Source organism: Magnetovibrio blakemorei, from assembly GCF_001746755.1.
GTDB classification, from domain to species: domain Bacteria; phylum Pseudomonadota; class Alphaproteobacteria; order Rhodospirillales; family Magnetovibrionaceae; genus Magnetovibrio; species Magnetovibrio blakemorei.
Genome location: NZ_MCGG01000002.1, coordinates 1 through 56,709, shown reverse-complemented (window position 1 = coordinate 56,709; position 56,709 = coordinate 1). Strand labels below are relative to the sequence as shown.

Here is a 56,709-nt window from a genome sequence, read left to right as displayed (position 1 = left end):
ATCATTGCCGTCTCGCACGGTGCGGCGGGTCTTGATGTTTCGATGGTTGAACCCCTCACCGGGGGGCGGTTCGAGGGCCAACAGCTTTTTCGTGAGTTCTTGCGTGGTTTTAAAGACACCGGCAACGGTGTTTCTGGCATCTTCGCCATCGACCTTGAACCAGAAAACGGCACCCGCGATCAGCACAAACAACACAAGCCCCAGGGCGCGAAACAGGCCATTGGGGATTTTGAACTGGTCGGGATGACGTATGACGGGGCGAATGTTGGCGCTGGGCAGCGGCGATGACGGCGTCCTTTGTCCTGGAGCCGCGCCGCTCTGAACGCTCGGATCACTCGGAACATCGTCGTAAAAATCATCGACCTGCATCAATGAAAATTTTGCAGGATCTGTTTCCTCGGATTCATCGAAGCGGGGATCAAAAAGGGGTTCAAGCCAGGGGTCTTCGCGGGCATCATCTAAATATGATGTTAGGGGATCTTGTCTGGGGGTATCCGTTCCGTACAGGGCGTCAAGATCCTGTTCGGTGACAACCATTTGAGGCTCGAGCTCAATGAATCGAGCCGTGGGGGCATTTTTAGGCGGCTTAGTGGCCACCACCGCCTTCGCCCGGCGTGGTTCCGGCGTCGCCTCCGTCGCCGCCTTCGCCCGCCATCGCTTTGGGGTCAACGAAGCCCAGCGCCATGGACCGTGCGGTGCCGGGCGGGTTTTCGAATTCAACCTTGAAATCGACGGTTTCGCCCGGTTCCAATTGTTCTTTGGACAGCTTTTGGGTCAGCACGCGGATTTCTTTGCCTTCGGTGTTGGTCAGCGCCACCTTAAGCTCGGGCAGATGGATGATGGCCTCGGTGGTGTTGGCGACCTTGCCCTCGACTATCAGGTAATCAATGGCGTTTTTGACGTCGCGCCGCGCTTTGACATCTTGATGGGCCAAGCCCTCACCCGGTTCAGGATGATAGAGACCCGCGGCTTCGTAGTAGCCCTTGAGGACCGGCATCGCTTGGATGAGAGAATCTTTGGCCACAAAAGCGGTCACGGCGGTGCCGATGAACAGGACGGCAAACACGATGGCGATGATCATGCCGACCGGAGCCTTTTTGTCGGGCGGCGGGTTTTTAAAGCGTGGCCGTCCGACGGGAATTTCGTCGTCGTCATGCGCCAGCGGCTGGGTTAAGCCTTCGGGAATCGGTTCGATATCGTCATCTTCGACTTCGATGGTTTCCGCTTCGTCATCATCGATGTTGCCGTCAATCATCGATTCGATGGACGGCGGTGCGGCGTCGTCGGAGCCAAACAGGTTGTCGAGCTCGTCTTGCGACAGCGGCTCACCTTCGGCTTGGGATGCGGGAACGTCTTCGGGTTCCGCAACGGGTTCCGGTTCGGGTTCTGGCTCAGGAATAGGTTCTGGTTCCGGAATCGGTTCCGGCTCAGGAATTGGGGGCGGTGGTGGCGGAGCCACTGGGGCCGGAGCTGGCGGCGGGGTCGGAGCGGGCGCTGGGGCCGAAACCACCGGCGCTGGGGCCGCTGCAGGGACGGTCACTTGCTGTTCGCGCACCTCGACAGAATGAATCACCGACTGCTGCCAGGTGTAGCCGCAGTTCGAACAACGCATCATAGACCCACTCGGCCGGATGGCCTCGGGTCGGACGTCGTAGTGTGTTTCACAATTTGGACAGGTGATAATCATCGCGACACAGTATGTGTTAACCTCTTGCCTTTATAGGTGTTTGTGAGATTCAACGCAAGCGAGGCTGTTCGTCTTATTGTAGACTTCTCAGACCCGCCCGTGTCATCGTAGAAACACCGACATTAAAATGCCCCAAAGTACCTGTAGGGGCAGCCCTTAAATAACTCTGCTATAAGCACTAGCATGGCTTAAGGTCAGGACCTAGAAAATTGAGGACATCGTCGCATTGGACATCGACCAAAACACCCCCATAGCCCGGTTTGAAAACGTTGGGTTACGTTATGGCCTTGGCCCGGAAGTGTTGCAGGACGTGACTTTCGAGTTAAAACCAGGCTCTTATCATTTTTTGGTGGGACCGTCCGGGGCTGGCAAATCTTCGCTTTTAAAATTGATGTATTTGGCCCATCGACCCTCGCGGGGCCTGGTTCATTTGTTCGGTCACGACATCGCCACCGCCGCGCGTGACGCCCTTCCGGCGTTGCGCCGTTCCATCGGGGTGGTGTTTCAGGAATACCGCCTGTTGGAGCATCTTTCGACCTTCGACAACGTTGCTTTGCCGCTCAGGGTGGCGGGGATTCGCGAATCGGACATCAAACGCCATGTGGAAGAATTGCTCGTCTGGGTTGGCCTCAAAGATCATATGAGCGCGCGTCCACCGACCCTTTCGGGCGGACAAAAGCAACGCGCCTCCATCGCGCGTGCGGTGATCGCCAGACCCAGCTTGTTGATGGCCGATGAACCCACCGGCAACGTCGACGACCGCATGGGCTATCGTTTGATGCATTTGTTTGAAGAGCTCAACAAATTGGGCACCACCATTGTCGTCGCCACCCACAATGAGGCCATGGTGCGCGAATTGGGCCACCCGGTGATGCGTTTGGGGGCGGGGACGTTGCATGTTTCGCCCGGAACCAAAACAGATAGCTTTGCGCGGACCTCACCCCAGGGGCTGGAACGGGGCTTGCCTCATCGCCTAACCCGTGGTCCGGGGGCATTTGAATGATGTTTTCTCGGCGCACCGACCTGCCCTTGGACAAAGATCCCCTCAGTCGCTTTTTGCCGTGGTTGATTGCATTCATGGTTTTTTTGGCGGCTCTGGCGCAAGCGGGACTGATTGGTTTGGACGTGCTGGCGCAACGCTGGGATACCGGTATGGCGTCAACCTTGACGGTGCAAATCCCCGCCGATCCCGATGCCAGCGATGCCGCCAATGCGCGGCGCTTGCAGACCACCTTGAATATGATTTCCGAAACCCCCGGCGTGATGCACGCCCGTGTGGTCAGCGAGGCCAAGGTTCTGCAACTGCTCAGTCCGTGGCTGGGGGTGGTTCAGGCCATTGATGTGCCGTTGCCGCGTCTCATCGACGTGGAAACGGACCCCGATATTGACCTCGACGCGCGGATTTTGCAGCAAAAGCTCGCCCGCACCATTGAAGGCGCACAAGTTGACGATCACGGCGTGTGGCTGGGGCGGCTGATTGAAATGGTGCGCACCCTTGAAGCCCTGGCGGCAGGCGTTTTAGGCTTGATTTTATTGGCGGCAATGAGCACGGTGATATTCACCACCCGCACGGGTCTCACCGTGCACGCCGAAGCGATCGAAGTTTTGCATCTGACCGGGGCGCAAGACAGCTACATCGCCAAGCAATTTGCCGGTCGTGCCTGGGCGATGGGTTTTAAGGGCGGTGTGATCGGACTGGTTCTGGCAGCACTGACATTGGCGTTGCTGGGGTATGTTGCGGGTCGTTTGCAGGCGGGTATGATACCTGATATGTCTCTGCCCCTTGTGGGCTGGGTGTCGTTGGCCATTTTGCCGTTGGCGGCGGGATTGGTTGCCGGGCTGACCGCGCGTCTGACTGTGATGCGCACGCTGAGAAGGATGATTTAATGAGCCGTCCACCGCATCGCCGTTCCACGGGACGCACCATCAGTCACTTAGGCGGGGCCTTGATTCTGCTTGCCGGTGTGTGGGGCTTTGGCCTGTTTCGTTACGCCGACATGATTCCGGTGGAAGTGTCAAACCCCGGTGTTCACACCGACGCCATCGTCGTTTTGACCGGCGGCAGCGGTCGCCTGGACGAAGGGCTGAAATTGCTTGAAGAAGGCTCGGCAGATCTGTTGTTTATTTCCGGCGTTTACCAAGGCGTCGATATGCGCAACTTGCTGGAAGCCTATCGGCGCAACCCTCAAGATTTAAATTGCTGTGTCAGCATCGGTCACGCCGAAGACACCATCGCCAATGCCACCGAAACCCGCGATTGGGTGCGTGAGCACGATGTTAAAAGCGTGCGCCTGGTGACGTCGGGCTATCATATGCCGCGTTCGGTGTTGGAGTTTTCCTACGCCTTGCCGGAGGTAACCCTCATTCAGCATCCGGTGTTCCCGGCCCATGTGAAGCAACAGAACTGGTGGGCTTGGCCCGGTACCACGGGCCTGATTGTGGGGGAATACAACAAATTTATGTTGGCCTGGGTGCGTCACAAGTTTATGGGTCTGACGAAATAAGTCTCTCTGCATAAAGGTGATGCATGATCGCTGTTCGATCCCTGCTTTTAAATTTTGTGTTTTTCGTGGGCGGTTTTTTCCTCGCTCTGCTCATTTTGCCGTGCTTGTTTTTGACCCGCCGCGCCATGCAGTGGGGCCTGACCCTGTGGGCCACCAGTGTGATGAAGGCGTTGCGCGTCGTCGCGGGGCTCAGCTGGGAAATACGCGGGCTGGAAAATATACCGGATCGTCCGTGCATTTTTGCTTGCAAGCATCAAAGTGCGTGGGAAACGGGGATCTTTTATCTGCTGGTGAACGACCCGGCCTACATCTTGAAAAAAGAATTGCTCTCGGTGCCGTTTTTTGGCTGGTATGTGGCCAAATCCGGGGCCATCGCCATTGACAGAAAGGCCGGCGCGTCGGCGTTGAAGCTGATGATCAAAGGTGCTCAAGAGCGTTTGGCGCGCGGTCAAAACGTCATTATTTTCCCCGAAGGCACGCGCTCGGCTCCCGGGAAATCGGGAACCTATCACCCCGGCATCGCGGCGCTCTATAAGGGCGTCGATGCGCCCATCGTGCCGGTGGCGTTGAATTCGGGACTGTTTTGGCAGCGGCGCAGTTTTCTCAAACGTCCGGGCTGCATCGTTCTTGAGTTTTTGCCGCCCATCGCCCCGGGTCAAGACCGCAAGGCCTTTATGAAGGCGTTGCAAGGCGCCATCGAGGACACTTCCAACCGCTTGGCGATTGAGGGTCGGGCCAAATACCCCCATGCCCTGGAGCAGGACGCGAACGAGGCGCAGGACGAAAAGCCTGACGTGACATCCGAAGTCTAACGTTACGCCTTAAAGTTCTGAGAAGGCCTTAAGTCTCCATAGCAAACCATTGAAAGCAAGACGATTCCCCATGTGGGTTTAGCCTGTGGATAAATGCGTGGATTTTTTTTGCGTGGGGCTTGGTGATGTTTTCCACAGGTGCCTCTGGATATGTGCATAAGACAATGCGTGCCTTTGGGCGCGGGCCTCAGTAGGATGCGCCCTCAAGGCGGATGGGGGTGGGCTTCAATTAAAAACATAACGTGAACATTTCTTGACCAAGAACCATCAAAGGCGTACACTCTGGGGTCTCAAGTCATATAAATAGACTACTTTTCAATGACTTATGGAAATTCATCTTTTCCGTTTTTGTTCTGGCGTTACCGCCTGAACGGCACCTGAAAGACGCAGGTGCGTTTCCGTCAAAATGCCCAGCAGGCAGGAGCAATTGAGACCATGGTGCCCATGACCCCCATTTCCCAACACATCTGGGACATGAAGTACCGTCTTAAAGGTGCTGACGGGCGGCCTGTGGACAAAAGCATTGAAGACACGTGGCGGCGGGTCGCTAAAGCCTTGTCTCAAGCGGAAAAAACCCCCGATGTGTGGGAGCAACGCTTCTTTGACATGATGGCGGCGTTTCAGTTTTTGCCGGCCGGGCGGATCATCGCCGGGGCCGGGGTGGACCGCAACGTCACGCTGTTCAATTGTTTCGTCATGGGCGACATCCCGGATTCCATGGGCGGCATTTTCGACAGCCTCAAAGAAGCGGCCTTGACCATGCAGCAAGGTGGCGGCATCGGGTACGATTTTTCAACCCTGCGCCCGCGTGGCGCGGTGGTAAAAAAGATCGGTGCGGACGCCTCCGGTCCATTGAGCTTTATGGACGTTTGGGACAGCATGTGCCGCACCATCATGAGCGCGGGTTCCCGGCGCGGCGCGATGATGGGCGTGCTCAGGTGCGACCATCCCGACATCGAAGCCTTCATCGAAGCCAAACAAGAGCCTGGGCGCTTGCGCATGTTCAACCTGTCGGTTTTGGTGACGGATGATTTTATGGCCGCCGTGAAGGCAAACGACAGCTGGGATTTAACGTTTGAGGGCGAGACCTATAAAACCCTGCCTGCGCGCGATTTGTGGGAAAAGGTCATGCGCGCGACCTATGCCTATGCAGAACCCGGCGTGATCTTTATCGATCGCATCAACCGTTTGAACAATTTGGCGTACTGCGAAACCATTCACGCCACCAACCCCTGTGGCGAACAGCCGCTGCCGCCGTACGGCGCGTGTTTGTTGGGTTCGGTCAATCTGGCGCGCTTGGTGAACGATCCGTTTAGCGACAGCGCCGACATCAACATTGAAGCGCTGAGCCGTCTGGTGGGCACCGCCGTGCGCTTGATGGACAATGTCATCGACGTGTCGCGGTTTCCCTTGGAAGCGCAGAAAAACGAAGCCCAGGCCAAACGGCGCATCGGTTTGGGCGTCACCGGGTTGGCCGATGCGTTGATCATGTGCGGGGCGCGCTATGGCTCCGCAACCGCCGTGCGCCTGACCGATGCGTGGATGAAGGCGATTGAACGCGCGGCGTATTTGGCCTCCGTCGAATTGGCCCAGGAAAAGGGTGCATTCCCCCTTTATGACGCGGAGCAATACTTAAAAGGCGAAACCATCCAGCGTTTGGACCAAGACGTGCAAGACGCCATTCGCGCCCATGGCATTCGCAATGCGCTCATCACGTCCATCGCGCCCACGGGCACCATTTCGCTGTTTGCCGATAACGTGTCGAGCGGTTTGGAACCGGTGTTCAGCTTCAAATACACCCGCCATGTGTTGCAGCCCGACGGCACCCGCAAGGAAGAAGAAGTCTCCGATTATGCGTACCGCTTGTTCCGTAAGCTGCGCGGCGACGGGGCCCCGCTGACCGACGCCTTTGTCGACGCCCAGCAACTATCGCCGCGCGATCACTTGGTCATGCAGGCGGCGGTCCAGGCACACATCGACAGTTCCATTTCCAAAACCATCAATTGCCCCGAAGACATCACCTTCGAAGCTTTCAAAGACATCTATATGGAAGCCTATGACTTAGGCCTGAAGGGCTGCACCACCTATCGTCCCAACGACGTAACGGGCGCCGTATTGGAAGTGAAACCCGGCAAAAAGGCCAAGGCCCAGCCCGAACAACAGGTGTTGCCGTTCGACAAGCCGGTCGCGGTCAAGCCCAAGCGCGGCGAAAATGCACCCGGTCCGGTGCACTATTTGACCCAGCCCTTGGAACGTCCCGGCGGGCTGCACGGCCACACCTACAAGCTCCACTGGCCGCAAAGCGAGCATGCGCTCTATGTCACGGTCAACGACATCGTGGACGACAGCGGTCGGGTGCGGCCGTTTGAAATTTTCATCAATTCCAAAGACGTCGAACACTTTGCCTGGACGGTGGGCCTGTGCCGGATGATTTCGGCGGTGTTCCGTCGTGGCGGCGATGTGTCGTTTGTGGTGGAAGAGCTGAAAAACGTGTTCGATCCGCGTGGCGGCAATTGGGTCGCGGGCAAATACGTGCCGTCGCTGCTGGCGGCGCTGGGCGAAGTGATCGAACGCCACATGATCGCCACCGGATTTCTCAAAGGCGGCGAACAGTACCATGAGCCAGAACCCCAAGCCCAAGTGGTGAATCTGACGCCTCAGGGGTTGGGAACGGGTGAGGCTGACGAAGCGCCAAAACGGGATTCTCAACACGACCATGGTCATGACCACAGCGCAAAACCCGATTCGCGCCTGCGTTTCTGCCCCAAATGCAACCAACCGGGCCTGATCAAACAAGAAGGCTGCGACACCTGCCTGGAATGCGGCTATTCGAAGTGCGGGTAAGTCGGCGTGCCTTTATGCATGCCTATCCGGTTAACACAGACACCCCCTAAATAGAGTGCACCTGACACGCCTTGCCGACCCCGTTAAATGGGCCATTTTTGACCTAGAGCAGACACAGGTGAGCTGGTTCTGTATAATGGCTATCTTCCAACTAGGCGGCGGCTGCGTCCCAAGGACCGCAGGTGAAGCCACTTCTCACCCGCAGGAGATTAAGGATGAAGGACAAGCTTTTTACCGGCCTGATCTTGTACGGCATCGCTTGGTTGGTGTTTGCTAATTTCAATATTGGTAATTTCAAGTTATTTGGCAGTGACACCATTGTTGCATATCAACTTATGCCCACCCTCGTACATAAAAAGAATTTCCCAAGCATGCTGACGGCGAGCCCCATTACGTATCGAATAAGTGATCAAATTGTGGTGGGGCAGATAGGGAACTTCGAGCCAACGAAATATACCAACTGCGCCGTTGTTGACGACGAGAATTGGACATGTACGTACGATGACAAAAGCGGCAAGTTTGGTTTCCGTGACGGTGACTACTACACGGAAGTTCTGAAAGGAACGAACATCTCCCATGACTGGCAAAGTGTGTCGCGCTTCGGCTATGTCTGGAACCTCGTTGAATGGAGCCTTGCTGATGATTCATGGCTTCAAAATGCGATAGTGCTGATTATTCCATTTTTCACTTAAACAACGTGTAGTTTTCATCGTTTTTGTATGATGAAGGCTCTGCTGGAGTGTTGGCCATGAAAACACCTGATGACCCCGCCGTGCCGCCAGTCGTGTCCTCAGTAGAAGGGCCGTTCTCATCCTTGGGGTGCATGAATAATGAATCGGATCCGGATGACGCTGAAAAGCAAAGCCGTGACCTAGCGGACGGCCTACAAACTTTCGAGGCTCTCCTAACAAAAGTTAATGAACATGCGGGTCGATACTTGGTCATAGTGAATGGGGGCGGCATCATGGTGTGCCTAGGGGTGGTGACTACCCTTGTTTCAAATGGAAAGCCGGTTATCCAAGTTTTGCCGGGCGCATTATTCTTTGTTATTGGTCTTGCTCTTTGTGGTAAGTGGCTTTTGAGCATGGGAATGCGGCTCAGTGACGAGGTGCAAAAATCCTTTGTTGATGTGGGGCATTTTTCACGTAACGAAATGACGTATTCGCACGTGGTGCTAGCGGCATTGCACCGAAGGAATGCGATCGGGAAAAACCCAGGTATCGCCTTTTTCCCCATGTCATTTATTTCCTTTATCAGTGGATCTATGGCCTTGCTCATCGGGCTTGCTTGGCAAGATTTGGCAGCCTTGATAATTTGTCTTTGGGATTGATTAGGCTCGTTCATTTAGTTCGCTTCTCGTCCCAATCAACGGAGGTTAGTTGGACTGCCCTCAAGTCAGCAAATGGCTAAAAGCAGCCAAAATACGGATGTGTCTGGCTAGCCTCTATGTCGTGGGTGTCTGTGTTAACCGAATAGGCGTGCTTTTATGCCGGGGCTTGTTCTTGCGCCACATGTGCGCGGGCCAGTTCCAACACTTTGACAAGCTGCCGGTCGGAAAATCCCAATTCTTGGATGTGCGCGAGGGTGTTGGCGAGATAATCTATGGCCCGGCCCTTGAGGCCGACCCCTTGGGCCACCAGCAGGGCTTGGTGTTCCAGGCTCATCTTGCCCGCGTATTGTTCGTGTTCGCGGCGCACCACGAAGGTGTAGGCTTGAACCCATCGGCCGTCGTTTAAAAGGGTGTCGAACAGGTGTGGGCAATAGACTCGAGTCACTTGTTCGCGTTCATCCAAATAGGCGATGGTCGCTTGCACGTTTTCCGGGGCGACGCGAAAGGTCAGCCCGCTGCAATACCCGCCTTTGTCCAGCCCCATCACCAATCCGGGGCGTTCGGGGGTGCCGCGATAAATGGTGGAAAGCACCGACAAGCTGCGCTGATAGCCGTCGATCCGTCCCGCCTGGACCTCCAGGAAGGGGAAGCCCGGGTTCCACATCAAAGAACCATAGGCAAAAACCCAAAACTCTTCGGGCAGAACAACGGGTAGGCAGGGCGTATCTTTCATGACAGGTATGCTATCGTTTCTTAGCGTCCCTCACAATAGGTCCAGACCCAAAAGTGTTCTCTCAATGGTTCGCTAACGATCTGTGCGCTATAGAGAGGGTATGAACGGCATATCGGAGTTCCCCTTTGGCTAGACGTCCCAACTCATATCGGCAGGCCTTTAATCACCCTGCCATGACCTATCAAAAACCCAAGGAACTGCAAAGGTTCCAGTTGGTGGTGGCGATACTGGCCAGCGCTGCGCTGGTGTTTGGCCTGTGGTCGTTCGCGTGGTACGCGATGACGTCTTGGGCTCAAAAGGAAGTGACCGACTGGGTTCACCTGCAAAGGAGCCTGGGTGCGGTTGTCGAATATGCGAGCATGGAAACCTCTGGCTTTCCCACAGGCATCAAGTTGACGTTCGCCGAGCCGCGTTATGAGGGTGCGGCTTTGGGGCGCATGATCAAGTGGAACAGCGATTTCATTGAGGTGTCGGCAAAACCTTGGACGCCGTGGCGGCTGCACGTGAACGCCCCGGGTCACCAGCAGTTGAACTTGGACAACGGTGCACAACAGCCTTTGCAGTTTGAGGGTCAGGCCAAATCCTTGGTGGTGGACGCGGTGCTGGGCGGCGTGTGGCCGGAAACTCTGGACCTGCGCCTTGAAGATTTGCAAATGAGCGGAACCGAGTCCATCGCCATCGCTCAAATGCGCGTTCGTTTCAGCCATTCGCCAACAACCCAAGCGGGCGGCACGGGAATAAGCCTGCGTGTGGAGGGCGATGACCTCAATTTTCCGGGGCTGTTACCGCGAACTTTGGGCGATCTTATCCACACCATCGATTTGGCCCTGCGGGTGACCGGCGCGGTGGTGCCACCGAGTGAGGCTGACAAAGCCAAATCAAGCCTGGTGACCTGGCGCGACAGCGGCGGCGCGATCGAGGTTGAGCACCTTAAGTTTCGCAGCGGTCCCTTAGGGATCGCCGCAGGCGGCACCGCTGCATTGGATCAAAACTTGCAGCCTGAAGGCGCTTTTACAGCCAAAATCGAAGGCTTTTTCCAGGTCATGGAAATCTTGCGGGCGCAGGGCATCATGCGCGAAGGCGATGCGGTGATGGCGACCATGGCGCTGTCGGCGTTGAGCAAACGGCCCAAGGATGGCGGCGCACCGTTTATGAACGTGTCGGTGACGGTGCAAGACAGCGAACTCAGTGTCGGGCCGCTCAAAATCATGAAGATGCCGCAGTTCGATTGGGGCCTGCCGACAACGGCGGAGGAAACCGACACGGTCCAAGAGCCCACCCCGACCCCGCGCGATTACAAAGACGTCAAACCTATATTTTAGGTGTCCTGACCGTCTGGCTTGATGTCGGGCACGTGTTGCTTGGCGTCGATGATGGAGCGGCGAATGGCCCGGGTGCGGGTGAAGACCTCTTCCAGGGCATCGCCGTCACCTTTGCGAATGGCACGCTGCATGGCGGTCAGGTCTTCGGTGAAGCGTCCCAAGATTTCCAGCACGGCGTCGCGGTTGTTCAAAAACACATCGCGCCACATCACCGGATCAGAGGCCGCAATGCGGGTGAAATCACGAAACCCGGATGCCGAAAACTTGATGACTTCCTTTTTGGTGTCGTCTTCCAACTGGTCGGCGGTGTCGACGATGGTATAGGCAATCAGATGCGGCAAATGCGAGGTGATGCCCAAAACCCGGTCATGGTGTTCGGGGGTCATAATCTCGACCTTGGCACCGCACGCTTTCCATAGAGCGGCGACTTTGTCTACCGCCTCTGTTTGGGTGTCCGGGCCGGGGGTGAGGATGCACCAGTGATCGGGGAATAAATCGGCATACCCGGCTTCGGGGCCGGAATGTTCGGTCCCGGCGATGGGGTGGCCCGGCACCAAGTGCACCCCTTGGGGCAGGTGGGGGGCGATGTCGCGCACGGCGGACGCTTTCACGGAACCGACATCGGACACGATGGCACCTGGCTTGAGGGCGTCGTGAATGGATTTCGCCACCGCTTCATAAGCCCCCATGGGGGTGCAGATGATGACCAAGTCTGCGTCTTTGACGGCGCTGGCAGCGTCCAGGTCGTAACTGTCGCCGAGATCCAGTTTTTCGGCCGTGGCCAGGGTTTCGGCGCGGCGCGTGGAAATGGCGATGTGTCCGGCCAGTCCGTGCAGTTTGAGCGCACGGGCCAAGCTCGACCCGATCAGGCCGATGCCGATCAAGGCCACACGGTTAAACAGGGGGGCGTTCATTGAGATGCTCCCATAAAAGCGCGCATAGTGGCCAAGAAGGCCTCCATTTCGTCTGCCGTGCCCATGGAAATGCGCAGGCAGTCGGGCAAGCCGTAACTGGCCACCCGGCGCACAATGATGCCGCGTTCGCGCAAAAACGCATCGGCGCGTTCGGCGGTGCTGACTTCACCAAAACGCGCCAAAACAAAATTGCCGACGCTGGCCGTGGTTTCGATGCCGAGATCGTGCAAGGCGGCTTCGGTCTTGGCGATCCAGCTTAAATTGTGCTCAAAGCATTTTTGTTGAAACGCCACGTCTTGCATGGATGCGATGCCCGCCGCTTGGCCCATGACCGAAACGTTAAACGGTTCGCGAACGCGGTTGAGCACGTCGGCAATTTCGCTGGGGAAGTAGCCCCAACCGACCCGCAAACCGCCCAAGGCGAACAGTTTGGAAAAGGTCCGCGTCATCACCGTGTTTTGTCCCGCGTCTACCAATTCCGTGCCCGGCGTATAGTCGTTGCGACCGACAAATTCGGCGTAGGCCGCGTCGATCACCAGCAACACATCATCGGGCAGTCCGGCGCGCAATGCGGTGAGTTCCGCATGGCTCAGATAAGTGCCGGTCGGATTGTTGGGGTTGGCGATGAAGACGATGCGGGTTTTGTCCGTCACCGCGTCCAACAGCGCGTCCACATCGGTTCTCAAGTTCGTTTCCGGGGCCTTGACGGGGGTCGCCCCGGCGGCCTTGGCGGCGATGGGGTAAATCAAAAAGCCGTGTTCGGTGTACAGCACTTCGTCGCCCGGTCCGGCGTAGCTGTAGGTGAGCAGGCTCAACAGTTGATCCGATCCAGCCCCGCAGACGATCCGCTCTACATCCAAACCGAACCGCTTGGCGATGGCTTCGCGCAACGCCAAGGCCCCGCCGTCGGGATAGCGGTGCGCGGATGAGGCAGCGGTTTTCATCGCCTCGATGGCCAAGGGCGAGGGGCCAAACGGTCCTTCGTTGGAGGCCAATTTGATGATCCGGTCAACCCCGGCAATTTTTGAATCGCCGCCGACGTAGGGGCTGATGTCCAAAATACCCGGACGGGGGATGATTTGGGGGCTCATTGCGCCAACTCGTCTGCACTTATGGGGGTGGCGTAGCCGCCAATGTTGACGATGTATTCGACGGTTCCGGTGAAGGCGTCTTTCATGGCCTCTATGCGGGCGTCATCGGAGCTTAAAAAATCGTCAACTTCAATCAGGATTTGCCACATCTGTGGACGGTTTTCATCGTGACTGACCGTTGAAAACACCAGGCTGAGGCCCACTTGCTCCAAAACTTTGTTGAGCTGATTGGTGCCGAATTGTTCCGCGCTCTCAATCACCAGGTAGGTATGGTCGCGTCCGGTGGCTTCTTGGGGCACGGGCGACACAACGATGGCTTCTTGGTCCTGGCTGCGTGCATTGCCGCCGCCGACGAACGGCAGACGCGCGATCACGCGGGGCACATCGACGCCTTCAAACGCCAAACGTCGCCACCAGGGATCGTCTTCGGTGCGCGCCGGAATGGGCAAAATGCCCACGGTGACTTCTTGTTTTTGCACCGCTTCAATGATGCGCCGGGTTGATGGAAACGGCGTCATGGGGGTATAGCTGCCAAAATGATCGCGGGCCAAATCCCAAAAACCGTGGTCGTCTTCGGCCATAAACACGCCTGCGGAAAACGGGCCTTCCAGGCGCAAGGTGGCGACGATCAATTCGCGCCAGATGCGAAAAAGTTCGGCCTTGGGGAACTTGCCGTCGTGCTGGGCGAACAAACGGTAGATGATTTCCGCTTCGCGGGCGGGGCGAATTTTGACCCGCTCGTTCTTTTTGTACAGGCGAACTTCCTCAACGATTTTGGTGCGCTGCTTGAGCAAATCGTGGAGTTGGTCGTCAATCGCGTCAATCTCGCGCCGCAGTTCTGTTAAATCACGCGCCATGAAGGTGCCCCAAATTGCAATGAATCTTAAGCCGGGAAATTAAAGACAAATGGCGCGGAAATCAAAGAAAACATTGACACTTTAAAGGCGCAACCATAGCAATGGGGGCTGACGACAGCCGATAAGGATCATCTGTGCAGATGAGCGCCCACGAAGCCAATGCCTCCGGAGCCGAAAAAGCCTATGCGAACGGCCCTTGGACCTTGCCCGGACACCGCGTGTGTTTGGCCAAGGAAACGCCATTGCGTCTGGACAGCGGCGTCAAACTGCACGATGTGCACATCGCGTACGACACGTGGGGCACGCTCAATGCGGATAAATCCAACGCCATATTGGTGTGTCATGCGCTGACGGGCGATCATTACGTCGTCGATCCGCACCCCATAACCGGCAAACCGGGGTGGTGGAGCAATGTGGTCGGGCCGGGTCGGGTAATCGACACGGACCGCTATTTTGTCATTTGCTCCAACATCTTGGGCGGCTGCATGGGAACCACCGGGCCGCAAGACATCAATCCCGACACGCAAAAGCCTTGGGGGCTGGAGTTTCCGGTCATCACCATTGGCGACATGGTGCGCGCGCAGAAACTGTTGATCGAACATTTGGGCATTGAAACCTTGTTTGCGGTCGCGGGCGGGTCCATGGGCGGCATGCAGGTTTTGGAATGGGCCTATCAGTTTCCCGAAAGCGTGTTTGCGGCGATTCCCATCGCCACGGCGGCGCGTCATTCGGCGCAAAATATTGCGTTTAACGAAGTCGGCCGCCAAGCCATCATGTCCGATCCGGACTGGTGCGAGGGCGATTATCACAGCCAGGACAAGCACCCCCATCGGGGCTTGGCGGTGGCGCGCATGGCCGCGCACATCACTTATTTGTCGGAAACCGCACTGACCCGAAAATTTGGCCGCAGTCTGCAAGACAGAGATGCCGTTACCTATGGTTTTGATGCCGATTTTCAGGTGGAAAGCTATCTGCGCCACCAAGGCAGCACCTTCGTCGATCGATTTGATGCCAACTCGTATCTCTACATCACCCGCGCCATGGATTATTTCGACTTAGGCCAGCACCATGACGGTCAGTTGGCGCGCGCCTTCAAAGACACGCCGGTGCGTTTTTTGGTCATGTCGTTTACCTCGGATTGGCTGTATCCCACCCGCGAAAACCGTGAAATCGTGCATGCGCTCAACGCGGGTGCGGCCAACGTCAGCTTTGTGGAAATCGAATCGGACAAAGGCCACGACGCGTTTTTGTTGGACGAACCGGAATTTCACAAGGTCTTCGAAGGCTTCTTGGAAGGGTGTGCCGAACACCGGGGTTTGCAAAGGAAGCCGACATGATGATGGCGGCAGATGGGGGCGCGAACCCTAAATCCATTCGGATCGATCTGCAATTGATCGCCGACATGATCGAACCCGGCACCCGCGTGTTGGACGCGGGCTGCGGCAACGGCATGTTGTTGGATTATCTGTGGCGGGAAAAGCAAGTGGACGCGCGGGGCATTGAAATCAGCACCCAAGGGGTGCAGGCGTGCGTGTCGGCGGGCCTGTCGGTCGTGCAAGGCAACGTCGAAACGGATCTCAAAGATTATCCCGACGACGCCTTTGATTACGTCATCCTCAGCCAAACATTGCAAGCTATGCATGAGCCCCGCGAAGTTTTGGCGCAAATGATGCGCATCGGCAAACGGGCCATCGTGTCATTGCCGAACTTCGCTTATTGGCGGCTGCGTCTGTACATCATGTTCAAGGGCCGCATGCCGGTCAGCGATAAGCTGCCCTATGAATGGTACAACACCCCCAACATTCATTTTTGCACCATCAGCGACTTTGTCGCCCTGGCCCAAGAGATGAACCTGAGCATCGAAAAAAGCCTGTTTTTGGACGAAGAAGGCACGTCTAAAACCATCGGCAAATCCATCCTCGCCGCCAACTGGCTGGGCGAACAGGCGGTGTTTTTGCTGCGCAAATAGTGCCCGGCGGTCTGCGCGAGACTGCATTGCGGGGGGCGCGGAGATGCGCAACGGGCCCGCGTGAAGGCTTATGCTTCCACACGGACCATACGTTGCCTTTATCTATATTTGGGCCTTTGTCTATATTTGGCAGGCTTTCAGGTCGGATAAAATGGCATCCATCATTTTGAAATAGTCTTTTGCCCCCGGGGTGCCGTCAAAGCCCTCTATCTTTTGCGCCGCGTCCGGACAGGTTGGGGTAGCGAGGTTAAAGCGCCAGGCGAGATATAGCACGTCGGATTCAGGCACATTCAACGGAACACCGTGAGGCGTGCCCAGAACGTGACGGAACTGATGTTCCATGTCCGTCAGACGCTTTTTCAATGCAATTTCATTATCAAGAATCAGTTCCACATGATCGGGGTAAACACGGGTCAGGTTGGGCGCAATGCGGCTCACAGCCACTTTTGCCAAACGCGGGTCGAGCCAGAACCGCATGTCCTGAACACCATTGGAGCGGGATGGGTGTTGGGCATCCGGTGCACCAAGCAGGGGCAGGGATGAGGAAAGGGTGAGGCCCTTTAGGGTCGTTGCGGGATCAATGGAAAACAAGCCCGCCAGGGGTTTTTCGTATGTGGGACCAACCCAGACAACCATCTTTGCGGCGTGAATTTTCGACAATGCAGTGGGCATGGGGACCGTTTCTTGGTTATGCGATGGGTCTGTAAACAACAGGGCGGGCTGGTCGACCCCGGCCAGGAGATAGCTTACCAAAGAGTGAAGTGGTGGTACGCTGACGACAACGCGATCAGATGCGCGGGCCTCTGATAAAGATAAAAACAGGCTTAAGATCGCGCCCAAAAAGGGCAGTATTCGTGTTCTCAACAGTCGAGTGGTCATGTCAATCCTCTCTCAGCAGTCACAGAGATACAGACGCCACATAGACGTGGCGAAGCTCTGTGTGCTGGGTATCAAGTTAAAATGTTTGAGATTGGGGAGAGAGGATTAAGCCGGCGGCCCACGCGTCGGGTCACCATCCGTCAAATGCGCCGGAGGAACAAAACGCTGTGATGTCGGGACCGGGAAATGTGTGTTGGCTTTGACACCAAATGCCAAGAGCTGTTCGCTCGGCAAAGCCAAGGCGCTCAGCGCATGAAGCTGGCAAAACGGGCAATCGGTCGAAACGGGAACTTCTGGATCGTCTTCATCCCCGAACTGGAGATAGACAATCCCATTCGCCGTACAAATCGCATTGAATTGCTTCAGGCCAGCGTCAAGGTTGGCTGCGTTTGCTCCAGACAGCAGTAAGGGGGCGATAATCTGAAGCACCATCGCCCATAATGCGATATTTCCACTCCATTTTCGCCAACCCAGACCCTGACGTGTATGGCGATTTATGCCAGAACGCGACGTCAATCAAAGTCTCCCACATAGACCCGACAGGCAATCGCCTCGGGCGACTGCAGTCTTTTTATGGTGGGGATCATAGCGCTAAATCCAGCGACGACAAGCCCATAAAAAGCATATGGGTATTAAAGGCGTTGCCACAAAACCTTGGTCAGAAATTGATTGAGAACAGAATGTTTCGAGGGCCTTTTTGGACTCTCTGCGGATCTTTAAAAATGGCTTGTCTATGGACGCAAAGACATGAGACGCACGCAATCGCGCATAACATTGACCTCGAGCTCGCTCTCATCGAGTTGATTTCTCAGGATGTCGCCCTTGCTGATGATCCCCACGATTTTGCCGTCTGTGGCCACCAGGAGGTGTCGGGCATGGTTGAGAACCATGATCTGCGTGATCTGTTTCAGGGTGTCTTCCGGAGCGCAGTAGAAAACGGATTGGCTCATGAACTGCTCAATCGACATGTCTAAAGCATCCGGACCGTGCGCCGCGATGGCGTGCATGATATCCCGCTCGGTGATCAATCCTGTGATCGAACCTTCCGTCTCACTCACCGGCAGGGCGCTGATCTTGTGGTATTTGAGACGTCTCACAGCTTCGCCGACTGTGGCGTCCGGTTTGATGGTGAACAGGCCGCCCTTTTTTCTGAGCACTTCCGAGACATGCATCGTGTAAACTCCTGTATTTGAAAAAAGTCCGGTTGAAACAATAATACCGAAATCCACAAGTGTTAACAAGGTCCTGGCGAAGTCATTTGACCAAATCACGTTAAAGATTAACCAAAGGTTGCCTTGGCTAAAGGCCTGCCTCATCAATGGCATGAGTATAGACTGCTTTCATCCCGAAAGAGCCTGGAAAAAAGACATGGTGTGCTTTAACTTAATCGCTTTTTCGATGTGCCCGATTGGTGCCTTTGCCGGGTGGGGCGAAGGCGAAGGCGCGTCGGGTGGCGCGTTTTTCGGTGAGTTGGCCCGCATAGATTTCCTTGCCCGCTTCGACCATCACCACGCCGCCAAACGCCGGAAACAGGCGGCGACCGATTTGTTCCCACGCAGGCGCGGCGCTGAGCATCAGACGCGCGCGCGACGGCGGTACGTAGAGTCCCACCTGGGATTGAATCGGCGTAAACATGTTGTCGCGAAGCAGCCGAGAAAGCTGGGTCGGTGAATAGGGCTGACCGTGGGCGAAGGGGCTAAGCTCCAAGCGCGCCCAAAGGCCGCGGCGATTGGGCGCAACGATGATCACCCGTCCGCTGTCGGACAACACCCGCCACACTTCGCGTAACATCGAGCGTAACCGCTCAGATGATTCCACCGCATGGATCAGCAAAATCCGGTCCATGGACAAATCGGCGAACGGCAATTCCCGTTCATTGACCAGGGCCGTGAGCCCCGGTTCTCCCGGTGGCCAATGCAAAACCCCTTGGCGGGCCGGCATGGCTGCCAGGGTGCGGCTGGCTTCGGGGCGAAACAGGCCTAAGTACGGCGTGGTGTAGCCGATGCCCAACATATTCATCCCCGTTACATCGGGCCACATTTGACGCAGATTTTGACGTACGACGCGCTGCGCCACCCGCCCGGTGGGGGTGGCGTAAAATTCTCTGAGATCAACGGCGTCCATCCACATGCGCGCAGTCTAGAGCCTATCGTGCCCGGCAAAAAGTGAAAACACGGGTGCAGGCGTGCCGGGAGCGTGATACGGTCACTTTTCGCCCACGATCTGCGACAACGCGAAGAGGTAAATCCCCCATGAGCGGTCTCGAAATTCGGCAAATTCCAGTTCTCAATGACAATTATGTGTATCTGATCCACGACGGTTCTTCCGGTCAAACGGCCTGCGTCGATCCCGCGGTCGCGGCCCCGGTGATTGACGCGGCTCGCGCGGTGGGCTGGACCATCAGTCACATCTTGGTCACCCATCCGCATTTCGATCACATTGGCGGCATCGATGAAATCGTAGCGGCCTTTGGCGCCGAAGTTTATGGCAGTAAAGACGATCAGGCGAACATCCCTCATTGTCACCATGGCGTTGCACAAGGCGACAGCGTTCAAGTGGGCGGGTTTGAGGCCAAGGTTCTGGACGTTCCCGGCCACACCGCCCACCACATCGCCTATCACTTTGCAGGTGCAGAGGCGGTGTTTGTCGGCGATACGCTGTTTTCGCTGGGTTGTGGCCGCTTGCTGGGCGGCACGGCCAAGCAGATGTGGGACAGCCTGCAAAAGCTGCGCACTCTGCCCCCCGCCACCCGAGTTTACTGCGCCCATGAATACACCAACGCCAACGCCGACTTTGCACTGAGCGTTGATCCCGACAATGCGGATTTGCAAGACCGCGCTGATGCGGTGCTGCGCATGCGCCAACAAGGCTTGTCGAGTGTTCCGTCGACCCTTGAAGAAGAACTCAAGTGCAACCCATTTTTGCGTTGCGATCAGCCTGAATTCAAAGCCATAGTGGGCATGAGCGACCGCGATGCGGTAGACGTTTTCGCGGAAATCCGCCAGCGAAAGGACCATTTTTGATGAAGCTGTTCACCTCTCTCACCTCGCCGTTTGGCCGCAAATGCCGGATGGCGGCGATTGTCGCCGGCGTTTCTGACCGGGTTGCCGTCACCGAAATTGATTACAAGACGGAGACCTATTTAGAGATCAATCCGCTCAGCAAGGTCCCGGCGTTGGAACGTGACGACGGCACGGTGTTGATCGATTCACCGGTCATCAGCGCCTATATTGCCAGTCACGGCGATGAACAAAAGGTCATCCCGTCTGCGGGAGAGGCCCGCTGGCAAGCCCTGTGCCTGGAAGCGTTGGCCGATGGCGTGACGGACGCCGGAATTTTGATTTTTATGGAAAACAAGCGCCGCGAAGAGCATCGCTCCCCGGGATGGATTGCCGCTCAGACGGGCAAAATCAATGCCGGGCTGGACGCCATCGAAAAGGTCGTGCCTGAGTTTGGCGCGCACCGCCACATCGGTATTTTGGCCGTGGCCGCTGCCGTTGGCTGGCTGGAGTTTCGCAATATCGTCGAAGGCATTCGCGGTGGACGTCCGCACCTGTCCAAATGGATGGACAGCGTTGCCGCCGAGCCGTTCATAACCGACACCGCCCCGCCGAAAGACGCCTAAGCCTATGCGTGCGTTTCCGGGCCTCGACGCCGATGAGGTGATCACCACTTTGGGCCTAGAGCCCCACCCCGAAGGCGGGCACTTTAAAGAAATTTACCGTGCCGACGGCCCCGATGGGGGCCGCGGCCAAGTCACGACCATCTACTTCTTGCTCAAAGCGGGAGAAGTGTCGCACTGGCACCGGGTTCAAGACGCGGTTGAAATTTGGTGCTGGCACGGGGGCGCGGCGTTGGAGCTTTCCATTCACGCCGAGGGTACCGAGCTGGAAACACACGTTTTGGGCCTGGATTTACAAGCCGGACAGCGCCCCCAGGCCATCGTCCCTGTGAACGCATGGCAAGCGGCAAAACCCTTGGGCGATTGGACTTTGGTGGGCTGCCAAGTGGCCCCCGCGTTCGACTTCGCCCGATTTGAACTGGCACCGCCTGGATTCGAACCCGGATAAATATATTGTATCCGTATTCGAAACTGAAATTTTCATATTTGCCAGATTATGGTGTGCGCAGATAACAATTACAGTTGCTCTTAACCCCAGCAGTTTCAGGTTAGGAGCCACATCATGAACATCATCGCCTTTGCCGCCACCAACAGCACAAAATCCATCAACAAACAGTTGGTGGCCTACGCCGCGCAAAAAATGGGCGGCGCGACGGTAGAGGTCTTGGACCTCAACGATTTTGAATTGCCCTTGTTCAGCGAAGACAAAGAAGCCGAATTGGGCCAGCCTGAACTGGCAAAAGCCTTTTTGGATAAAATTTCCGCCAGCGATGGCTTGGTGATTTCGTTCGCCGAACACAACGGCTCGTACACGGCGGCCTACAAAAACCTGTTTGATTGGAGCTCGCGCATCAAACGCGATGTTTACGCCCACAAGCCCACGGTGTTTTTAGCCGCTTCTCCAGGGCCGGGCGGTGCCGCGAGCGTGTTGGACGCGGCAACCAAGTCGGCTACGTTTTTTGCCGCAGACGTGAAAGCCAGCCTGTCCATTCCCAGCTTTTATGACAATTTTGATGTGGAGCACCAAAAGCTCACCAACGTGGATTTGGATGCAGCCCTCACTTCGGCCCTCAAAACCCTGACGGCATAAGGTCGTTTTTGTGCTGCTTTGAGGCATGACATTGCCCATCGTTGCGCATAGGATGCCCCCTACTCAAGTTACGGGCGCCGCTTGAATTCAGGGCGGCGCCTCGGTGTTAAAGGGGGAAACTTTATGACCGCACACAAATCGCACAACGCAAACCCAGACGCCCGCAAAGCGGCCATCGCGCAAGTCAACAGCGCTGCGGAACGGGTGCTGATTTCGTTGGTGCGTTCGCAAACCATCGATTTGTTTGCGGGCAACATGTCTGATAATTTGCGCACCACCTTGGAAGGTCTGCGTGAACGCTCACCCGACGCCGTGAAAGTCGCGGTGGACGGTGTGCAGCGCACCGCCAACGACGATGGCTATGAAGTCATTTTGGACCGCGCCCGTGGCGAACGCTTGGTGATTTTGGATGCGGACGCAGGGCCGTTCAAGCGCACCTTGGGCGGCGGCTTGTGCAATTTGGCCAAAGACCTTGAAATCATTTTGGACGTGTTGGGCGACGTTACCGAAGACGGTGGAGGGCGCCCGCGTCCCCAGCCTCGTCCCAAGGTCGATTATTTGACCTGGGCGGATGCGGCGGATTCGTTTGCTGGTCAAGTTGTCGACGGTGCATCCCGCACCTCGCTGATCTTTCGCGGCGAAGGTTTTGATAAACTGATTTTGACCCAACGCGGCCCCAGCTATGATGCGGATGCCATTGATTTGTGGCAGACCGAACAGGACTTTTTGGGCAGCGGCGACGACTTTATTTTCGTCGGTCAAGAACCCTCGGATTCTGAAAAGTTCGATCTGATTTGGAAGCGCAAACTCAAGGACAAGGGGCTTAAGGTTTTCTGGCTGGTGGGCGGGAATCAGCTGAAAAAGCTCTACACCGAATATCGCCATTTTCTCTCCATTGCCGATGTGGTGAGCCTCAACTTGGCCGAAGCCGCACAGTTTTTCGGCTTCGAGCCGCTGCGCCGCAAGCACAAAGACGCGGCGGAATTGCGCGTCATGTATGCCCGCGAAATCAGCCGTCGGGTTCTGGAAGACGGGGCCAACCACGTCATCATCACCGACGGCGCAAAGGGCGCAGCGTTGGCGCGCAAGGCCCGCGGTGGGCGGGTGGAATTCGTCTATTCACCGTTGATTCAAGAAAACTCCATCGAAGTCGATCGCACCGTTCAAGAAGACACCGGGTGCGGCGACAGTTTTGCGGCCTCCATCGCGGCCTATTATCTGATGTCGGGCTCGGCGCTGAAGCTGAACCAAGCGGCAAACTTTGCCCACTATATTGCCGGCATCATTTTCCAGCGCGCGCGGCCCAATTTGACGGACAAGGACCAGGGCTTCGTCGAATACGCCTATCACAAGGCTACGACCTCGGGCGCATTTGTCGGCAAGCATGAAACCTTTGATCGTGACGTGTGCCAAATTCGTCCCGCGCCCATTTCGCCCAGAGGCCCCAGCCGCAACGTGTTGGTGTTGGTGGTGGGGGGCAATCCCGCCGACCCGGACCATCCGCGCATCACCGGCGCGGGTGCGGCGTTGGCCAATTTGGCACAAAAATGCCAAGACGGCAGTTACACCTTGAGCCCCTTGATCCGCGTGGTGGTGCGCCAAGTCGAGCATGGCGGCGGATTGGACCGCGCCGATATGGTGGCCGTCACCAAAACGGAAATGACCCGTATGGCGGACTTAGGTCTATTTTGCAAAGAAGTCGGCGATCTGGAAAATGAAACAGACACCCGCCACGGCGTTTTGAAAGCAGATCTGGCGGGCTTTGAGGGCGTATCTGTTTTGCGCGTGACGCTTTTGGAAGCGTTGGAAATTTTGTCATCGGAAGACTTTGCGGAAATGTTTGGCGATATCAAGCTGTGGCATTTCCCCACCGAAGACGTGGACGAACGGTTGGTGTGGCATGCCAAAAGCTGGGGGATTTCCCTGGAACAAAGCCGCGAGATTATTCGTCAGTCGTTGCGCGATTATGTGGTCCAGGCACAACGACCGCAATTTCGTTTTGGCCGGGTCAGCGCCACCACCCGCGAGGACTTCGAAGCTGAAATGACGGATCAATTGATCTTGCGTCTTGACGCTTTGCTGGCAGGCGTCTTTCGCGGCCAAGCCTGAGCACATCGGCACTCAAGCGGTTAATCTTGGAAAATGAGCCACGGAACGTTTGTGTTCCGTGGCTCATTTTTCAGTGTGGCGCGTCTTCTTGTGCGGCCCAATCTTTTTCATAGTCTGTGTGGGAATTGGGCTCGATTTGCACTTCGCGCACCAGTCGGCGGCCGCGGGACAAAATGAACCAGACCAGCGGAATGACGCCGCCGATGACAAACACGGCGCCGCCGAGAGAGCGGAAGTAGGTCAGGGTCTTAAATACGTCGCCCTGAACAATCTCGTAAGACCGCGCATGCCAGAGACCGTTTTGAAGGACATCAACCAACTGGTATACGCCCACCGGAAAAAGGTCCAGAAACATCATCATGGCGACGCCGATGTTTAACGACCAAAACGAACGACGGATCAGTTTTGCGTTCCAGCTGGATTTTTCAAATATGTGCTGGCAACAAAACAGCAACCCCGCCAGGGCAATGTTGCCTTTGACGCCAAACATGGCGGCGTGGGCATGGTTGCCTGTGAGGTAGGTCGCGTGCTCATAGTAATTCACAATGGGAAGGTTGATGACGGAGCCAAACACGCCCGCGCCAAAAACATTCCAAAAATTAACGGCGAGAATAAACAGCCACACTTCATCCATCACAATGGTCTGTTTGCCTTGATCGCGCAACGTGTTGGCGCGAGTTTTTTCCTGGCGCATGCGCCAGGCGTCCAAGGTCAGCAACAGCAGGGGCAACACCTGAAGGGTTGAAAACACGCTGCCAAAGGCGATGACGCCGGTGGGCTTGGCAATCCAGTAAAAATTGTGCGCAATGCCGACGGTGGCGGTGATGAAGAAAAGCATCACAGCCAGAAACACCACCCGTTCCGCCATCGCGCGCGTGATCAAATTCATCTGCACAAGGATGTACGCGACAATCACGGTCGTGAAAACTTCGAACGTGACCTCAACCCACATATGCACGACCATCCACCGCCAGTAATCGGCGACGGCAAAGTTCGTTTCCGGGGTAACCAATAGGCCAAAGAACAAAAAGAACACCATCACGCCGCTGCCATAGAGAAGCCAAGCGGGAATGGACCACATATTTTTGCGCGTCAGCCACGGCTTCACACCGCGATAGATGATGAAAATCCATAGCGTGAAGGCGACCAGCAAGATGATCTGGAAGAGACGTCCAAATTCCATGAACTCCCAACCTTGACTGCCCAGCCAATAGGCCATGTCGCCGGTCAATATGCCGGTTTGACCTAGATAAATACCCACCAATGCACCCGCGCCGACAATGATGCACAACGTGAACAACAGGTTGATCAGGAAGGTCTGACCGCGCGGCGCTTCGGAGAGGCGAGGCAGGAAAAAGATGGTGTAGCCAACCCAGCACATGAAGAACCAAAAGATCTGAAATAAAGTATGGTAGCTGCGCGCAACGGTGAACGGGATGATGTCGCCGAGAAACAGGCCAAACGGTCGCACGAAGTCCGTCGCCCCGATGATGCCGGCGAGAACTTGAAGCGCAAACAACACAATCGCCAGGGCAAAAAATTTATACGTCCCCCTTTGGGTTGGACGAATGTAATTGTTTTCAAGATCGTGTGTCGTCAATGACGTTCCGGTGTTGCCGTTGAACGGATCATAGTGCATCGATTTCATCTGACCGTACACGTACAAGACGATGCCAATGCCCAGAAACAGACCCAAAATGGACATGGCGCTCCAGATAAAGGTTGCGGTTGTCGGGGTGTTGCCCGCGTCTGGATCGTAAGGCCAATTGTGGGTGTAGCTGTAATCCTCCCCGGGGCGGTTGGCTGCGGCTACCCAGGCCCCCCAATAGAAAAACGCGGTTAAGGCCTGGATGTCTTTTGGCTCGGTGATGTATCCGATTTGGAACAGCTCGGGGTAGTGTGGATCTGTGAACATGCGGGTGTAGTGACGGTTCAATTCTTCGAGGGCAAATATCTGCGCTTCGTTCAAGAGGATTGTGTCGGAGCTTTCATCCCAGGTGTTGGTGTGAACTTCGCGCCGGACCCTGGCGGCGATGGCGTCTTGGTCGTATTGACCGAGGTCTTGTGTCGTTCCTTGAGCCTTCAGTTCACCGGCATAAAACGATCTCATGGAAACGGTCATGCGGTGCAGGGCATCGGCGGTGAAGTCCGGACCGCGTTCCGCCCCATCTCCCCAAAATGAACCGTAACTCATCAAACCCCGAAGGTGAAACACCCGTTCGCCTGCGTTGATCAACTGCCGGGAAATGACGGTTTCGCCTGTGGATGACTTGAAATGAACAAGTGGCGGTGCACCGGAATACGTCGCCTGGCCAAGATAAATTAATCCGGCAACGCTTATAATTGTAACAATGAGAAAATGAGTAAACCAAAATTTCTTATTTAGAAGTATTAAAGATAAGTTCTTAAATCTTAGTTTATCATTTAACTTGGATGACATTTGAGAAGCCCCTGTTTAATTATTCTTATTTTATTTACAGTTCCATTACTTGTTCAGAGTCCCAAGTAACTGAAATGTTGAATAATGTAAATATAGTCAGGGGAAAAAGGGGTGAGAGGGGTGTTGGAAGCGATGTCTTACAAGTCGCTGAAGTCGATCACTGTGTTCACGTTGGTGCCCATCAGGTGTTCTGCAACCGATTGGCCGAACGCGCGGCATTCGGCAAGTTCTTCCTCGGTGGGGATCAGCTTGATTTTAAGCCCGGATCGGGGGACACGAATTTTCAGCCCCCGCAGGCGCGCTTCGACCATCTCTACGGCTTCTCCGGTCCAACCGTATGATCCAAACGCGGCGCCCATTTTGCCTTGGGTTTTGATGGAACACAGCGATGCCAACAGATCCCACACGGGCTTCGCCGCATCACCGTTGATGGTGGGGGTGCCGAACATCAAACCATCGGCTTCTTCCACCAAATTGACAAAGGGGGCGACTTCGCCGCCTTCCAAATCATAAAGAGATACGCGAATGCCCGCCACGGAACTGGCCCCGTTGCGGATTTCTTCGGCCATGCGCGCGGTGCTGCCGTAGGCGCTGATGTAAAAAATCAGCAGACTTTTTTCATCGCTCTTCACCTCGTTGTGCAGCCGGGGTTCGGACATTTGGCGGTAGCGGCGGATGTAGTTGGTGGGCTGGTCGCGCAAGATGGGACCATGGGCGGGGGCCACCAAACTGGGCGCCAGGGGCTCAATCAATTCCAGGGCTTCCAGCACGTATTCTTTGAACGGGCGCATGATGTGGGCGAAGTAATATTCAAACGAAAAGCGAAAGTCGCCGACCAGATCGTTGAACAGGCGATCATCACAAAAATGACAACCAAACAGATCGCCCGGAAACAACACTTGGGCGTCGTCCAACCAGGTGCATTGGGTGTCGGGCCAATGCAAATAGGGGGTGTTGAGAAAGCGCAGCTTGCGCCCGCCCAAGTCCAACTCGTCGTTGGTGTCAACCGGAGTATAGTCGAAATTTTTCATGTCCGACTTCAACAAAGCCTTCAACATGCCCGGTGCCCGGCACGAAATGTAGACCTTGGCGTGGGGGGCACGGCGCAACAGTTCCGGCAGCGCCCCGGTGTGGTCGGGCTCCAAATGATTGAGCACGATGGCGGTGATTTCGTCAGTGCTGGCGACTTCGGCCAAGTTGGCAAAAAAGGTCTCGGTGAATTCCTGCTTTACCGTGTCGATAATCGCCACGCCCGTCTCACCGCGCACGACATAGCTGTTTTAGGTGGTGCCGTTGGCCGTGGACAAAATCAAATCGAAGCGCCGTAAGGCCGGATCTAAGGCCCCAATCCAGTGCACCCCTTGGGCAATTTCGACTGCGCTCACCGTCCGGTCCTCTTGGTTCATTGGTTCGGGGGGGCGTACGCGCGGGCGCATCCCCCGTCGTGAACTTGCAAGGGTTGTGCCGCAACCTGGTTCTGGCATTGCATTGATTTTGGGGCGTAATTTATGACGCAGATTGCGGACAAGCCGACAGGGCACGGGAAATCATGTCGCAAACACGACAGGGTCAGGGCCGACAGACTAATCGACTGTATAAATACTTAATATCTATTATATTCATTTGATGAAACTTTGCAGAAGGCGCAGCATTGCCCTTGTAAAGCATTGTGCTTTATTCAGAGGAGACCAAAAATGCGCACCTTGCGCCAAACTTACCTATTTTCCCTGTCCGCCGCCGCGATGTCCTTGGCTGCGACATTTGCCAGCGCTACGGATGTCTTGAGCCAAGATGAAGCCGGGCACGTTCTGACCGTGACCACGTCGGCGGGGCCGCAGTCTGTGCAGATCGCCGCGAAAGAGGACCTGATCGGAATCTGTGAAGGCTGTATCATCACCCTGGAGAACGGCCAAGCCGTTGAAGCCAAAGCCGACGATCTGGTCTTTATCGTCGATGGTGTTTTGAGCATCCACGAAGACTAAGACCGAAGACGCCTCGTTAAAATCAAAAAGCCGCCCCAGGTTTCCCTGGGGCGGCTTTGTTTTGGCAGGCCTGCTTCTCAGGTTAGCTCGTGATGTATTGACCGCCGTTGACCGTGATGGTGGAGCCGGTGATGAAGCCAGCTTCTTCCGACGCCAAGAACGTCACACAGCGGGCGATTTCTGCGGGTTCGCCCAGGCGGCCGACGGGGATGTAGGGCAGGATTTGGGTGGCGAGCACGTCATCGGGGATGGCTTTGACCATTTCCGTCGCCACGTAACCCGGCGCTACACAGTTGACCGTAATGCCTTTGCGCGCCCCTTCTTGGGCCAAGGCTTTGGTGAAGCCAATCACACCCGCTTTGGCGGCGGAGTAGTTGGTTTGACCCATCTGGCCTTTTTGCCCGTTGATCGAGCTGATGTTGATGATGCGCCCGAAGTTGCGTTCGCGCATGCCGTCGATAACGTTTTTGGTGGTGTTGAACAAAGACGTCAGGTTGGTCGAGATGACCTCGTTCCATTGCTCCAACGTCATTTTGTGCAACATGGTGTCGCGGGTGATGCCGGCGTTGTTGACCAAAATATCGATGGGCCCGATTTCGCCTTCGATTTCCAAGATAGCCGTGTGGCAGTCGTTAAAATCGCTGACGTCGAACTTGTGAACGCGAATGCCGGTGAGTTCTTTGAACGTCGCGGCGGCTTCATCGTTGCCCGCGTAGGACGCGCAAACGGTATAACCGGCTTCTTTTAAAGCGATGGAAATGGCTGAACCGATACCGCGGGTTCCGCCGGTGACGAGTGCTGTACGTGACATATGTTTGTGCCTCCTGGGGAAGTCTCTAATTTACCCTGTTGTGTGTCTGTTTTCGTGATTTGATTTAGGCGCGTTCCACGCCGTCCTTCTTTAGGTGCGTTCTACGCACATGGCGATACCCATGCCGCCGCCGATGCACAGTGTGGTGAGGCCTTTTTTCGCGCCGGTGCGATTCATTTCGTGCAACAACGTGACCAGCACACGTGCACCGCTGGCGCCAATCGGATGGCCCAAAGCGATGGCGCCGCCGTTGACGTTGACCTTGGCAGGGTCCCACGCCATTGTCTGGTTGACAGCACATGCCTGCGCGGCAAACGCTTCATTGGCTTCGATCAGGTCTAGATCGGACGCCGCCCAGCCAGCCTTCTTCAGTGCCAAGGTCGACGCCGGAATAGGACCAGTGCCCATGACGGACGGATCAACGCCTGCCGTGGCCCATGATTTGATGGTAGCCAGCGGTGTGATGCCACGCTTTTTGGCTTCTTCAGCGCTCATCAGCACCACGGCGGCGGCACCGTCGTTGATGCCTGAGGCGTTGCCTGCGGTGATCGTACCGTCCTTGGAAAAGGCCGGACGCAGACCCGCGAGTGATTCCTCGGTGGTGCCGTGGCGGGGGAATTCGTCCGTGTCCACGATGGTTTCGCCCTTGCGGGTCTTGATTGTGACTGGCACGATTTCGGCGGTGAACTTACCGGCCTTTTGTGCGGCTTCGGCTTTTTGCTGCGAGCCAGCAGCGAAGGCGTCTTGGGCGGCGCGGCTGAGGCCAAATTTTTCTGCCACGTTTTCTGCCGTGGTGCCCATGTGGTAGTCGTTGAAGACGTCCCACAGGCCGTCCTTGATCATGGTGTCGATCAGTTCGTTGGGGCCCATCTTGGTGCCGGTGCGCAAATAGGTACAGTGCTTGGACAGGCTCATGTTTTCCATGCCGCCCGCAACCACGATGGTGCTGTCGCCAAGCTTGATGTCTTGATGGCCTAAGGCCACGGCGCGCAGACCGGAACCGCACACCTGATTGACGGTGTAGGCGGTGCGCTCGACCGGGATACCCGCGTTGACGGCGGCTTGGCGGGCGGTGTTCTGTCCGGACCCGGCCGTAAGCACGTGACCCATGATGACTTCGGAGACATCTTCGGGGGCGACGCCCGCGCGGCTTAAGACTTCGCTGATGACGATGCGACCAAGCTCTTGCGCGGGGACAGTTGAAAGCGCGCCTGAAAAGGCTCCGATGGGGGTGCGTGCTGCGCTGGCGATGACGATGTCGGTCATAATTATTATTCTCCCGAATGTAAACCTGAGGAGGCCTTAGTATAGCCTGTATCATTACCCTGTGAACCTGCAGATTAGGGGGAGACACGCCCCGCGCGCAATGAAAATGTTGCACTGCACAAAAAATTCTTCGGCGCTTGCAGCATTTTTTCGTTGCATTGCAACAATCAGACGCACAAAGTGTGCGCAGGTTTTCAGGGATTTTAGCAATTAAAAGGGGCGGTCATGGCCGATGCCAACCGGGGCGATGAGCCTATCACCATTAAGAAATATGCCAATCGGCGTTTGTACAACACCGCGACCAGCAGTTATGTGACCTTGGATCACTTGGCGCAGATGGTCCGCGATGGCGTGGATTTTGTCGTTCACGACGCCAAGTCCGGCGAAGACATCACCCGTCAAGTGTTGACGCATATCATTGTCGAAGAAGAAGCCAAAGGCACCAACTTGTTGCCGCTGAGCTTCTTGCGTCAGTTGATTGCACTCTACGGCGACAGCTTGCAATCGATGGTGCCCAGTTATCTGGAGCAGACCATGCACGCCTTTTCGGGCAATCAAGACCACATGCGCGAATTGATGGACAAGACCCTGGGTGCTGTTCCGGCGATGAAGCCCTTTGAAGACATGGCGCGCAAAAACATGGCGATGTTTGAAAATGCGTTGAAGGTGTTCAATCCGCTGGCCGCATCCGGTGGCGTAGGTGCGGAAGCGCCTTCTGCAAGCGAAAAAACCGCACCACCCTCAACAGATGACGGCAACGTGGACGATATGCGCGCCCAGCTCGACCAGCTGCAAAAGCAACTGGACAAGCTCAGCAAACGCGGCTGATTTTAAGTCTGTTCTGAACAAAAAGGGCTCCCGCGTGGGAGCCCTTTTTAATGTGTGCGCTTAAAACTTAGACCTGATGAAGATGCACGTCGCGCTGCGGGAAGGGGAACGAGATGCCTTCTTTGTCAAAGGTTTGCTTGATGGCTTTGAGCAGCGCAAACCGGACGGGCCAATAGTTGCCGTTGTCGGCCCATACCCGCACCACCAACTCAACGGCGCTGTCACCCAAGTTGCCCACTTCGACGAAGGGGGCGGGCTCCGCGTAGACGCGCTCATCGCTGGAGGCAAGGTGCTTGATCGCGTCCATGGCCTTGTCGATGTCGTCGCCGTAACCGATGCCGATGGTGAGGTCTATGCGCCGGGCCGGATGGTGGCTGAAATTGCGGATCGCCGCGCCCCACAGTTGCGAGTTGGGAACCACGATGTGGATGTTGTCGCCGGTCGCCATTTCTGTGGTGAACAGCCCTGTCGCCTTGATGGTGCCCGCCAAACCAGCGCCTTCGACAAAGTGACCAACGCGAAATGGGCGGAATAAAAGCAACATTACACCAGCCGCAACATTAGAAAGCGTACCTTGTAATGCTAAGCCGATGGCCAAGCCTGCTGCGCCAATAACGGCAACAAAGCTGGTGGTTTCTACACCGAAGCGATTGAGCACGGCAACGACGGTGAACGCCAAAATGATGTACTTGACCATGGACGAAAAGAAGCTCGAAAGCATTTCATCGACCATTTTAACGCGGTTAAGCGCCTTGGCGACGGCACTTTTGGCCCAGCCTGCAGCGATCCACCCGAGGATCAAAATGGCGATTGCGCCCAACACGTTCAGGCCGTAGGTGGTGATCACGGCGATCACCTGATCAATAATTTCTTGAAGTTGTTGGGAAATCTGTTGAGGGCTATCCATAGTGACGCATCCTTAAGTTAGACCGTATCGTATCGTTAAGGCAGCTCACGCACGACCCGAAAGCCGATGCCGTAACTTTTGACCATTGCATTGTTTTTGGCGCGCCAAGCCGAGCGGAGGTTCTTGGAAAAATAATACCAAGACCCGCTGCGCATCACGCGCTGCTGGCAATCGCCGTCGATGCGAGGCTTGGCCGTGCTGGGGGCACCGTCGTAAGTTGGGTTCCAGCAATCTTCGGTCCATTCCCAAACATTGCCGTGAACGTTGTAGAGCCCCCACGGATTGGGGGCAAAGCTGTCCACGGGCAAGGACTGGTGGCTGATTTCGGGACCGCAATTTCGACAATTGGCTTTTTCCAGGCCAATGTCGTCACCCCACCAAAATTCAGTCTGGGTGCCCGCGCGGGTCGCGTATTCCCACTCCGCTTCGCTGGGCAAGCGGTAGGTTCTGCCGGTTTTTTTGCGAAGCCAATTTAAATACAGCTTTGTGTCATGCCAGGTGATGTTGATGACGGGGCGGTTGCCCATGCCCCATTTGTGATCGTTGGGCATCTCGGTGCCACAAGCGCCTTCGTCAAAGCAGATTTGCCATTCGTCAAAACTCACTTCAAAAACGCCGATGGCGAACGCCTTGTCGATAACGACCGTGTGGGCGGGGCGCTCGTATTTGTGGCGACTGTCTGTGCCCATGGTGAAGGTGCCCGGTGGAATGATGCTGAGTTCAGGGCAGGCGTCGCAGTCTTTGATGCCGGCAAAACGCCGAGGGGAGGCACTGTCAGCACAAGCCACACCAGCCAGCGATATAACCAGCAGCAACATAGACATGGAGAGGGCAAAGTTTCTTATGTGCATGGGCGGAGTGTAGAAAACTCGGGGCCATCTGTCATGCTAATTAAAGCCGTTCCAAAGCCCAACGCGCCGTATGGCGCACGGTTTCGTTTAAATCGTTCAGAAGAGATTGGGCGATTTCGCGCGAATGCGGTTTATGGGCGTTGGCAATGGCGATCAAGGCGTTGCGCACCAAAGCATTACGTCGGGTGCGTTTGATGGGGCTGCCTGCAAACACTTGGCGGAACTCTTCTTCACCCAGGCCGGCAATGTCGGCCAAGCGCGGTGCGGTCAGCTCGACACGGGGTAAAAAATTGGGTTCCGTATGCAGCACACTGAACTTGGTCCACGGACAGGCGGCCAAACAATCGTCACAGCCGTAAACATGATTGCCCATGTTGACCATCAAATCTTCGTCAATCGGCCCTTTGTGTTCGATGGTTAAATACGAAATGCATTTGCGGGCATCCATCTGGTAGGGCTGAATGGCTCCGGTGGGGCACGCGTCCAAACACGCCGTGCAGGTGCCGCAGTGATCGACTTCGGGCGCATCGGGTTTTAAATCCAATGTCGTAAACACCTCACCCAAAAACAGCCATGAGCCGAATTCGCGGCTGACCACGTTGGTGTGTTTGCCCTGCCAGCCCACGCCGGCCAACTGTGCCAGAGGCTTTTCCATCACCGGGGCGGTGTCGACGAACACTTTGATTTCACACGCGAACTCTTCCACCAACCAGCGGCCCAGAGCTTTGAGGCGCTTTTTCACCACGTCGTGGTAATCCTTGCCCTGGGCATACACGCTGATGGCGGCGCGATCTGTGAGTTCGTGAATGGCGATGGGATCCGTGCGCGGCCCGTAATTGACCCCCAAAACGATCACCGACTTGGCGTCAGGCCACAGCGCATCGGGACTGACGCGTTGCTCATGGCGCCCTTCCATCCATGCCATGGTGGCGTGACGGCCTTGCTCAATATAGGTTTTGAGGTTTTCACCATGGTGCGCGTCGAGTTTAGCCGGGGCAAAGCCCACGGTATCGAAGCCCAGTTCCAGGGCCTTGGCGCGGATGGTGTCTTTATCGTGTGCAGAAGTCGCCATGGGGGTGAGCTGTTGCCTTAAAGTTCAAACCGGGTTAATCCTGGGCCATAGTCCCCCTGTTGAGCAAGTAAAGATGCCCCAAAGCCTGAATAAAAACGCCGTGCTGCTGCTAAGCGGCGGTCTGGATTCCACCACCGTGCTCGCCATCGCCCAGGATGCGGGCTACAGCGTGCACGCGCTGAGCTTTCGTTACGGCCAGCGCCACAGTTTTGAGCTGGAATGCGCAACCCGCATCGCCAAAGCTGCCCGGGTTGCCCAGCACGTGATTTTGGACCTGGACTTGTCGCAATTCGGTGGCTCCGCCTTGACGTCCGACATCGCCGTGCCCAAAGACCGAAACGCCCAGGAGATGCAGGGCTCCATTCCCGTCACCTACGTTCCGGCGCGCAACACGGTGTTTTTGTCGTGCGCGCTGGGCTGGGCGGAAACCTTGGGCACCGGCGATATTTTCATTGGCGTCAATGCGCTGGATTATTCCGGCTATCCCGATTGCCGCCCCGAATACATCGCCGCGTTCGAGACTTTGGCCAATCTGGCCACCAAAGGCGGGGTCGAAGGCACCGCCCCGGTGCGCATTCACACCCCCCTGATCCACATGAGCAAGGCCGAGATCATCGCCAAGGGAACCCAGTTGCAGGTTGATTATGGTCTGACCATTTCGTGTTATGATCCAGACGTAACGGGTGCGGCATGCGGTCATTGTGATGCTTGCCAGTTGCGCTTGAAGGGCTTTCACGAAGCGGGCTTGGTTGATCCCATGCGTTACCAAGAGGGCTCTTGAGCCATGACCTATCAGGTCAAAGAATTGTTTTATTCCTTGCAAGGCGAAGGCGCCAACAGCGGCCGGGCCTCGGTCTTTTGTCGCTTTGCCGGGTGCAATTTGTGGTCGGGACGCGAAGCGGACCGGAGCGCTGCGGCGTGCGATTTTTGCGATACCGACTTTGTCGGCGGTGATAAATACCCAGATGCCGAGACCTTGGCCGCTGCAATTTTGCAATTGTGGCCTACACATGTGGAGCATAAGGGCGGAGCGGAGCATAAATTCGTCATCCTGACCGGCGGTGAGCCGGGCTTGCAGGTGGACGCAGCGCTGATCGACGCCTTGCATGGCCACGGTTTTGAAATCGCCATCGAAAGCAACGGCACGCAAGTTTTGCCCGACGGCCTCGACTGGATCGCGATTTCGCCGAAAGCGGGCGCGGCGTTGGTGGTCACGGCGGGCGACGAATTAAAGGTGGTATATCCGCAAGCGGGCCTGGACTTGGACAGCTTCGCCGCCTTGGACTTCGCGCATTTTTATGTGCAGCCCAAGGACGGACCCGATGCGGCGCAAAACGTCGTATTGGCGATCGACTATTGCCGCGCGCATCCCCAGTGGCGTTTAAGCCTGCAAACGCATAAGGTGCTCAACATACGTTAGACCCAAAACGGACCGGATTTATGGACATCTACAAAATTTTCACCTTCGAGGCGGCTCACGACTTGCCCAACGTTCCCGAGGGCCACAAATGCAAACGCTTGCACGGCCATTCGTTCGAGGTCACCTTGACCGTGTCCGGCCCTGTCGATGAAGTGACCGGATGGGTCGTCGATTTTGCCGATATAAAAGCCGCGTTCAAACCGACCTTAGATCGTCTGGACCATTATTACCTGAATGATATCAAGGGCCTGGAAAACCCCACCAGCGAAAACATCGCGAAGTGGATTTGGGCCCAAGTCAAACCTGCATTGCCGGGCTTAAGCAAAGTCGCCGTGAAAGAAACATGCACCGCAGGCTGCGTGTATACGGGCTAATCGATTTCATCTTCTTTGACGATCCACGGCTCGGCCCGGGCAGCAATCGACCACGCCTGCATGGCGGGCATGTTTTGGATTGCGGCCATATACATTTGCGCAGTGGTGTTGAGGTTCACGTCATACGTGGTGAAGCGGCTTACCACTGGGGCAAACATGGCGTCGGCGTTGGAAAACGCGCCGAACAGGAAGTCGCCGCCTTGACCGAAGGTGTCTCGACACTCGGTCCAAATCGCTTCAATGCGGCGAATGTCGCGCTCAACGGCCAAGGCCGCATCGCCCTCGCCGCGCCCGCGCCCCGGGTGAGACGCGCGAATGTTCATGGGCATATGAGAACGCACCGCGCCAAAGCCCGCATGCATTTCGTTGGACACCACCCGCGCCCGTGCCCGTGCCGCCTTGTCCTGGGGCCACAAATGGGCGTCGGGCCAAGTCTCGGCGATATATTCCAAAATCGCCAAAGTCTCCCAAATCACCAGCCCGTCATGCTCCAACACCGGCACCGTGCCGCTGGGTAACTTAGCCTTGCTCGCCGCCCAGTCGTCGTCGAACAATTTGACCAATTGCTCCTCAAACGCTATCCCCGCTACAGACAGCGCCAGCCACGGGCGCAACGACCACGACGAATAGTTTTTGTTGCCAATGATGAGGATTGGTTTTGACAAGGCGCTTTCTCCATGCGTGTGCAGTCAAGTCTCAAACGGGGCGGTCAATTTCCGGCAGTTCGCGGTGTTGCGGGCGTAAGCCAATCATCCACGTTGGCAGAGAGGAAATGATTTTAGCTTCCCACGTCTTGCCATGGCGATAGAAAAAAACGCCTAAGCCAATCATGCTGAGACCGAAGGCAACCAGTGCCACCGGGAAAAACAAAGAATTTTCAAATATCTTAAAAGCCAAGTGTCCGAGGTATGAAGTAATGCCGAGGGCTCCGAACACCAGAAATGCGCGGCGTCCCAAAAAAATGCCCAATCCTAAAAGACCGAAGTTAATTAAGGCATAGATGAACTTTCCGAGTTCATTGGTGCTGTCCATCGTGGTCAAGCCACCCCAAAAGGCCATAAGACCAAAGAGGTAAATCCAAAAGGCATAGTCCTGCTTGGTGCGCCGATCGATCGAATAGGAAAGAGCGATCATTGCCGCACCAAAAAAAAGACTCACCCATTTTCTGAGGTTGAGGAGCGTGGTCACGGTTGCCCAGTATGCATCCTTTTCTTCTTTTGAGGCCGTTGCATGATTAAGGAGATCGGGATAACTGCCAACAATCAGCGGGGCCAAGTCCATGGAGACAAACCATAAGCACACAGCTATAGGCAAAACAATAAAGGGATATTGATAGCGCCAGAATATGAGCATTCCGGCGATTAGAGTCCACAGCTCCATTTGCAACCACATGCTTCTGACCCAGGCGTAGAAATTGTGGTACGTGCCAGGCAATTGATCCGCTGGCCACAGATGAAACCATTCTTGCAGGGCGTAGATCATCAGCGGCACCATGACCACCGCCATGGTTGCCACCAAGCCAGTTGGAACGGATAAGCCCGGACGACCCTTCATCCATTCCGCCAACATCAGGAATAAGACCGCGTAGAGGCCTGCAAATGAGAACAGCGCGGAGGCACCGATTTTAGACCATGCAGTGGTTAAAAACACCGACATCGCCAAAATCACGATCAGTGCGCCCGCATAATACAGGACATGAACCAAATCGAAGCGAGGCCGCCATTGGGCACGCTCTTCTAGCGTTCTCCACAAGTTATCAGCAATGTCTGATGCAATGCCGTTGAGTGCAGCAGATTCGACGAGCTCACGTTGAGATATTTTCATCTGCCCTCCCCACATCCTGTGGTAGAAATTTTAAGGGTAATCAATTTGGCGGTCAAGGCACGAGACTTACCCCCGCCCCCGATACCCCTGCACGCCCTGGTCGGGAATCCATACGCCTTCGGGTGGGGTTCCGGTTTGGTAGAAGACGTCGATGGGGATGCCGCCGCGGGGGTACCAGTAGCCGCCGATGCGCAGCCATTTGGGCTTGGCGGCTTCAATGAATTTTTTCGCGATGGCGATGGTGCAGTCTTCGTGAAAAGCGCCGTGGTTGCGAAAGCTGCCCAAGTAAAGTTTGAACGATTTGCTTTCCACCAGCTTGTCAGCGGGGATGTAATCGATCACCAAATGGGCAAAGTCGGGCTGTCCGGTAACGGGGCACACGGAGGTGAATTCGGGCGCGGAAAAGCGCGCCACATAATCAGTCCCCGCTTGCGGATTGGGCACGGTTTCCAGCATCGCTTCGTCCGGAGAGGTGGGGGCTTCGACTTGGTGGCCGAGTTGGCCCAATTGACTGGGGTGACCCAAATTTTCATTCGTCATGTGCGTCGTCCTCACATCAAATCGATAAGGCTTCGATATCACCCCGTTCGCGGGTGGCGGCGAAGTCGGCTTGGAATTGGCTAAAGCGGCCTTCCCCAATGGCTTGGCGAATGGCCCGCATCAGGTCTTGATAATAGTGCAAGTTGTGCCACGTCAAAAGCATGGCGCCCAAAATCTCATCGGCTTTGGTCAAGTGATGCAGATAAGCGCGCGAATGGTTGGTGCACGCGGGGCACGCACAGTTGGCGTCCAGCGGGCGCGGGTCTTCGGCGTGGCGCGCATTGCGGATGTTGATGGAGCCACCGGGCGTCCACGCTTGTCCGGTGCGACCCGAGCGGGTCGGCAGCACGCAGTCGAACATATCAATGCCCCGCGCCACCGCGCCGACGATGTCTTCGGGCTTGCCCACACCCATCAAATAGCGCGGTTTATCCGTTGGCAGATGGGGCGTGGTGACGTCTAACGACGCAAACATCATCTCGCGCCCTTCGCCCACCGCCAAGCCGCCCACGGCGTAGCCATCAAAGCCGATGTCGATGAGCGCCTTGGCCGACATTTCACGCAAGTCTTCGTGCACGCCACCCTGACAGATGCCAAACAGGCCGTAGCCAGGACGATCGACAAAGGCGTCGCGGGACCGCTTGGCCCACCGCATGCTGAGTTCGGTGGCGCGCGCCACTTCGTCCTTTTCGCACGGAAACGGCGGGCATTCGTCGAAACACATGGTGATGTCGGCGTCCAACAGGTGCTGGACTTCGATGGAGCGTTCCGGGGTGAGCTTGTGATAGCTGCCGTCAATGTGGCTTCTGAACGTTACACCCTCTTCGTCAAGTTTGCGCAAATCCGTCAGGCTCATGACCTGATAGCCGCCGCTGTCGGTCAGAATGGGCAAATCCCAATTCATGAACGTGTGCAGCCCGCCCAGCTTGGCGATGCGCTCGGCACCCGGGCGCAGCATCAAATGATAGGTGTTGCCCAACAAAATTTCCGCCCCCGTGGCCTTGACGCTCTCAGATGTCATGGCTTTGACGGTGGCGGCGGTGCCGACGGGCATAAAGGCCGGGGTTTGGATGGCTCCGTGCGCGGTGGAAACGCGCCCGGTGCGGGCCTGCCCATCGCTGCCCAACAGTTCAAAACCAAATGTCGTCATAAAGAGGTGTCCTCGTCGCGAGCCAAAAGGCACGCATCGCCGTATGAATAAAAGCGGTAGCCCGATTGAATGGCATGATTGTAAGCGGCTTTCATGCGCTTCAGACCCGCAAAGGCGCTGACCAGCATGAACAGGGTCGATTTGGGCAGATGAAAGTTGCTCATCAACACATCGACGATTTTAAACCGATAACCGGGGGTGATGAAAATATCGGTGTCGCCGGAAAAGGCCGCTAATGTGCCGTTGTCTTGGGCGGCGCTTTCCAACAAGCGCAAAGACGTGGTGCCAACGGCCACCACGCGGCCCCCATTCCTGCGGGCTTGGTTGATGGCGGCGGCCGTCTCGGCGCTGATTTCACCCCATTCGCTGTGCATTTTGTGGTCGCGCGTATCTTCGACCTTGACCGGCAAAAAGGTGCCTGCCCCCACGTGCAAGGTGACCCGCGCGGTTTTGATGCCGCGATCAGTTAGGGACGCCATCATGCGTTCTGTAAAATGCAGGCCCGCCGTAGGGGCAGCGACCGCGCCCAAATGGGTGGCGAACAGGGTTTGGTAATCATTCCCGTCTTGGGCTTCACCTGTTTTGGGGCGCTTGATATAGGGCGGCAGGGGCATGACGCCGACGCGCTGCAAGGTTTCCATCAAGGGATCGTCTGTGCGACTGAAATGGAGCAAAACTTCGCCGCTGTCGGTTTTTTCGCACACGTCGGCGGATAAATCGTCGGCGAAGTGAACGGTGTCGCCAATTTTCAGTTTTTTGGCCGGGCGGGCAAAAACGTACCAGGTGTCGGCACTGACGCGTTTGTGCAAGGTGACTTCAACGCCCGCTTCGCCGCGCTTGCCGACGAGGCGTGCGGGGATCACCTTGGTGTCGTTGAAGACCAAGATGTCGTTTGCGCGCAAATGTGCCGCTAGCTCCAATACACATGTATCTTCAAAGGCTTGGTCACCGACGACCAGCAGGCGCGCGGTGTCCTTCGGACTCGCCGGGTGCTGAGCGATGGAGGTCTGAGGCAGTTCAAAATCGAACAGGTCGACTTTCACAGGTGGGTCCTTTTGGGCTGGATTGAAGGCATGATTTTGCCAAGCGGGGCGGAGGTTAGGCAAAAGCAGACGCTTTGGCAAACCCCGATAATCATAAGATTATTCATAATTTAGCAAATTTTTACGCAACCCCTTGGGATTTCGGACTTTTCGGCGTAAATTGATTTGTAAATCGTATAAAAGCTGGTGGGATTAACCCATTGGCGTATTGGTGTGCTCTGATTGTGGGTCCTGTGCATGGCGCAGAAAGAAGAAGTTACGTATGAGCTTTTGGTCCACTCCGGTACGCGGTGGGAGGCGCAGGGCGTCTACCCCGCAAGCGGACAACACACGGCTGTGCAGGACGCAAAATCCTTGGCGAAGGTCTCCACCGTTAAGGGCGTGAAGGTGGTCAAAGAGTATTATGACGCCAAGGCCGGGGCCAGCCGCTCGCTCACCATTTATGAACACAAGCCGCATGAACCGGGCAAACCTGTGCCGTCGAAACCCCGGAACATGCCGAACGCGTCACAGGCATCGAAAGTCGGCGATGTGCGCGAGGCCAGCAACGAAGAATCGCCGAAAAAGGGCGGCTCCATCATGGCTGTGTTGGTCAAAATCTTGGTCTCACTGCTGTTCTCGCTGGCGGCGGCCTTGGTGGTGACGCAGATCACTTCCATTTCACTGCAAAACATCGACTCGCTGGGGATGTTAAAAAAATCAGATTTTCTCAATCTGGTTTTCCTGTTTGTGTTCGTGATTACGGCTCTGGCTTTGGTGACGCGTATCTTGGTCGGGATGAAAGCCATTGCGCCGATTTTGCGGGCGCGCCCGGCCGCTCAGCCTTCACCTGCCAAACGCCGTCGTGACCCGCGCTTGACGCCTTCTCACTACACGGAAGAAGAAGAAAACTTTGAGCCTGTGAGCGAGGCAGAGCGCAAGAAGCAGGCTGAAGAAGACGAAAAGAATGCTTTAGAAGCCGCGATGAAGGCCGAAGAAGAGCAGCGCAAACGAGCCGAAGAAGAGGCCCGCAAAAAGGCCGAGGAAGAGGCCGCCCTGCGCGCCGAAATTGACGCCCGGTCCGAACTGATCACCATGAATGCGTTCACCCAAGATGCTTTTGATGTTTTGCAAGGGGATAAGTCCAAGCAAGAAGCGCATACCGTGTTTGGACTGGTGCTGTTTTTGGTTGGCGCGATGCAGTCTTTGCGCCACCAGCACAAATTGCCTGACGACGTTGCCAACACGGTGATGCTGCAAGCTTTGGGCAGCGTGGGGCTGAGCAAAGAGCGCGCCGAGCACTTTGTTCAACACATTGATGAGTATCTGATTTCCAATCCACGCTATTCAGAGATGTTTCAAAATGGTCGCGCCGCCATGGGGGATTACCTTGAAAGCAATGTCGGTCCCCGCGGCGCGCTTTCGGATGCGCTCGGCGATTGGGAAAAACCAAAGTCGAAAAACGATGGCGCGGGCCAGCCGGTGACGGTTTTGTTCACCGATATTGCGGGCTCCACCGCAATGACCCAAATGCTGGGAGATGAGGGCGCGCAAGAGGTCGTGCGCGCGCATAACCGCATCGTTCGCGAAGCCCTTCAAGGTTTTTCCGGGAAGGAAATCAAGCACACCGGTGACGGCATTATGGCGTCGTTTCCGTCCGCATCGGCGGGGGTTGAGGCCGCCATGGAAATGCAAAGACGCACCCAGGCGCACAACGCCACAGATCCGGAACACGTATTGGGTCTCAAAATTGGCCTGAATACCGGTGAGCCGATTGCCGAAGACGACGACTTGTTCGGCTCGACCGTGCAGTTGGCGGCGCGCATCGTCGATAAAGCCAGTGCCGGACAGGTGTTGGTGTCGGGGTCCGTACACGGCCTGTGCCAAGGCAAAAAAGATCTCAAATTTGAGCGCTTTGCCGATTTGGACATGAAGGGCTTTGACGAATCTGTCACCGTCTATACGGCGCTGTGGGATCCAAATGCCAAGTCGCCAGAGGCGTCTGCATCCGCTGTGCCGTCTTCACCACCCGTTTCTCCGGCCTCTCCGGTTGAACCGAAGCCTTGATGAAAGTCATACTTTTGACCGGGAAATTTTTCAAAATCTTGGCATAAGGCCTAGCCGGGCTCGGCTTCGTCGCTTAAAGTGGTGGACCTCGAACGTGGTGATGTGGGTTTAAACTGCGCTCAAAAACGACGCTCTCAGAACATGGTTTTTCAGCTCATGGCAGAGTGCGTCTGGTGCATGTTGGCAAGATCTATAACAGACTTGCAATCGTAAAGAATCCGGAGCCCCTCCAATGACAAAAAAACGCATGGTTGCCGTTGATGGTAACGAAGCCGTCGCCTCTGTTGCCCATCGTATGAACGAAGTGATCGCCATTTATCCGATAACGCCCTCATCAACCATGGGAGAGCTGTCCGAAGCTTGGTCGGCTCAAAAGCGGCGTAACGTTTGGGGCAGCATTCCGCATGTGGTGGAAATGCAATCCGAAGCCGGGGCTGCGGGCGCGGTGCACGGTGCATTGCAGTCGGGCGCTTTGACGACGACCTTTACGTCGTCGCAAGGCTTGTTGTTGATGATCCCCAATCTGTACAAGATTGCGGGGGAGCTGTTGCCCTTTTGCATGCATGTTGCGGCGCGCACCATTGCCACCCATGCGCTGTCGATTTTCTGCGATCATTCCGATGTGATGGCGTGTCGCCAAACCGGTGTCGCCATGTTGTCGAGCGCCACGGTGCAAGAGGCCCAGGACTTTGCCTGTGTCGCTCAGGCGGCGACCTATGCATCGCGGGTTCCGTTCATGCACTTTTTTGATGGATTTCGCACCTCACACGAAGTGTCAAAAATTGAATACCTTGAAGATGATGTGCTGAAAGAGATGCTGCCCGCCGATTTGATTCAGGCGCACCGCGAACGGGGCATGACACCGGACAATCCCATCGTGCGCGGCACCAGCCAAAATCCTGATACCTTTTTCCAGATGCAAGAAGCGCGCAATCTTTATCACGACGCGGTTCCAGGGTTTGTCTCTGATGCGTTTGAAAAGTTCGCAAAACTCACCGGGCGTTCATATGCCCTGTATGAATATCATGGTGCACCGGATGCTGAACGTGTGGTGATCGTCATGGGTTCGGCGGGTGAAACCGTGCATGAAACCGTCGACGTCTTGAACAGCGGCGCTGAAAAAGTTGGCGTTTTGCAAGTGCGTTTGTACCGCCCGTTCAGTGTTGAACGGTTTGTCGATGCGTTGCCCGCGTCCGTAAAATCGATTGCGGTTTTGGAACGGACCAAAGAAAGCGGTGCGATTGGCGAGCCTTTGTATTTGGATGTTGTTGCAGCGCTGAACCGGGCGGGACGTAACATAAAAGTGATCGGTGGACGGTTTGGTTTGTCGTCTAAAGACTTTACCGCATCCATGGCCAAAGCGGTGTTTGACGAATTGTCCAAACCCAAGCCCAAGCCAACCTTCACCATCGGTATTTATGACGATGTATCGGGCTTGTCTTTGGATTGGGACGAGTGCGGAAATTGTTATGAGCCGGGCACCATGCACCGGGCGATGTTTTTTGGTTTGGGCTCAGACGGTACGGTCGGCGCAAACAAAAACGCCATCAAGATCATTGCCGACAACACCGACAATTATGTGCAGGGCTATTTTGTTTACGATTCCAAAAAAGCCGGTGCGGTGACCATTTCTCATCTGCGATTTGCAACAGATCCGATTCGCTCTTCATACTTGATTCACGAAGCCGAGTTTTTGGCGTGCCACCAGTTTCATTTCCTCGACACCCTCGACATCTTGAGCCACGCCACCCAAGGCGGAACGTTTTTGTTGAACGCGCCCTATGGCAAGGATGATGTGTGGGACAACTTGCCCCGTTCGGTACAAAAGCTGATCGTTGAAAAAGAGCTGAAGTTTTACGTCATCAATGCGCGCAAAATCGCCGCCGATGCCGGCATGGGCAAGCGCATCAATACGGTGATGATGGTGTGTTTCTTCGCCCTGTCCGATTTTTTGGATTATGACAAATCCATCGGCTATATCAAAGACGCTATTGCCAAAAGCTATGGCTCAAAGGGACGCAAAGTTGTGGAGATGAACAACGCGGTGGTGGACGCGGCGTTAGCGCACATGGAACAAGTCGATGTGCCGAACACGGTCAGTTCAGCTTTCGACATTCCCCCCATCGTGTCTGCGGATGCCCCGGATTTTGTGAAAAACGTCACCGCTAAAATGTTGGCGGGCAAAGGCGATTTGTTGCCCGTCAGCGCGTTCCCTGTGGACGGCACGTGGCCTTCCGATACGGCGCAATGGGAAAAGCGCAATCTGGCGGCGGAAATTCCAACCTGGATAGAAGAGCTGTGCATCCAGTGCAACAAGTGTGCCCTGGTTTGCCCGCACGCCGCCATTCGGGTGAAGGCGTATGACGGTGGTGCCATCGCGGGTGCGCCTCAGACGTTTAAGGCCATGGACTATAAGGGCAAAGAGTTTGGTGAAGGGGCGAAGTATTCGGTTCAAGTGGCCCCCGAAGACTGCACAGGGTGCAAACTGTGCGTGATGGTGTGTCCCGGTAAAGACAAAAAAGATCCGGAGCGTCTGTCGTTGGTTATGCAGGCGCAGCCGCCCTTGCGTGTTCAAGAACGGGAAAACTTTAAGTTTTTCCTCGACTTGCCCGAAATCGACCGCACCTTGATGCGCGGTAATGTCAAAATGACTCAGTTCGCCGAGCCGCTGTTTGAATTTTCCGGGGCCTGTTCGGGGTGTGGGGAAACACCTTACATCAAGTTGCTGACCCAGTTGTATGGCGATCGCGCCGTGATCGCCAACGCCACCGGGTGTTCATCGATTTACGGTGGCAACCTGCCGACCACGCCCTATGCCTGCGATGCCAACGGCCGCGGTCCGGCGTGGGCGAATTCCTTGTTTGAAGACAATGCCGAGTTTGGTTTGGGGCTGCGTTTGGGTCTGGATCAACACCACGCCATTGCGATGGAGTTGGTGGAAAACTTGCGCGGGGATTTGTCCGATGGGGGGTTTGTCGATGCGCTGTTGAGTGCCGATCAATCCACCGAGGCCGGTGTGAAGGCACAACGCGAGCGAGTGAAAACGTTAAAAGAAAAGCTCGCCACCATAGATGGCGAACTGGCGGCCCGCTTAAGCGTGATTGCGGATCACTTGGTGAAAAAGACCCTGTGGATTTTGGGCGGTGACGGCTGGGCCTATGACATCGGTTTTGGCGGCGTGGATCACGTGTTGGCGTCGGGCGCCAACGTCAACATCTTGGTGATGGACACCGAAGTCTATTCCAACACCGGCGGTCAGCAATCCAAGGCCACACCGCTCACGGCGGCGGCGAAGTTTGCCAGTGAGGGTAAAGCCTTGCCAAAAAAGGACTTGGGGCTGATGGCGCTCACCTATGGCCATGTGTATGTGGCGTCCGTGGCGCTGGGGGCCAAGGACGCGCAAACCATCAAGGCGTTCCAGGAAGCGGAACAATTTGACGGCCCTTCGTTGATCATCGCCAACTCTCCGTGCGGAGAGCATGGTTACGAATTGGAACACAGCCTGGAACACCAGGCCATCGCCGTGGAAAGTGGCTACTGGCCGCTGTATCGGTATGATCCACGGTTGCTGACGGAGGGCAAAGCGCCTCTGCAACTGGACAGCAAAGCGCCCACCCGGCCGGTCACCGATTTGTTGGAGTTGGAAAACCGTTTCCGTCGGGTTCAACGCAATAATCCAGAACGTTACGCCATGTTGGTGGAAAAACTGGAAGAAGAACTGCGCCATCGTCGGCAAGTATTCGAAGCGCTGGCGACGGTGAAAAATGAACCGAAAGGTGAAACGGACACCAGTGCAAATGAAAAGGTTGATGCGGCGCAGTGATGGCCTCTTGATAAAACCATATTTATTTTATGGCTTTATGCCAATTTGAAACACTCGTCTTTTGGATTTGAATAGTGTAACTTTTTGCAGGGAAGTATTTTCGGCGGCCAATTGTGCTGCCGTAACGGCTGTGGGCAAAGGGGAACGGGCATGGGGCAGTTGTCCAAAGAAGTTGATGATTTTGAGCTGCGCACGGGGATAACCCGTGATGACATTCGCCGCTTAGGTCAGGTGTATTTATTTTCTGGGATGGTGCCCAGCGACTTGCGCAAGTTGTTGGCGACCAGTTCCATTCGCCGCTATCCCGATCACACCACATTGTTTATGGAAGGTGACCCTGCAGATCGTTTTTTTGTTGTTATGGATGGTTGGATCAAACTGTTCAGATTGACGGAAAGCGGTCAGGAAGTGGTGATTTCCGTTTCGTCGCCTGGGGAAAGTTTTGCCGAAGCCGCCATATTTGACAGCAGCGTCTTCCCCGTCAGCGCGGTTGCCATCACCGATGTCCGGCTGTTGGTGGTTCATGCAGAAGGCTTGGTGCGCCAACTCCATGAAAACATGAACTTTACCTTCAATATGCTGGGGTCCATGTCGCGGCAAATGCGTCAGAACGTCACCAAACTGCATCAAATGTGCAGCATGTCCTCCACGGAACGCTTGGCGGACTTTCTTCTCAGTTTATCCAATTCCACCAACGGAACGGCGACCATCACGTTGCCGCTGGACAAGTCTTTGATTGCGGCACGCCTAGGCATGCAGCCGGAAACATTTTCGCGTGCCCTGGCAAAACTCAAAACCGTTGGCGTTCAAAGCGCAGGCCACGACGTGGTGATCAAAGATCTCGACGCGTTACGCGCGATGATTACGACCCAATCGATGGGCTGTTAGTCAAGTTGGGGTAAATTGATACCACGCCGCGCTGCCATGCTTTTGGCCATTTCGCGTTGATCATCGGCATTTAGGCGCAGACGTGCCAATTCCAAAATGACGGTGTTTTCCCAATTTAAGTGGGATAGATGGATTTCCGACAGCATCTCTGCCGCTGTGCGGAACGCTTGAATGTCGCTGACAGGTTTGACTTCAGCGATTTTCTGGAGGCCCACCATAACGATTTCAACCAGTTCGCGATCGCGCATATGCTCCGAACCCAGCAACCGCAAGGTGTCTTCGATTTTATCACTCGGTATGGCACGTTCACGCAAGCGGGGGAACAGGTCTTGCTCTTCATCCGCAATGTGCAGGGCCAGATCGTGGCGCAAGCACTGCAAAATGGTCGTGGCCGTTTCCGTGGCCACGTCGCTTGCCTGACTTTGCTTGGCTAAAACCTTCAACGCACGACATAAATCTTTCTGCCGACAGTGGTCGGCAAAAATATATTCGAGCGGCTCCAGCAACAAATTATCGGGAATGTGTTCAACCAAGATACCGAACATATCCAGTGTCGTCTGATCGGCGTTGGGTGGCATGCACTGTCCCCTAATTAATGAAGGATTTTAAAGCTCAAGCCTGCCCACAAGTCGCTTGATAGAAATATTGAGCGCGCGGATAGGTATATGCATTGACGACCGTCAATCGTACACAGGTTTTGACAATTTGATCTTGGTCAAGGAAGTCGGGGGCAGAGTTAGGAGATATTAAACCAGAATTCTGGGTAACCACGTGTGGAACGGCCATCAACCACTCCTGAATTCTGTCCTAGATGGCTGCTGATTGGGAGGAAGTTGTATGTCAGAGCATGACAGCACACATGCGGGCGACGGGGGGTCGATACCCTTTATGCAGAAGTTATTGGATTCTCCATTTATTCTTCTGTTTATCGGTGTCGCAATGCCGACGGTTATTTATATCATTTGGGGTGTGATGGAGATCGTCTCCATCCCCGTAGCACCGTAAGGGGGGCATGAGCATGGCTATTTTTCCCCCAACAAAACGGGTTTGGTGGAACGAACCGGTTGAAAAATCGGAAGTTTTATGGATTTTTATTGCGCTGATTTGGGCGCTGGTGATGTTCTTTATGATGCCGTATTGGCACATTAACGGTAGCCAGAACCTTTCCAACGAAGCGTATCGCATTCGTCCTGAAGTGTTTGCAAAACGTACTGAAGAGATGGCTGCGAAATATAAAGTTGGCGAAGAAGGTGACACAGGCGTGCCTGTGGTTCGTCCTCCTGCAGGCAGCGACGTTTATATGCTTGGTCGTTTGTGGGAGTGGTGGCCGGTCCTGGAATTGGAAAAGGGACAATCCTATCGCTTGCACTTGTCATCCATGGACTGGATGCATGGCTTTTCCTTACAGCCGGAAAACATCAATTTAGAGATCCACCCTGGATACGACATGGTGTTGACGGTAACGCCCACGAGCTCTGGTGAGTTCAGTGTTGTTTGTAACGAATTTTGCGGTATTGGCCATCATACGATGGTCGGCAAAATTCATGTGGTCGATAAGTGAGGAAACGGGTCATGGCACAATTTAGAACTTGCCCGGACACCGGGTTCGCAATCGATCTTGCGGCTGACAAATTGATCAAGTGGAACGCGGTTACCGCCGTTGTCTTCTTGCTCGTCGGCGGCTTGTTCGGCATCTTGGTCGCGCTGACGCGTTGGCCTGCGGTTCACTTATTGGACGCTGATTTATTTTACCTGGCGCTGACGGCGCACGGTTTAGACGTGTTGTTGGTTTGGATTATCTTTTTCGAGATGGCCTTGCTGTATTTCACGTCGTCAATATTGTTGAAAACCAGACTGGCCGCGCCTTGGCTTGGATGGGTTCAGTATACGCTTATGTTGGTCGGCGCTTTGATCACCAACGTTGCAGTGTTGCAGGGCGAAAGCAGCGTGATGTTCACGTCTTACGTTCCGATGATGGCAGCACCGCATTTTTACCTCGGCGTGATTTTGTTTGCCGTGGGTGCGTTGATGGGCTGCGTGGTCTTTTTCTCGACCTTGTATATCGCCAAACGCGATAAGACCTATGAGGGTTCAATCCCGCTGGTCACGTTTGGTGCGATGACGGCGGCGATTATTGCCGTGTTCACCATCTTGGCGGGCGCAGTGATTTTGATCCCAACATTCTTCTGGTCGTTGGGTTTTATCGGCAACATCGATACGTTGATGTATCGTGTCATCTGGTGGGGCTTGGGACACTCGTCTCAGCAGATCAACGTGGCAGCGCAGATTGCCTGCTGGTACGCTATTGCGGCCATCTTGTTCGGTGCCAAACCGCTGTCCGAAAAAGTCAGCCGCACCGCCTTTTTGTTCTACATTCTGTTCTTGCAACTGGCATCCGCTCACCACATCTTGGTCGATCCGGGCATCAGTTCCGAATGGAAAATCTTCAACACGTCTTACGCTCTGTACTTGGCTGTTTTGGGTTCCATGCTTCATGGCCTGACGGTTCCGGGTGCGGTCGAAGCCGCGTTGCGCAAAAAAGGCTACAACCGCGGTCTGTTCGAGTGGCTCCGCAAAGCGCCTTGGGGTAATCCGGTATTTGCTGGATTTGCTCTGTCGGTCGTGTTGTTCGGCTTCTTGGGCGGTATCACGGGCGTTATGATGGGCACAGAACAGCTCAACATCATCATTCACAACACCTTGTATGTTCCGGGTCACTTCCATGGCACGGTCGTGGTCGGTACGACCTTGGCCTTCATGGCGATGGCATACTGGTTGGTTCCGGTGTTGTGGCAGAAAGAACTGGTGTTCCCGGGTCTTGCCAAATGGCAACCGTACCTGTTCGGTCTCGGTATGGGTCTGGCATCAATCTTCATGATGGGTGCGGGTACGCTTGGTGTTCCTCGTCGTCACTGGGATATCTCGTTCGCCGACGCCATGATGGTGCATGAGTTCCCCGCCGCCGCCTATATGATGATGGGCTTGGCAGGGATTTCGGGTGTAATCGGCGGCATTGGTGGGGGTATCTTTATCCTCAACATGGTCAGCACGATTTTGTTTGGTAAGGCTAAAGTGCCTGCGCCTGCAGCCGAAGAAGCTCCGGCCGCACCGATCGGTGGTGCCGCAACTGAATACGGCAGTGCCAGCACCTTGGAGGTTCCTGGAACCTTCGTGTTGGCTCTGGTGTTCCTAACAGCTTTTGTCCTTTACTACTTCGTCAACTGGAAATACTTGGCGAGCGTTTGGGGTATGAGCTAACCGCACGCACCCTTTTAGAAGGGTGCTCCGGGGGGGCGGATACTACGATGCCCACAGAATAGTATCCGCCCTTTCTTAATCTTGCAGGCTGGCTTGTGGGCAAGCCACACTCAAGGCTTTGTGGGTGAGCCGAATGAACAAAAAAATCATGAAAAAGCGAATGATGACAATAATGCTCGCCGCGACGCTCTGTGCAGCGGTCGTGGCGGTGTCATCTGACGCTCACGCAGGCCAGCAAGCGCCCGGCACGATTTCCAATTCGTACACCGGTGCCTTGGATGAAGAAAAAGCATTGGCGCTGTCTCAGGCGGCCATTGGTCGGGCCATCGGTGATTACAGTTTTCGCGACACCCAAGGCAATCGCATTTCTCTTTCAGATTTTCGCGGTAAGCCACTGGTGATTTCGTTGATCTATTCCAGTTGCGCGGATGTTTGTCCGGTGATTACGGCGACGTTGCAAAACGTTGATGAAATGGCCCGCGACGCACTGGGCGACGATAGCTATTCGATCGTAACCATAGGCTTTGACATTGGGGCGGACAACCCTGTGCAAATGAAAAGTTTTGCGCGCAAGTACGGTGTAAAGATTAATGACCACTGGAAATTTCTCAGTGGAGATTTATTGGCCGTAACAGCGTTAAGCGAAGACTTAGGATTTCAATTTTTCGAATCCGCCAAAGGATTTGACCATTTAACGCAGACCACGATTTTGGACAAAAACGGGGTTGTGTTTCGCCAGATTTACGGCGAGCAGTTTGAGGCTCCACATTTTGTCGAGCCGTTAAAAAGTTTGGTTTTTGGCACGGCGTCGCCATTTTCCAGCCTTAGCGATCTGATCAACAAGGTACGGTTGTTTTGCACCATCTACGACCCGACCGCGGACCAATACCGTTTTCGCTATTCCATTTTTTTCCGCATATTGGTCGGGGCAACGGTCATCTTAGGCATGATGACGTTCTTGTTGAAATGGCTATGGCAAAACCACAAACGCAATCAATTGCGTTTGCGGGAACAAAAACCATCTCCAGGCCCAAGCCTTTAACGGGCACTTAAAAACAAACCAATAGAGAAAAAAGGGCCCTGGCCGTGAACGTCTTGACCTCAATTCGCATCTTTATTCAAAACTTTTTTCTGCGCGCAGACAAAGAGTACGACCGAGCCTTTGGTCCGGAATGGAACCCCATGCGTCAACTGGGGACGGTGGCATTTTACTTGTACTTTGTCGCTGCGATCACCGGCATCATCGTGTACGTGTTTTTTGAAACGTCTGTAAATGGGGCCTACGAATCCGTTGAGTATATGACCAATGAGCAGTGGTGGTTCGCAGGTATCATGCGCAGCCTGCATCGCTACTCTTCGGACGGCATGGTCTTGACCATGTCGCTGCACTTGATTCGCGAATGGTCGTTTGATCGGTACCGCGGTGTGCGTTGGTATGCGTGGTTTACGGGTGTGTTGGTGATTTGGCTGCTGTATGTATCGGGCCTATCGGGCTACTGGCTGGTGTGGGATCAGTTGGCCCAGTACGTGGCCATCGGGTCAATGGAATGGCTCGACTTGCTGGGTATATTTGGGGAACCGGTGGCGACCAATTTCTTGGCCGAAGGGTCTTTGAATGATCGTTTCTTCACACTGCTGGTTTTTGTCCACATCTTCGGACCGTTGTTTTTGTTATTCATGATGTGGATCCATGTGATCCGCGTCAGCCAACCCAAAATCAATCCGCCCCGAGGATTGGCCATTGGCACGTTGGTGGCGTTGACGGTGTTGTCGCTGGTGAATCCGGCGGTCAGTCATCTCAAGGCCAATCTTGATGTCATTCCGACGGAACTGGAATTGGATTGGTACTACATGGCGTTTTACCCCTTGTTTGACGCTTGGGGACCGGGCGTGATGTGGGCTGTGGCCATCGGGGGATCATTGTTTGTGATGGCGATGCCGTGGCTTCCGCCGATGCGTCAACATGAGCCTGCCGTCGTAACGCTGGATAAATGTAATGGCTGTAAACGCTGTTATGAAGATTGCCCTTATGGCGCCATTGAAATGGTCCCGCGCAGCGACGGTTTGCCCTACGAACAAGAAGCGGTTGTCGATGCCGCCTTGTGCACACGGTGTGGCATATGTGTGGGGGCGTGCCCAACGTCTACGCCCTTCCGTGCGGAAGATGAATTGATTACGGGTATTGATTTGGTCCACTTGCCGCTCAAAGGCATGCGCAAAATGGTCGATCAAGCCATGCAAAATGCCACCGACGGGATTGTCATCGTTGGATGCGATCATGGACAAAAAGTCGATAACATTGCGGGTACGGCTGCTGTGAAGCTTCCGTGTGTGGCCCATATGCCGCCGTCGTTCATTGATTATATGATCAGCCAGGGTGCCAAAGGTGTTTTGGTGGCGGGTTGTCCTGAATGCGGATGTCGCTTCCGGTATGGCGTGCAATGGATGCAAGATCGCCTGGAAGGGCGCCGCGATCCTTATCTGAGGAAACGCGTGCCGCGCGAACGCATTCGCACCTTGTGGGCTTCGCCATTGGATGAGCAATTGCTCAACAACACCGTAAAAACGTTTAAGGATGAACTCGCGGTGTTAAGTGATCATGTCAGCGAGACGGAGAACGGCGATGTTTGATTTTTTCACTGGTGACAATGCCGTTTGGTTTTATGCCGTTCCGTTTGCCGTTTTTGCGCCGATTTATTTTTCATTCGTGTGGCACATCGGCGTAAAAAATCTGTTTTACAAAGACACCGCCAAAATTGAACGCAAGCGTTTGCAGTCGGAACATCAAGAGCGCATCAACAAACGCCGCGAATCCAAAGCGGGCACGCTCCAGCGCGAAGACCATGCGGCGACCCGGCCTTCAAAATATTGGCTTGCACAAGGTGTTACATATGGGCTGTTTATGACGGTCGTAAGTGTGTTTGCAACCAACCCAAGCTACACTTATTTAGGCGCAGGGGAAGCCCAGATTAAATTGAATTTGAGCCACCCCGGACAGCGTGTCGAGGCGTGTGTGCAACGCTCGAAGTCGGAACTGGCGGAACTGGCACCAAACATGCGCTCTCAAATGAAGTGTTCACGCGAACGTGCGGAGATCAAGCTGGAACTGGATATGGATGGTCAAGTCCTCTTTAGAGGCACCGCCGTTCCGGCAGGGTTTAGGCGTGACGGATCGTCCAGCTTCTATGAGAAATTCTTTATTTCAGCTGGTGAACACCAGATCACGGTGCGTATGAATGACGGCGACCCCAGCAAACCATTTACCCATGTTTTGAGTCAAATCGTCAACGTCAAGCCGACGCAAAACCTGATCGTTGGTTTCAACGAAAACGAACACAAGTTTTATTTCAAGTGAAGGGAAACCCCATCGGGTTTTATGACTTGATATGTGTGTGAAAACTGCGGTCAAAGGTGCGCAGGTGAACGGAGAACCAAGCGTCGAGCCGCGCCCCAAGCGTGGCGGCGATATCCACTTGGTCAGCAACCACGGTATCGTCCATGATGTCGCGGATTTGTTCTAACAGTCGATTGTGATCTTCTTTATGCGCATGGTAGCCGTTGTAGCCCATGTCGAGCATGATCTTTTCTTCCAGCGCAAAGTGTCCTTCGATCAGGGCGTGAATGGCGCCAAGTCGCGCTGTGATTTTATCCACCGCAGTGTTCGTTTCAAGCAAATCCCCCAATGCATTGATCTCATCGATCAAAGCTTTGTGTTCAAAATCAACTGATGGGATGCCCACCTTCATTGTTTCGGTCCATTGGATTAAAGACACGTTTTCAGGACTCCTTTTGCGGACGCTATTGCGGGATTATAAAAATATCATATCGTCAAATGAACAGGCGTGGATTGATTTTGATCAAGGACGAAGCGGGTCTGTTTCTCCATAAATGTATTGTGAAGTTTCCCACTTGTCAGACCTTGATGGCAAGATGTGGATTGTGTAGCAGTCGAAATAATTGCGATTGTCACAGCACCTGGTGACCAGAGAACGGCTGGTCATCGCGGTGGTTATAGTGTCTAAGCCGGACATGACGATGAATGGCTCAGACCTTTACCATTGGGACGGAGGGAACATCCCTCTCCTCTCTCTCCGTCCCACTTCACACCGTATTTCAAATTGTGAGCACAAAAAATAACCCCGGGTGCCAATGGGCGCTGACGGGGTTTATTTCTATAGGGATGGACAAAGGGCTATTCGGTGACTTCGATAAAACCCCTCATGTCGTTTCGTTCCCAATGGGGACCGCACAGATAAGGATATTTGCCTGGGGTGTCGAAGGTCTCTTCCCAAAACTCAATCGGGAATAAGCGTGGACTTTCTTCGCGGCCTGCGTCTTTGAACCAGACACTGTGAGAGGTTCGTTTTTCGACATTGATGAAACGCACCGTCGTCCCTTTGGCCACCGTCAAGGGTGATGGGCAGAAGGTATATTTCAGCATTAAGACACGCACGGTGCCGGGGGCTTCGGGCGGCAGCTCTGTCATTGTGTCGAACCGCGCCTGAGCGTTGGCACAAATGGCTTCTCGTTCAGCAGGATCTGTCGCCTGAGCCGTTCCCGCAAATACGGGAACGGCCAGGGTGGTAAGAAGACAAATGATTTGAGCAGAACGATTCACTCGATTTATTCCTGAGGAAGTGTCTTGGCATAGGTCCAGACATCCACGGCGACATCCAACGGCAATGCAGCCAGTGCCGGCATGCTGTCACCAGGTTTGCTGAAGCGAATGCGGTGCAAAGAGCGATCCGGCAATTTGTTGACCACGGCGCCCACCGGTGGCATGTCGGTGATCTTCTTGCCGTCCATGCCATGACAGGCCAAGCAAATGGTTTCAAAGTACCCTTTACCCTTGGTCGCATCGCCGGACACTTTGGAGACGTCCGTCACGCCCTTGGAAACAAACAGCCCCAAGGATTGGAAATCCGTATCCGTGAACATGGCTGACGTGTAGTTGTGTTTAGCGTCTTTCAAGATGGCGACGATGTCGTCAGGCGATTTACCGGCCGCGCTGAGGATGCCGGGCAGGCCAAGATCACCCGCATAGTTGAAGCCGTGACATTCTGAGCACCGCCACGTCTTTTTGCCGCTTGATCCGGAATCGGCTGGCATTAAGGCGTGGGTGTCTTTGGGAACGTCGCCTTGGGTAATCTGATAGTACCAGTCGTAAAGCTGACCACCGCGCGCAAGCATACCTTCGGGAGAAAGAGCCTGGGCCTGGGGGGCGAACGCCACAAGGCCTGCGGCAACGACAAATCCGCTTAAAATGCCACTGCGCATACCGTGTAGAGAAAGAGTAGTGATATTCATGACGTCTGCCTTTCGTGAGAATGTTATTTGATGTGACAGGTTATGGTTCATTCCTCTTCGAGGAATTTATCCATGGATTTTAGGGGTTTGGGCGCAGCCTGTGGATCGACAGCTGGACGTGCTGGAACATCATCTTCTTCCTGCGCCATGGCTTCAGCCGGTAAATTATGCGCTATGCCTTTGTGACATTCAATACAGGTCTTCTTTTCTTTATACGCGACCTGCATTTTTTCGCTTGAGCGGCGACGCTGTTTTTCCCAGTGCATGGCGCCGTAGTCATGGCAATTGCGACATTCGTGTGAATCGTTAGCTTCCATCGCGGCCCAGACATTTTTGGCCAATTGGAAGCGCTTGGCTTCAAACTTTTCGGGCGTGTCGATGGTGCCGAGAACTTTGTGCAGCAGTTCGTTGGACGCTTTGATTTTACGGATCATCTTCGGTCCCCATTCCTTCGGCACATGGCAGTCGGAACAGATGGCGCGGACGCCTGACGGATTAGAATAGTGCACGCTTTTTTTGTATTCTTTGTAGACTTTCTGTTCCATCTCGTGACAGGAGACACAGAATTCCAAGGTGTTGGTGTATTCCATAAAGGTGTTAAAGCCACCCCAAAAAATAATCCCTGCAATACCCCCGACGATCATCACGGCCCCGACGCTAAATCGAGAAGTCGGTGACCAAAATGCCTTCCATAAGCCGCGCATAATTCATCAAGCCCCATTTTATGAAGAAAACTGTACAGTACTGAAATGTGTGTAATCGTTTGAAAGTTAAGGGGGAAGACCGCAAGAGCAGTCCTCCCCCTCACTTACAGTGCCTTAGGTGTTGTGGTGTACGCGGTTGTACACGTTGAACTTACCTGTTGGCGTTTCGAGGCCTTTAATTTCGGCCTTTTTCTCCAAGGTCTTTGAGTCATATACAATGATATGACCGTCCAACCAGGTTGCCTTGCCGCCACGAACCCACACGGACACCCAAACTTCGGAACCGTCTTGGTTGAATTCGCTATGTACAGCAACGGCGTTTTTCATTTCCGTAACGCGGATGGTCTTGACGATCTTGCCGGTCTTCTTGTCGAGGACCTTAATGGACTGCTGAATTTCCGGATCGGGATTC

57 protein-coding genes (1 of these 57 only partly in view) are annotated in these 56,709 nt (G+C 55.1%); 29 read left to right on the top strand and 28 right to left on the bottom strand.

The window, feature by feature from the left end:
• Nucleotides 1-537, bottom strand: the 5' portion of a protein-coding gene (locus BEN30_RS00360; protein WP_069956352.1) for a DUF3426 domain-containing protein. Its footprint begins 249 nt before the window's first position; only the first 537 of its 786 coding nucleotides appear in the window; it begins with the start codon at nt 535-537; its stop codon lies beyond the left edge, outside the window.
• Between the two features lie 49 nt (nt 538-586).
• Nucleotides 587-1,687, bottom strand: a complete 1,101-nt coding sequence (locus BEN30_RS00355) for a DUF3426 domain-containing protein (RefSeq protein ID WP_084004857.1) — start codon at nt 1,685-1,687, stop codon at nt 587-589.
• Between the two features lie 226 nt (nt 1,688-1,913).
• On the opposite strand from BEN30_RS00355, the gene ftsE reads away from it, so the two are divergent.
• From ftsE to BEN30_RS00320, 7 genes are all read left to right on the top strand, one after another.
• Complete coding sequence (gene ftsE, locus BEN30_RS00350) at nt 1,914-2,690, top strand: cell division ATP-binding protein FtsE (protein ID WP_245648945.1); 777 nt, start codon at nt 1,914-1,916, stop codon at nt 2,688-2,690.
• On the top strand, nt 2,687-3,574 hold the full coding sequence (locus tag BEN30_RS00345; RefSeq protein WP_069956350.1) for a cell division protein FtsX: 888 nt from the start codon (nt 2,687-2,689) through the stop codon (nt 3,572-3,574). Before ftsE ends, BEN30_RS00345 begins: the two co-directional genes overlap by 4 nt.
• Entirely contained in the window at nt 3,574-4,191 is a 618-nt protein-coding gene (locus BEN30_RS00340; RefSeq protein WP_069956349.1) for a YdcF family protein, read from the top strand. Before BEN30_RS00345 ends, BEN30_RS00340 begins: the two co-directional genes overlap by 1 nt.
• 23 nt (nt 4,192-4,214) lie before the next feature.
• Nucleotides 4,215-5,003, top strand: coding sequence for a lysophospholipid acyltransferase family protein (locus BEN30_RS00335; protein WP_069956348.1), 789 nt, complete (start codon nt 4,215-4,217; stop codon nt 5,001-5,003).
• Between the two features lie 435 nt (nt 5,004-5,438).
• Entirely contained in the window at nt 5,439-7,847 is a 2,409-nt protein-coding gene (locus BEN30_RS00330; RefSeq protein ID WP_069956347.1) for an adenosylcobalamin-dependent ribonucleoside-diphosphate reductase, read from the top strand.
• A gap of 215 nt (nt 7,848-8,062) precedes the next feature.
• Complete coding sequence (locus BEN30_RS00325) at nt 8,063-8,539, top strand: hypothetical protein (RefSeq protein WP_069956346.1); 477 nt, start codon at nt 8,063-8,065, stop codon at nt 8,537-8,539.
• A gap of 56 nt (nt 8,540-8,595) precedes the next feature.
• Nucleotides 8,596-9,177: a hypothetical protein gene (locus BEN30_RS00320; RefSeq protein WP_069956345.1), complete on the top strand. Its 582-nt coding sequence runs from the start codon at nt 8,596-8,598 to the stop codon at nt 9,175-9,177.
• 154 nt (nt 9,178-9,331) lie between these two features.
• Here the strand turns inward: BEN30_RS00320 and BEN30_RS00315 are convergent, their stop codons facing one another.
• Complete coding sequence (locus BEN30_RS00315; RefSeq protein ID WP_069956344.1) at nt 9,332-9,910, bottom strand: gamma-glutamylcyclotransferase; 579 nt, start codon at nt 9,908-9,910, stop codon at nt 9,332-9,334.
• A 173-nt stretch (nt 9,911-10,083) separates the two neighbouring features.
• On the opposite strand from BEN30_RS00315, the gene BEN30_RS00310 reads away from it, so the two are divergent.
• Nucleotides 10,084-11,232, top strand: a complete 1,149-nt coding sequence (locus BEN30_RS00310) for a DUF2125 domain-containing protein (protein ID WP_069956343.1) — start codon at nt 10,084-10,086, stop codon at nt 11,230-11,232.
• Here BEN30_RS00310 and BEN30_RS00305 read toward each other — a convergent pair.
• Genes BEN30_RS00305 through BEN30_RS00295 form a run of 3 tightly spaced genes read right to left on the bottom strand, consistent with a single transcriptional unit; the run spans nt 11,229 to nt 14,094 of the window.
• Complete coding sequence (locus BEN30_RS00305; RefSeq protein ID WP_069956342.1) at nt 11,229-12,146, bottom strand: prephenate/arogenate dehydrogenase family protein; 918 nt, start codon at nt 12,144-12,146, stop codon at nt 11,229-11,231. The genes BEN30_RS00310 and BEN30_RS00305 overlap by 4 nt on opposite strands.
• Nucleotides 12,143-13,237 (bottom strand): histidinol-phosphate transaminase, encoded by a 1,095-nt coding sequence (gene hisC, locus BEN30_RS00300; protein WP_069956341.1) that lies wholly within the window; start codon nt 13,235-13,237, stop codon nt 12,143-12,145. The genes BEN30_RS00305 and hisC overlap by 4 nt, the downstream gene beginning before the upstream one ends.
• Nucleotides 13,234-14,094 carry a chorismate mutase gene (locus tag BEN30_RS00295; protein ID WP_069956340.1) on the bottom strand — a complete coding sequence of 287 codons (861 nt, stop codon included), beginning with the start codon at nt 14,092-14,094 and terminating at the stop codon, nt 13,234-13,236. The genes hisC and BEN30_RS00295 overlap by 4 nt, the downstream gene beginning before the upstream one ends.
• 140 nt (nt 14,095-14,234) lie before the next feature.
• On the opposite strand from BEN30_RS00295, the gene metX reads away from it, so the two are divergent.
• Both metX and metW read left to right on the top strand, forming a co-directional pair.
• A complete protein-coding gene (gene metX / locus BEN30_RS00290) occupies nt 14,235-15,431 on the top strand; it encodes a homoserine O-acetyltransferase MetX (RefSeq protein ID WP_084004856.1) in 1,197 nt (398 codons plus the stop codon).
• The gene (metW, locus tag BEN30_RS00285; protein WP_245648944.1) at nt 15,428-16,063 is read left to right on the top strand and encodes a methionine biosynthesis protein MetW; all 636 of its coding nucleotides are present in this window, start codon (nt 15,428-15,430) and stop codon (nt 16,061-16,063) included. The genes metX and metW overlap by 4 nt, the downstream gene beginning before the upstream one ends.
• Before the next feature lie 120 nt (nt 16,064-16,183).
• Here the strand turns inward: metW and BEN30_RS00280 are convergent, their stop codons facing one another.
• From BEN30_RS00280 to BEN30_RS00265, 4 genes are all read right to left on the bottom strand, one after another.
• On the bottom strand, nt 16,184-16,942 hold the full coding sequence (locus BEN30_RS00280) for a metal ABC transporter solute-binding protein, Zn/Mn family (protein WP_084004855.1): 759 nt from the start codon (nt 16,940-16,942) through the stop codon (nt 16,184-16,186).
• Between the two features lie 105 nt (nt 16,943-17,047).
• Complete coding sequence (locus BEN30_RS00275; protein ID WP_139134775.1) at nt 17,048-17,458, bottom strand: DUF2946 domain-containing protein; 411 nt, start codon at nt 17,456-17,458, stop codon at nt 17,048-17,050.
• 215 nt (nt 17,459-17,673) lie between these two features.
• Nucleotides 17,674-18,171: a CBS domain-containing protein gene (locus BEN30_RS00270; protein ID WP_170826912.1), complete on the bottom strand. Its 498-nt coding sequence runs from the start codon at nt 18,169-18,171 to the stop codon at nt 17,674-17,676.
• Between the two features lie 154 nt (nt 18,172-18,325).
• A complete protein-coding gene (locus BEN30_RS00265; RefSeq protein ID WP_245648943.1) occupies nt 18,326-19,066 on the bottom strand; it encodes a class I SAM-dependent methyltransferase in 741 nt (246 codons plus the stop codon).
• Between the two features lie 128 nt (nt 19,067-19,194).
• On the opposite strand from BEN30_RS00265, the gene gloB reads away from it, so the two are divergent.
• The 5 genes from gloB to BEN30_RS00240 all read left to right on the top strand — a co-directional run bounded on the left by gloB (nt 19,195) and on the right by BEN30_RS00240 (nt 23,763).
• Nucleotides 19,195-19,965, top strand: coding sequence for a hydroxyacylglutathione hydrolase (gene gloB / locus BEN30_RS00260; RefSeq protein ID WP_069956335.1), 771 nt, complete (start codon nt 19,195-19,197; stop codon nt 19,963-19,965).
• Nucleotides 19,965-20,567 carry a glutathione S-transferase N-terminal domain-containing protein gene (locus BEN30_RS00255; protein WP_069956334.1) on the top strand — a complete coding sequence of 201 codons (603 nt, stop codon included), beginning with the start codon at nt 19,965-19,967 and terminating at the stop codon, nt 20,565-20,567. The genes gloB and BEN30_RS00255 overlap by 1 nt, the downstream gene beginning before the upstream one ends.
• A gap of 4 nt (nt 20,568-20,571) precedes the next feature.
• Entirely contained in the window at nt 20,572-21,012 is a 441-nt protein-coding gene (locus BEN30_RS00250) for a cupin domain-containing protein (protein WP_069956333.1), read from the top strand.
• A gap of 114 nt (nt 21,013-21,126) precedes the next feature.
• Nucleotides 21,127-21,654 carry an NADPH-dependent FMN reductase gene (locus tag BEN30_RS00245; RefSeq protein ID WP_069956332.1) on the top strand — a complete coding sequence of 176 codons (528 nt, stop codon included), beginning with the start codon at nt 21,127-21,129 and terminating at the stop codon, nt 21,652-21,654.
• Nucleotides 21,655-21,777: 123 nt separating this feature from the next.
• Nucleotides 21,778-23,763, top strand: a complete 1,986-nt coding sequence (locus BEN30_RS00240; RefSeq protein ID WP_069956331.1) for a carbohydrate kinase family protein — start codon at nt 21,778-21,780, stop codon at nt 23,761-23,763.
• A 70-nt stretch (nt 23,764-23,833) separates the two neighbouring features.
• On the opposite strand, the gene BEN30_RS00235 is transcribed toward BEN30_RS00240, so the two are convergent.
• Both BEN30_RS00235 and BEN30_RS00230 read right to left on the bottom strand, forming a co-directional pair.
• Nucleotides 23,834-26,203 carry a nitric-oxide reductase large subunit gene (locus tag BEN30_RS00235; RefSeq protein WP_069956330.1) on the bottom strand — a complete coding sequence of 790 codons (2,370 nt, stop codon included), beginning with the start codon at nt 26,201-26,203 and terminating at the stop codon, nt 23,834-23,836.
• Between the two features lie 137 nt (nt 26,204-26,340).
• Nucleotides 26,341-27,471 carry an FprA family A-type flavoprotein gene (locus BEN30_RS00230; RefSeq protein ID WP_211563216.1) on the bottom strand — a complete coding sequence of 377 codons (1,131 nt, stop codon included), beginning with the start codon at nt 27,469-27,471 and terminating at the stop codon, nt 26,341-26,343.
• Nucleotides 27,472-27,897: 426 nt separating this feature from the next.
• Here BEN30_RS00230 and BEN30_RS00225 point away from each other — a divergent pair, with 426 nt between their 5' ends.
• Nucleotides 27,898-28,185 carry a hypothetical protein gene (locus tag BEN30_RS00225; RefSeq protein WP_069956329.1) on the top strand — a complete coding sequence of 96 codons (288 nt, stop codon included), beginning with the start codon at nt 27,898-27,900 and terminating at the stop codon, nt 28,183-28,185.
• An 82-nt stretch (nt 28,186-28,267) separates the two neighbouring features.
• Here the strand turns inward: BEN30_RS00225 and phbB are convergent, their stop codons facing one another.
• Both phbB and BEN30_RS00215 read right to left on the bottom strand, forming a co-directional pair.
• On the bottom strand, nt 28,268-28,996 hold the full coding sequence (gene phbB, locus BEN30_RS00220) for an acetoacetyl-CoA reductase (RefSeq protein ID WP_069956328.1): 729 nt from the start codon (nt 28,994-28,996) through the stop codon (nt 28,268-28,270).
• A 90-nt stretch (nt 28,997-29,086) separates the two neighbouring features.
• The gene (locus tag BEN30_RS00215; RefSeq protein WP_069956327.1) at nt 29,087-30,262 is read right to left on the bottom strand and encodes an acetyl-CoA C-acetyltransferase; all 1,176 of its coding nucleotides are present in this window, start codon (nt 30,260-30,262) and stop codon (nt 29,087-29,089) included.
• Between the two features lie 225 nt (nt 30,263-30,487).
• Here BEN30_RS00215 and phaR point away from each other — a divergent pair, with 225 nt between their 5' ends.
• Nucleotides 30,488-31,090, top strand: coding sequence for a polyhydroxyalkanoate synthesis repressor PhaR (gene phaR / locus BEN30_RS00210; RefSeq protein WP_069956326.1), 603 nt, complete (start codon nt 30,488-30,490; stop codon nt 31,088-31,090).
• Between the two features lie 67 nt (nt 31,091-31,157).
• Here phaR and BEN30_RS00205 read toward each other — a convergent pair whose 3' ends face one another.
• From BEN30_RS00205 to queG, 3 genes are all read right to left on the bottom strand, one after another.
• Nucleotides 31,158-31,997, bottom strand: coding sequence for a mechanosensitive ion channel family protein (locus BEN30_RS00205; RefSeq protein ID WP_069956325.1), 840 nt, complete (start codon nt 31,995-31,997; stop codon nt 31,158-31,160).
• A 35-nt stretch (nt 31,998-32,032) separates the two neighbouring features.
• On the bottom strand, nt 32,033-32,821 hold the full coding sequence (locus BEN30_RS00200) for a formylglycine-generating enzyme family protein (protein ID WP_170826911.1): 789 nt from the start codon (nt 32,819-32,821) through the stop codon (nt 32,033-32,035).
• Between the two features lie 67 nt (nt 32,822-32,888).
• Nucleotides 32,889-33,920, bottom strand: coding sequence for a tRNA epoxyqueuosine(34) reductase QueG (gene queG, locus BEN30_RS00195; protein WP_069956323.1), 1,032 nt, complete (start codon nt 33,918-33,920; stop codon nt 32,889-32,891).
• 73 nt (nt 33,921-33,993) lie between these two features.
• Between queG and queC the strand changes: the two genes are divergently transcribed.
• The 3 genes from queC to queD are packed head-to-tail and all read left to right on the top strand — an operon-like array spanning nt 33,994 to nt 35,714.
• A complete protein-coding gene (gene queC, locus BEN30_RS18215) occupies nt 33,994-34,701 on the top strand; it encodes a 7-cyano-7-deazaguanine synthase QueC (RefSeq protein WP_069956322.1) in 708 nt (235 codons plus the stop codon).
• A gap of 3 nt (nt 34,702-34,704) precedes the next feature.
• On the top strand, nt 34,705-35,340 hold the full coding sequence (gene queE, locus BEN30_RS18210; protein ID WP_069956321.1) for a 7-carboxy-7-deazaguanine synthase: 636 nt from the start codon (nt 34,705-34,707) through the stop codon (nt 35,338-35,340).
• Between the two features lie 20 nt (nt 35,341-35,360).
• Nucleotides 35,361-35,714 (top strand): 6-carboxytetrahydropterin synthase QueD, encoded by a 354-nt coding sequence (gene queD, locus BEN30_RS00180; RefSeq protein WP_069956320.1) that lies wholly within the window; start codon nt 35,361-35,363, stop codon nt 35,712-35,714.
• On the opposite strand, the gene BEN30_RS00175 is transcribed toward queD, so the two are convergent.
• From BEN30_RS00175 to queA, 5 genes are all read right to left on the bottom strand, one after another.
• Nucleotides 35,711-36,379 carry a glutathione S-transferase family protein gene (locus BEN30_RS00175; RefSeq protein WP_069956319.1) on the bottom strand — a complete coding sequence of 223 codons (669 nt, stop codon included), beginning with the start codon at nt 36,377-36,379 and terminating at the stop codon, nt 35,711-35,713. The two genes, queD and BEN30_RS00175, sit on opposite strands and share 4 nt — an antisense overlap.
• 31 nt (nt 36,380-36,410) lie before the next feature.
• The gene (locus BEN30_RS00170; protein ID WP_069956318.1) at nt 36,411-37,538 is read right to left on the bottom strand and encodes a hypothetical protein; all 1,128 of its coding nucleotides are present in this window, start codon (nt 37,536-37,538) and stop codon (nt 36,411-36,413) included.
• 66 nt (nt 37,539-37,604) lie between these two features.
• Nucleotides 37,605-38,078, bottom strand: a complete 474-nt coding sequence (queF, locus tag BEN30_RS00165) for a preQ(1) synthase (protein WP_069956317.1) — start codon at nt 38,076-38,078, stop codon at nt 37,605-37,607.
• 16 nt (nt 38,079-38,094) lie between these two features.
• Entirely contained in the window at nt 38,095-39,228 is a 1,134-nt protein-coding gene (tgt, locus tag BEN30_RS00160; protein WP_069956316.1) for a tRNA guanosine(34) transglycosylase Tgt, read from the bottom strand.
• The gene (gene queA, locus BEN30_RS00155) at nt 39,225-40,271 is read right to left on the bottom strand and encodes a tRNA preQ1(34) S-adenosylmethionine ribosyltransferase-isomerase QueA (protein ID WP_069956315.1); all 1,047 of its coding nucleotides are present in this window, start codon (nt 40,269-40,271) and stop codon (nt 39,225-39,227) included. The genes tgt and queA overlap by 4 nt, the downstream gene beginning before the upstream one ends.
• A gap of 237 nt (nt 40,272-40,508) precedes the next feature.
• Between queA and BEN30_RS00150 the strand changes: the two genes are divergently transcribed.
• From BEN30_RS00150 to BEN30_RS00140, 3 genes are all read left to right on the top strand, one after another.
• Nucleotides 40,509-42,317 (top strand): adenylate/guanylate cyclase domain-containing protein, encoded by a 1,809-nt coding sequence (locus tag BEN30_RS00150; RefSeq protein WP_069956314.1) that lies wholly within the window; start codon nt 40,509-40,511, stop codon nt 42,315-42,317.
• A gap of 232 nt (nt 42,318-42,549) precedes the next feature.
• The gene (gene nifJ / locus BEN30_RS00145; RefSeq protein WP_084004852.1) at nt 42,550-46,140 is read left to right on the top strand and encodes a pyruvate:ferredoxin (flavodoxin) oxidoreductase; all 3,591 of its coding nucleotides are present in this window, start codon (nt 42,550-42,552) and stop codon (nt 46,138-46,140) included.
• A gap of 150 nt (nt 46,141-46,290) precedes the next feature.
• Nucleotides 46,291-47,028, top strand: a complete 738-nt coding sequence (locus BEN30_RS00140) for a Crp/Fnr family transcriptional regulator (RefSeq protein ID WP_069956313.1) — start codon at nt 46,291-46,293, stop codon at nt 47,026-47,028.
• Here the strand turns inward: BEN30_RS00140 and BEN30_RS00135 are convergent.
• The gene (locus BEN30_RS00135; protein WP_069956312.1) at nt 47,025-47,606 is read right to left on the bottom strand and encodes a hemerythrin domain-containing protein; all 582 of its coding nucleotides are present in this window, start codon (nt 47,604-47,606) and stop codon (nt 47,025-47,027) included. The genes BEN30_RS00140 and BEN30_RS00135 overlap by 4 nt on opposite strands.
• A 259-nt stretch (nt 47,607-47,865) precedes the next feature.
• On the opposite strand from BEN30_RS00135, the gene BEN30_RS18500 reads away from it, so the two are divergent.
• The 6 genes from BEN30_RS18500 (at nt 47,866) to BEN30_RS17615 (ending at nt 53,641) form a co-directional block, all read left to right on the top strand.
• Complete coding sequence (locus BEN30_RS18500; RefSeq protein ID WP_170826909.1) at nt 47,866-48,033, top strand: hypothetical protein; 168 nt, start codon at nt 47,866-47,868, stop codon at nt 48,031-48,033.
• A 13-nt stretch (nt 48,034-48,046) separates the two neighbouring features.
• Complete coding sequence (locus BEN30_RS00130; RefSeq protein ID WP_069956423.1) at nt 48,047-48,589, top strand: cupredoxin domain-containing protein; 543 nt, start codon at nt 48,047-48,049, stop codon at nt 48,587-48,589.
• 11 nt (nt 48,590-48,600) lie between these two features.
• On the top strand, nt 48,601-50,286 hold the full coding sequence (locus tag BEN30_RS00125; RefSeq protein ID WP_069956311.1) for a cbb3-type cytochrome c oxidase subunit I: 1,686 nt from the start codon (nt 48,601-48,603) through the stop codon (nt 50,284-50,286).
• 160 nt (nt 50,287-50,446) lie between these two features.
• Nucleotides 50,447-51,328 (top strand): SCO family protein, encoded by an 882-nt coding sequence (locus BEN30_RS00120; RefSeq protein ID WP_170826910.1) that lies wholly within the window; start codon nt 50,447-50,449, stop codon nt 51,326-51,328.
• Between the two features lie 44 nt (nt 51,329-51,372).
• Nucleotides 51,373-52,917, top strand: coding sequence for a hydrogenase iron-sulfur subunit (locus BEN30_RS00115; protein WP_069956309.1), 1,545 nt, complete (start codon nt 51,373-51,375; stop codon nt 52,915-52,917).
• Nucleotides 52,910-53,641, top strand: coding sequence for a hypothetical protein (locus tag BEN30_RS17615; RefSeq protein ID WP_084004851.1), 732 nt, complete (start codon nt 52,910-52,912; stop codon nt 53,639-53,641). Before BEN30_RS00115 ends, BEN30_RS17615 begins: the two co-directional genes overlap by 8 nt.
• Before the next feature lie 19 nt (nt 53,642-53,660).
• Here BEN30_RS17615 and BEN30_RS00105 read toward each other — a convergent pair whose 3' ends face one another.
• The 5 genes from BEN30_RS00105 to BEN30_RS00085 form a co-directional block, all read right to left on the bottom strand.
• Nucleotides 53,661-54,059, bottom strand: coding sequence for a bacteriohemerythrin (locus BEN30_RS00105; RefSeq protein ID WP_139134774.1), 399 nt, complete (start codon nt 54,057-54,059; stop codon nt 53,661-53,663).
• A 419-nt stretch (nt 54,060-54,478) separates the two neighbouring features.
• Entirely contained in the window at nt 54,479-54,904 is a 426-nt protein-coding gene (locus BEN30_RS00100) for a plastocyanin/azurin family copper-binding protein (RefSeq protein ID WP_245648942.1), read from the bottom strand.
• 5 nt (nt 54,905-54,909) lie between these two features.
• A complete protein-coding gene (locus BEN30_RS00095) occupies nt 54,910-55,593 on the bottom strand; it encodes a cytochrome c (protein ID WP_139134773.1) in 684 nt (227 codons plus the stop codon).
• A 47-nt stretch (nt 55,594-55,640) separates the two neighbouring features.
• Nucleotides 55,641-56,297, bottom strand: coding sequence for a NapC/NirT family cytochrome c (locus BEN30_RS00090; RefSeq protein ID WP_084004850.1), 657 nt, complete (start codon nt 56,295-56,297; stop codon nt 55,641-55,643).
• A gap of 114 nt (nt 56,298-56,411) precedes the next feature.
• Nucleotides 56,412-56,709, bottom strand: a 298-nt coding sequence (locus BEN30_RS00085) for a cytochrome D1 domain-containing protein (protein ID WP_281201818.1), incomplete at its 5' end; no start/stop codon positions are given.

Bases quoted from the DNA above. Each gene is read 5' to 3' on its own strand.
- BEN30_RS00265 (WP_245648943.1), bottom strand. From the start codon at position 19,066: ATGGACGCCGTTGATCTCAGAGAATTTTACGCCACCCCCACCGGGCGG.
- BEN30_RS00355 (WP_084004857.1), bottom strand. From the start codon at position 1,687: ATGATTATCACCTGTCCAAATTGTGAAACACACTACGACGTCCGACCC.
- BEN30_RS00330 (WP_069956347.1), top strand. From the start codon at position 5,439: ATGGTGCCCATGACCCCCATTTCCCAACACATCTGGGACATGAAGTAC.
- BEN30_RS00235 (WP_069956330.1), bottom strand. From the start codon at position 26,203: ATGTCATCCAAGTTAAATGATAAACTAAGATTTAAGAACTTATCTTTA.
- phbB (WP_069956328.1), bottom strand. From the start codon at position 28,996: ATGTCACGTACAGCACTCGTCACCGGCGGAACCCGCGGTATCGGTTCA.
- BEN30_RS00130 (WP_069956423.1), top strand. From the start codon at position 48,047: ATGGCTATTTTTCCCCCAACAAAACGGGTTTGGTGGAACGAACCGGTT.
- metX (WP_084004856.1), top strand. From the start codon at position 14,235: ATGAGCGCCCACGAAGCCAATGCCTCCGGAGCCGAAAAAGCCTATGCG.
- BEN30_RS00205 (WP_069956325.1), bottom strand. From the start codon at position 31,997: ATGGATAGCCCTCAACAGATTTCCCAACAACTTCAAGAAATTATTGAT.
- BEN30_RS00215 (WP_069956327.1), bottom strand. From the start codon at position 30,262: ATGACCGACATCGTCATCGCCAGCGCAGCACGCACCCCCATCGGAGCC.
- hisC (WP_069956341.1), bottom strand. From the start codon at position 13,237: ATGAGCCCCCAAATCATCCCCCGTCCGGGTATTTTGGACATCAGCCCC.
- BEN30_RS00150 (WP_069956314.1), top strand. From the start codon at position 40,509: ATGGCGCAGAAAGAAGAAGTTACGTATGAGCTTTTGGTCCACTCCGGT.
- BEN30_RS00135 (WP_069956312.1), bottom strand. From the start codon at position 47,606: ATGCCACCCAACGCCGATCAGACGACACTGGATATGTTCGGTATCTTG.
- queD (WP_069956320.1), top strand. From the start codon at position 35,361: ATGGACATCTACAAAATTTTCACCTTCGAGGCGGCTCACGACTTGCCC.
- BEN30_RS00120 (WP_170826910.1), top strand. From the start codon at position 50,447: ATGATGACAATAATGCTCGCCGCGACGCTCTGTGCAGCGGTCGTGGCG.
- BEN30_RS00280 (WP_084004855.1), bottom strand. From the start codon at position 16,942: ATGACCACTCGACTGTTGAGAACACGAATACTGCCCTTTTTGGGCGCG.
- BEN30_RS00340 (WP_069956349.1), top strand. From the start codon at position 3,574: ATGAGCCGTCCACCGCATCGCCGTTCCACGGGACGCACCATCAGTCAC.
- nifJ (WP_084004852.1), top strand. From the start codon at position 42,550: ATGACAAAAAAACGCATGGTTGCCGTTGATGGTAACGAAGCCGTCGCC.
- BEN30_RS00140 (WP_069956313.1), top strand. From the start codon at position 46,291: ATGGGGCAGTTGTCCAAAGAAGTTGATGATTTTGAGCTGCGCACGGGG.
- BEN30_RS00255 (WP_069956334.1), top strand. From the start codon at position 19,965: ATGAAGCTGTTCACCTCTCTCACCTCGCCGTTTGGCCGCAAATGCCGG.
- BEN30_RS00225 (WP_069956329.1), top strand. From the start codon at position 27,898: ATGCGCACCTTGCGCCAAACTTACCTATTTTCCCTGTCCGCCGCCGCG.
- metW (WP_245648944.1), top strand. From the start codon at position 15,428: ATGATGATGGCGGCAGATGGGGGCGCGAACCCTAAATCCATTCGGATC.
- BEN30_RS00295 (WP_069956340.1), bottom strand. From the start codon at position 14,094: ATGGCGCGTGATTTAACAGAACTGCGGCGCGAGATTGACGCGATTGAC.
- BEN30_RS00305 (WP_069956342.1), bottom strand. From the start codon at position 12,146: ATGAACGCCCCCCTGTTTAACCGTGTGGCCTTGATCGGCATCGGCCTG.
- gloB (WP_069956335.1), top strand. From the start codon at position 19,195: ATGAGCGGTCTCGAAATTCGGCAAATTCCAGTTCTCAATGACAATTAT.
- BEN30_RS00345 (WP_069956350.1), top strand. From the start codon at position 2,687: ATGATGTTTTCTCGGCGCACCGACCTGCCCTTGGACAAAGATCCCCTC.
- BEN30_RS00200 (WP_170826911.1), bottom strand. From the start codon at position 32,821: ATGTCTATGTTGCTGCTGGTTATATCGCTGGCTGGTGTGGCTTGTGCT.
- BEN30_RS00170 (WP_069956318.1), bottom strand. From the start codon at position 37,538: ATGAAAATATCTCAACGTGAGCTCGTCGAATCTGCTGCACTCAACGGC.
- BEN30_RS00125 (WP_069956311.1), top strand. From the start codon at position 48,601: ATGGCACAATTTAGAACTTGCCCGGACACCGGGTTCGCAATCGATCTT.
- BEN30_RS00240 (WP_069956331.1), top strand. From the start codon at position 21,778: ATGACCGCACACAAATCGCACAACGCAAACCCAGACGCCCGCAAAGCG.
- tgt (WP_069956316.1), bottom strand. From the start codon at position 39,228: ATGACGACATTTGGTTTTGAACTGTTGGGCAGCGATGGGCAGGCCCGC.
- BEN30_RS00320 (WP_069956345.1), top strand. From the start codon at position 8,596: ATGAAAACACCTGATGACCCCGCCGTGCCGCCAGTCGTGTCCTCAGTA.
- BEN30_RS00310 (WP_069956343.1), top strand. From the start codon at position 10,084: ATGACCTATCAAAAACCCAAGGAACTGCAAAGGTTCCAGTTGGTGGTG.
- queF (WP_069956317.1), bottom strand. From the start codon at position 38,078: ATGACGAATGAAAATTTGGGTCACCCCAGTCAATTGGGCCAACTCGGC.
- BEN30_RS00250 (WP_069956333.1), top strand. From the start codon at position 20,572: ATGCGTGCGTTTCCGGGCCTCGACGCCGATGAGGTGATCACCACTTTG.
- BEN30_RS00095 (WP_139134773.1), bottom strand. From the start codon at position 55,593: ATGAATATCACTACTCTTTCTCTACACGGTATGCGCAGTGGCATTTTA.
- BEN30_RS00335 (WP_069956348.1), top strand. From the start codon at position 4,215: ATGATCGCTGTTCGATCCCTGCTTTTAAATTTTGTGTTTTTCGTGGGC.
- BEN30_RS00090 (WP_084004850.1), bottom strand. From the start codon at position 56,297: ATGCGCGGCTTATGGAAGGCATTTTGGTCACCGACTTCTCGATTTAGC.
- BEN30_RS00315 (WP_069956344.1), bottom strand. From the start codon at position 9,910: ATGAAAGATACGCCCTGCCTACCCGTTGTTCTGCCCGAAGAGTTTTGG.
- phaR (WP_069956326.1), top strand. From the start codon at position 30,488: ATGGCCGATGCCAACCGGGGCGATGAGCCTATCACCATTAAGAAATAT.
- queE (WP_069956321.1), top strand. From the start codon at position 34,705: ATGACCTATCAGGTCAAAGAATTGTTTTATTCCTTGCAAGGCGAAGGC.
- BEN30_RS17615 (WP_084004851.1), top strand. From the start codon at position 52,910: ATGTTTGATTTTTTCACTGGTGACAATGCCGTTTGGTTTTATGCCGTT.
- BEN30_RS18500 (WP_170826909.1), top strand. From the start codon at position 47,866: ATGTCAGAGCATGACAGCACACATGCGGGCGACGGGGGGTCGATACCC.
- BEN30_RS00325 (WP_069956346.1), top strand. From the start codon at position 8,063: ATGAAGGACAAGCTTTTTACCGGCCTGATCTTGTACGGCATCGCTTGG.
- BEN30_RS00245 (WP_069956332.1), top strand. From the start codon at position 21,127: ATGAACATCATCGCCTTTGCCGCCACCAACAGCACAAAATCCATCAAC.
- queC (WP_069956322.1), top strand. From the start codon at position 33,994: ATGCCCCAAAGCCTGAATAAAAACGCCGTGCTGCTGCTAAGCGGCGGT.
- queG (WP_069956323.1), bottom strand. From the start codon at position 33,920: ATGGCGACTTCTGCACACGATAAAGACACCATCCGCGCCAAGGCCCTG.